The 57671-nt window shown below is 56.7% G+C and carries 52 protein-coding genes and 1 riboswitch (2 of these 53 cut by a window edge); of the genes, 24 read left to right on the top strand and 28 right to left on the bottom strand.

Translation table 11 applies throughout. The features are described 5' to 3' along the window. The 4 genes from rhaS (L350_RS01450) to rhaB all read right to left on the bottom strand — a co-directional run. Positions 1 to 529: the 5' portion of a rhamnose ABC transporter substrate-binding protein gene (gene rhaS / locus L350_RS01450; RefSeq protein WP_032626938.1), read on the bottom strand. It extends 458 nt beyond the left edge of the window; the window shows 529 of its 987 coding nt (coding positions 1–529); the start codon lies at positions 527 to 529; its stop codon lies off the left edge, out of view. Positions 530 to 611: 82 nt separating this feature from the next. After that, the gene (rhaD, locus tag L350_RS01445; protein WP_032626941.1) at positions 612 to 1442 is read right to left on the bottom strand and encodes a rhamnulose-1-phosphate aldolase; all 831 of its coding nucleotides are present in this window, start codon (positions 1440 to 1442) and stop codon (positions 612 to 614) included. A 121-nt stretch (positions 1443 to 1563) separates the two neighbouring features. Then, positions 1564 to 2823: an L-rhamnose isomerase gene (gene rhaA, locus L350_RS01440; protein WP_022649817.1), complete on the bottom strand. Its 1260-nt coding sequence runs from the start codon at positions 2821 to 2823 to the stop codon at positions 1564 to 1566. Then, positions 2820 to 4289, bottom strand: coding sequence for a rhamnulokinase (gene rhaB / locus L350_RS01435; RefSeq protein WP_023298908.1), 1470 nt, complete (start codon positions 4287 to 4289; stop codon positions 2820 to 2822). The genes rhaA and rhaB overlap by 4 nt, the downstream gene beginning before the upstream one ends. Before the next feature lie 301 nt (positions 4290 to 4590). Between rhaB and rhaS (L350_RS01430) the strand changes: the two genes are divergently transcribed. Further along, positions 4591 to 5427, top strand: coding sequence for an HTH-type transcriptional activator RhaS (gene rhaS / locus L350_RS01430; protein ID WP_032626943.1), 837 nt, complete (start codon positions 4591 to 4593; stop codon positions 5425 to 5427). Positions 5428 to 5500: 73 nt separating this feature from the next. Beyond that, complete coding sequence (gene rhaR, locus L350_RS01425) at positions 5501 to 6349, top strand: HTH-type transcriptional activator RhaR (RefSeq protein WP_022649814.1); 849 nt, start codon at positions 5501 to 5503, stop codon at positions 6347 to 6349. Here rhaR and rhaT read toward each other — a convergent pair whose 3' ends face one another. Then, positions 6350 to 7384, bottom strand: a complete 1035-nt coding sequence (gene rhaT / locus L350_RS01420; protein WP_022649813.1) for an L-rhamnose/proton symporter RhaT — start codon at positions 7382 to 7384, stop codon at positions 6350 to 6352. Between the two features lie 288 nt (positions 7385 to 7672). On the opposite strand from rhaT, the gene sodA reads away from it, so the two are divergent. Next, complete coding sequence (sodA, locus tag L350_RS01415) at positions 7673 to 8293, top strand: superoxide dismutase [Mn] (protein WP_003861999.1); 621 nt, start codon at positions 7673 to 7675, stop codon at positions 8291 to 8293. Between the two features lie 66 nt (positions 8294 to 8359). Further along, positions 8360 to 9034, top strand: coding sequence for a 6-hydroxyaminopurine reductase (gene yiiM, locus L350_RS01410; protein WP_023298905.1), 675 nt, complete (start codon positions 8360 to 8362; stop codon positions 9032 to 9034). A gap of 99 nt (positions 9035 to 9133) precedes the next feature. On the opposite strand, the gene cpxA is transcribed toward yiiM, so the two are convergent. Further along, complete coding sequence (gene cpxA / locus L350_RS01405) at positions 9134 to 10507, bottom strand: envelope stress sensor histidine kinase CpxA (RefSeq protein ID WP_022649811.1); 1374 nt, start codon at positions 10505 to 10507, stop codon at positions 9134 to 9136. After that, complete coding sequence (cpxR, locus tag L350_RS01400; RefSeq protein WP_003862004.1) at positions 10504 to 11202, bottom strand: envelope stress response regulator transcription factor CpxR; 699 nt, start codon at positions 11200 to 11202, stop codon at positions 10504 to 10506. Before cpxR ends, cpxA begins: the two co-directional genes overlap by 4 nt. A gap of 150 nt (positions 11203 to 11352) precedes the next feature. Between cpxR and cpxP the strand changes: the two genes are divergently transcribed. The 6 genes from cpxP to L350_RS01370 all read left to right on the top strand — a co-directional run bounded on the left by cpxP (position 11353) and on the right by L350_RS01370 (position 17475). Further along, on the top strand, positions 11353 to 11859 hold the full coding sequence (gene cpxP / locus L350_RS01395) for a cell-envelope stress modulator CpxP (RefSeq protein WP_023305089.1): 507 nt from the start codon (positions 11353 to 11355) through the stop codon (positions 11857 to 11859). A 153-nt stretch (positions 11860 to 12012) separates the two neighbouring features. Continuing rightward, positions 12013 to 12897: a CDF family cation-efflux transporter FieF gene (gene fieF, locus L350_RS01390; protein ID WP_023298903.1), complete on the top strand. Its 885-nt coding sequence runs from the start codon at positions 12013 to 12015 to the stop codon at positions 12895 to 12897. Positions 12898 to 13081: 184 nt separating this feature from the next. Next, positions 13082 to 14044 carry a 6-phosphofructokinase gene (pfkA, locus tag L350_RS01385; protein ID WP_003862009.1) on the top strand — a complete coding sequence of 321 codons (963 nt, stop codon included), beginning with the start codon at positions 13082 to 13084 and terminating at the stop codon, positions 14042 to 14044. 208 nt (positions 14045 to 14252) lie between these two features. After that, entirely contained in the window at positions 14253 to 15242 is a 990-nt protein-coding gene (locus L350_RS01380) for a sulfate ABC transporter substrate-binding protein (RefSeq protein ID WP_023298902.1), read from the top strand. A gap of 111 nt (positions 15243 to 15353) precedes the next feature. Then, positions 15354 to 16097 (top strand): CDP-diacylglycerol diphosphatase, encoded by a 744-nt coding sequence (locus tag L350_RS01375; protein WP_032626946.1) that lies wholly within the window; start codon positions 15354 to 15356, stop codon positions 16095 to 16097. Between the two features lie 73 nt (positions 16098 to 16170). Beyond that, positions 16171 to 17475 carry an SLC13 family permease gene (locus L350_RS01370; RefSeq protein WP_032103451.1) on the top strand — a complete coding sequence of 435 codons (1305 nt, stop codon included), beginning with the start codon at positions 16171 to 16173 and terminating at the stop codon, positions 17473 to 17475. Between the two features lie 47 nt (positions 17476 to 17522). On the opposite strand, the gene tpiA is transcribed toward L350_RS01370, so the two are convergent. Further along, positions 17523 to 18290, bottom strand: a complete 768-nt coding sequence (gene tpiA / locus L350_RS01365) for a triose-phosphate isomerase (protein ID WP_003862019.1) — start codon at positions 18288 to 18290, stop codon at positions 17523 to 17525. A 111-nt stretch (positions 18291 to 18401) separates the two neighbouring features. Then, positions 18402 to 18998 (bottom strand): DUF1454 family protein, encoded by a 597-nt coding sequence (locus L350_RS01360; RefSeq protein WP_022649805.1) that lies wholly within the window; start codon positions 18996 to 18998, stop codon positions 18402 to 18404. Positions 18999 to 19110: 112 nt separating this feature from the next. Between L350_RS01360 and L350_RS01355 the strand changes: the two genes are divergently transcribed. Further along, positions 19111 to 19530: a DUF805 domain-containing protein gene (locus L350_RS01355; RefSeq protein ID WP_022649804.1), complete on the top strand. Its 420-nt coding sequence runs from the start codon at positions 19111 to 19113 to the stop codon at positions 19528 to 19530. On the opposite strand, the gene fpr is transcribed toward L350_RS01355, so the two are convergent. From fpr to L350_RS01335, 4 genes are all read right to left on the bottom strand, one after another. Further along, positions 19531 to 20277: a ferredoxin--NADP(+) reductase gene (gene fpr / locus L350_RS01350; protein ID WP_022649803.1), complete on the bottom strand. Its 747-nt coding sequence runs from the start codon at positions 20275 to 20277 to the stop codon at positions 19531 to 19533. A gap of 96 nt (positions 20278 to 20373) precedes the next feature. After that, positions 20374 to 21384 (bottom strand): class II fructose-bisphosphatase, encoded by a 1011-nt coding sequence (gene glpX, locus L350_RS01345; protein WP_023307187.1) that lies wholly within the window; start codon positions 21382 to 21384, stop codon positions 20374 to 20376. Between the two features lie 114 nt (positions 21385 to 21498). Continuing rightward, positions 21499 to 23007: a glycerol kinase GlpK gene (glpK, locus tag L350_RS01340; protein WP_032626949.1), complete on the bottom strand. Its 1509-nt coding sequence runs from the start codon at positions 23005 to 23007 to the stop codon at positions 21499 to 21501. 21 nt (positions 23008 to 23028) lie between these two features. Further along, positions 23029 to 23874 (bottom strand): MIP/aquaporin family protein, encoded by an 846-nt coding sequence (locus tag L350_RS01335; protein WP_022649800.1) that lies wholly within the window; start codon positions 23872 to 23874, stop codon positions 23029 to 23031. 400 nt (positions 23875 to 24274) lie between these two features. Between L350_RS01335 and zapB the strand changes: the two genes are divergently transcribed. Continuing rightward, positions 24275 to 24514 (top strand): septal ring assembly protein ZapB, encoded by a 240-nt coding sequence (gene zapB, locus L350_RS01330; protein WP_022649799.1) that lies wholly within the window; start codon positions 24275 to 24277, stop codon positions 24512 to 24514. 583 nt (positions 24515 to 25097) lie between these two features. Here the strand turns inward: zapB and rraA are convergent. The 7 genes from rraA to priA all read right to left on the bottom strand — a co-directional run bounded on the left by rraA (position 25098) and on the right by priA (position 33035). Beyond that, the gene (gene rraA, locus L350_RS01325; protein ID WP_015569946.1) at positions 25098 to 25583 is read right to left on the bottom strand and encodes a ribonuclease E activity regulator RraA; all 486 of its coding nucleotides are present in this window, start codon (positions 25581 to 25583) and stop codon (positions 25098 to 25100) included. A 92-nt stretch (positions 25584 to 25675) separates the two neighbouring features. Beyond that, the gene (gene menA / locus L350_RS01320) at positions 25676 to 26602 is read right to left on the bottom strand and encodes a 1,4-dihydroxy-2-naphthoate polyprenyltransferase (protein ID WP_115504208.1); all 927 of its coding nucleotides are present in this window, start codon (positions 26600 to 26602) and stop codon (positions 25676 to 25678) included. 62 nt (positions 26603 to 26664) lie between these two features. Next, entirely contained in the window at positions 26665 to 27999 is a 1335-nt protein-coding gene (gene hslU / locus L350_RS01315; RefSeq protein WP_022649796.1) for an HslU--HslV peptidase ATPase subunit, read from the bottom strand. 9 nt (positions 28000 to 28008) lie between these two features. Further along, positions 28009 to 28539 (bottom strand): ATP-dependent protease subunit HslV, encoded by a 531-nt coding sequence (gene hslV, locus L350_RS01310; protein ID WP_022649795.1) that lies wholly within the window; start codon positions 28537 to 28539, stop codon positions 28009 to 28011. 94 nt (positions 28540 to 28633) lie between these two features. Next, positions 28634 to 29602 (bottom strand): cell division protein FtsN, encoded by a 969-nt coding sequence (gene ftsN, locus L350_RS01305; RefSeq protein ID WP_017383099.1) that lies wholly within the window; start codon positions 29600 to 29602, stop codon positions 28634 to 28636. A 92-nt stretch (positions 29603 to 29694) separates the two neighbouring features. Further along, on the bottom strand, positions 29695 to 30720 hold the full coding sequence (gene cytR, locus L350_RS01300) for a DNA-binding transcriptional regulator CytR (protein ID WP_022649794.1): 1026 nt from the start codon (positions 30718 to 30720) through the stop codon (positions 29695 to 29697). A gap of 119 nt (positions 30721 to 30839) precedes the next feature. Further along, a complete protein-coding gene (gene priA / locus L350_RS01295; RefSeq protein WP_032626955.1) occupies positions 30840 to 33035 on the bottom strand; it encodes a primosomal protein N' in 2196 nt (731 codons plus the stop codon). Between the two features lie 200 nt (positions 33036 to 33235). Between priA and rpmE the strand changes: the two genes are divergently transcribed. Continuing rightward, positions 33236 to 33448 (top strand): 50S ribosomal protein L31, encoded by a 213-nt coding sequence (rpmE, locus tag L350_RS01290; protein WP_003862040.1) that lies wholly within the window; start codon positions 33236 to 33238, stop codon positions 33446 to 33448. Positions 33449 to 33496: 48 nt separating this feature from the next. Here the strand turns inward: rpmE and metJ are convergent, their stop codons facing one another. Continuing rightward, the gene (metJ, locus tag L350_RS01285) at positions 33497 to 33814 is read right to left on the bottom strand and encodes a met regulon transcriptional regulator MetJ (protein WP_006179183.1); all 318 of its coding nucleotides are present in this window, start codon (positions 33812 to 33814) and stop codon (positions 33497 to 33499) included. A gap of 275 nt (positions 33815 to 34089) precedes the next feature. Here metJ and metB point away from each other — a divergent pair, with 275 nt between their 5' ends. The 4 genes from metB (at position 34090) to katG (ending at position 41171) form a co-directional block, all read left to right on the top strand. Continuing rightward, the gene (gene metB, locus L350_RS01280) at positions 34090 to 35250 is read left to right on the top strand and encodes a cystathionine gamma-synthase (protein WP_017383102.1); all 1161 of its coding nucleotides are present in this window, start codon (positions 34090 to 34092) and stop codon (positions 35248 to 35250) included. A gap of 2 nt (positions 35251 to 35252) precedes the next feature. Continuing rightward, on the top strand, positions 35253 to 37685 hold the full coding sequence (locus L350_RS01275; RefSeq protein WP_023298896.1) for a bifunctional aspartate kinase/homoserine dehydrogenase II: 2433 nt from the start codon (positions 35253 to 35255) through the stop codon (positions 37683 to 37685). A 270-nt stretch (positions 37686 to 37955) separates the two neighbouring features. Then, on the top strand, positions 37956 to 38846 hold the full coding sequence (gene metF, locus L350_RS01270) for a methylenetetrahydrofolate reductase (RefSeq protein ID WP_022649792.1): 891 nt from the start codon (positions 37956 to 37958) through the stop codon (positions 38844 to 38846). A gap of 144 nt (positions 38847 to 38990) precedes the next feature. Then, the gene (katG, locus tag L350_RS01265) at positions 38991 to 41171 is read left to right on the top strand and encodes a catalase/peroxidase HPI (protein WP_023298895.1); all 2181 of its coding nucleotides are present in this window, start codon (positions 38991 to 38993) and stop codon (positions 41169 to 41171) included. Positions 41172 to 41262: 91 nt separating this feature from the next. Here katG and L350_RS01260 read toward each other — a convergent pair whose 3' ends face one another. The 5 genes from L350_RS01260 to argE all read right to left on the bottom strand — a co-directional run bounded on the left by L350_RS01260 (position 41263) and on the right by argE (position 48146). Next, positions 41263 to 42366 carry a bifunctional L-1,2-propanediol dehydrogenase/glycerol dehydrogenase gene (locus L350_RS01260; protein WP_023298894.1) on the bottom strand — a complete coding sequence of 368 codons (1104 nt, stop codon included), beginning with the start codon at positions 42364 to 42366 and terminating at the stop codon, positions 41263 to 41265. Positions 42367 to 42378: 12 nt separating this feature from the next. After that, positions 42379 to 43041 (bottom strand): fructose-6-phosphate aldolase, encoded by a 663-nt coding sequence (fsa, locus tag L350_RS01255; RefSeq protein WP_032626957.1) that lies wholly within the window; start codon positions 43039 to 43041, stop codon positions 42379 to 42381. 128 nt (positions 43042 to 43169) lie between these two features. Beyond that, positions 43170 to 43934: a helix-turn-helix transcriptional regulator gene (locus tag L350_RS01250; RefSeq protein WP_023298892.1), complete on the bottom strand. Its 765-nt coding sequence runs from the start codon at positions 43932 to 43934 to the stop codon at positions 43170 to 43172. A 102-nt stretch (positions 43935 to 44036) separates the two neighbouring features. Beyond that, the gene (gene ppc, locus L350_RS01245; RefSeq protein WP_022649787.1) at positions 44037 to 46688 is read right to left on the bottom strand and encodes a phosphoenolpyruvate carboxylase; all 2652 of its coding nucleotides are present in this window, start codon (positions 46686 to 46688) and stop codon (positions 44037 to 44039) included. Positions 46689 to 46994: 306 nt separating this feature from the next. Further along, complete coding sequence (argE, locus tag L350_RS01240) at positions 46995 to 48146, bottom strand: acetylornithine deacetylase (RefSeq protein WP_015569956.1); 1152 nt, start codon at positions 48144 to 48146, stop codon at positions 46995 to 46997. An 88-nt stretch (positions 48147 to 48234) separates the two neighbouring features. Here argE and argC point away from each other — a divergent pair, with 88 nt between their 5' ends. The 4 genes from argC (at position 48235) to oxyR (ending at position 52724) form a co-directional block, all read left to right on the top strand. Beyond that, on the top strand, positions 48235 to 49239 hold the full coding sequence (gene argC / locus L350_RS01235; protein ID WP_032626959.1) for an N-acetyl-gamma-glutamyl-phosphate reductase: 1005 nt from the start codon (positions 48235 to 48237) through the stop codon (positions 49237 to 49239). 6 nt (positions 49240 to 49245) lie between these two features. Beyond that, the gene (gene argB / locus L350_RS01230; RefSeq protein WP_115504209.1) at positions 49246 to 50022 is read left to right on the top strand and encodes an acetylglutamate kinase; all 777 of its coding nucleotides are present in this window, start codon (positions 49246 to 49248) and stop codon (positions 50020 to 50022) included. A gap of 105 nt (positions 50023 to 50127) precedes the next feature. Beyond that, positions 50128 to 51501 carry an argininosuccinate lyase gene (argH, locus tag L350_RS01225; protein WP_023307180.1) on the top strand — a complete coding sequence of 458 codons (1374 nt, stop codon included), beginning with the start codon at positions 50128 to 50130 and terminating at the stop codon, positions 51499 to 51501. A 305-nt stretch (positions 51502 to 51806) separates the two neighbouring features. After that, positions 51807 to 52724: a DNA-binding transcriptional regulator OxyR gene (gene oxyR / locus L350_RS01220; protein ID WP_022649783.1), complete on the top strand. Its 918-nt coding sequence runs from the start codon at positions 51807 to 51809 to the stop codon at positions 52722 to 52724. Here oxyR and sthA read toward each other — a convergent pair. Beyond that, the gene (gene sthA, locus L350_RS01215; RefSeq protein ID WP_003862057.1) at positions 52707 to 54107 is read right to left on the bottom strand and encodes a Si-specific NAD(P)(+) transhydrogenase; all 1401 of its coding nucleotides are present in this window, start codon (positions 54105 to 54107) and stop codon (positions 52707 to 52709) included. The two genes, oxyR and sthA, sit on opposite strands and share 18 nt — an antisense overlap. Before the next feature lie 196 nt (positions 54108 to 54303). On the opposite strand from sthA, the gene fabR reads away from it, so the two are divergent. Next, entirely contained in the window at positions 54304 to 54942 is a 639-nt protein-coding gene (fabR, locus tag L350_RS01210) for an HTH-type transcriptional repressor FabR (RefSeq protein ID WP_003862059.1), read from the top strand. A 9-nt stretch (positions 54943 to 54951) separates the two neighbouring features. Further along, positions 54952 to 55311: a YijD family membrane protein gene (locus L350_RS01205; protein ID WP_017383113.1), complete on the top strand. Its 360-nt coding sequence runs from the start codon at positions 54952 to 54954 to the stop codon at positions 55309 to 55311. 90 nt (positions 55312 to 55401) lie between these two features. Here the strand turns inward: L350_RS01205 and trmA are convergent, their stop codons facing one another. Next, positions 55402 to 56502, bottom strand: coding sequence for a tRNA (uridine(54)-C5)-methyltransferase TrmA (gene trmA, locus L350_RS01200; protein ID WP_032626964.1), 1101 nt, complete (start codon positions 56500 to 56502; stop codon positions 55402 to 55404). Positions 56503 to 56606: 104 nt separating this feature from the next. Further along, a riboswitch (cobalamin riboswitch) is annotated at positions 56607 to 56783 on the top strand. A 65-nt stretch (positions 56784 to 56848) separates the two neighbouring features. Between trmA and btuB the strand changes: the two genes are divergently transcribed. Further along, positions 56849 to 57671: the 5' end (the start) of a TonB-dependent vitamin B12 receptor BtuB gene (gene btuB, locus L350_RS01195; RefSeq protein WP_032626966.1), read on the top strand. 1025 nt of this gene lie beyond the right edge of the window; 823 of the gene's 1848 nt are visible here — the first part of the coding sequence; the start codon lies at positions 56849 to 56851; its stop codon lies beyond the right edge, outside the window.

Genomic DNA, 57671 nt, shown 5'->3' on the forward strand with positions numbered 1-57671 from the left:
CCTTTTTCATCTCCGCAATCCAGGTATTCTGGTTGGTGGAGGTTGGCGTGGCGCTCAGCACCGCCACGTCGCCCTTCTCCACGTTCAGCGCTTTCAGCGCGTCGGCGGCGAGCTTCACGTTGGTTTCGCCAATCAGGGCATTATTGGACGGGTTGAGGTGGATCTGGCGTCCGGCTTTCGCCACCCCGGAGTCCCACGACACAACCTTAATGCCGCGCTGCATCGCTTTTTTCAGCACCGGCACGACGGCGTCCGGATCGTTCGCGGAAATCGCGATCGCATCCACGCCCTGGGCGATCAACCCGTTCAGCACCTCGATCTGCGCTTCCGCCGTGGTGGTGGTCGGGCCGGTATAAATCACTTTCACATCGCCTAACTCTTTGGCCGCCTCCTGCGCGCCGACGTTCGCTGCCTCGAAGAATCCATTTCCTAAGGACTTCGCCACCAGGGCGATTTTCACTTCTGCTAAAGCGGAACCGGACAACGCCAGAGCGGCAACGGTGAGGATCAAGCTTGCTTTTATTTTCATTGCTTTTACTCCACTGACTTGAGTTAGTTGTAGGGATTGCAGGTGGTTTTCGCCCCGTCTCAATGAGCGGGGCGCGATGTTGTTATTGGTACAGATCTAACGCCGACTGCATGGGGGTGACGCCAAAGCGTTTGCCCAGGGCGATCAGCTCTTCCCGGGTGATGGTCTGCTTCATGCCGCCCATGGAATAGACCTTCACCAGCACTTCCGCGGATTTCTCGGCGGTGTCGATCAGGCCGAAGGTTTCATCCAGCGTCGGGCCGCTGCCGAAGACGCCGTGGAACGGCCACAGCACCAGTGAGTGCTTCCGCATGTCCGTTGCGGTCGCCTGGCCGATTTCGTCGGTGCCCGGCACCATCCACGGCAGAATGCCGACGCCGTCCGGGAACACCACCAGACACTCGGTACTGCCTTCCCACAGTTTGCGAGTGAAGAAATCAGAATTATTTTCCAGCACGTAGGTCAGGGCGATCAGGTTGGTGGCGTGGCAGTGCATGATCACGCGGTCCTTGCCATTGGTCGCCTTGATGCGCTCGCAGTGGGAGAGGAAGTGCGCCGGCAGTTCAGAGGTAGGCACCGCGTCGTCCGTTAGCCCCCAGAGAATGTGGTAGCCCGCACCGTCGCTGTCCACCTTCACCACGCCGAGGTTGGCCTGCGGGTCGAGCTGGACGTTGCGGAAGAACTTCCCGGAACCGGTGACGATAAACGGCGTGTTGGCGAGCAGCGGCATCGGCTGGCTCAGGGCGATATAGCGCGGCTTCTGGTGGAAATCGGCGGCAAATGGCTCGATATCCGCGTCGTCCAGGCGTAGCGTCAGGTTGCCGCCGTTGCGCTCATCCCAGCCTTTGAGCCAGGCGTCAGAGGTGGCTTTGATCATGCCCTGGACGAACCAGGAAGTGGTGATGGTCTGCATAGTTTTCATTTCCAGTTATCGCGGTGAGGTTGAACCCCTCACCCTAACCCTCTCCCCAAAGGGGAGAGGGGATGGTTTGCTCCCTCTCCCCTTTGGGGAGAGGGCAGGGGTGAGGGGGCTGTTACCCGCGCTGACTCAACACGTCTTCCTCATATGCCCGCACGTTGTCCAGCCACTGGCTGCCCGCAGGCGCATCGTGACGCTGGCAGTACATCTCCCACACCGCCTGCCACGGCAGGGATTTCTGCTCTTCCAGCAGCGCCAGGCGCGCGGTGTAGTCGCCGTTTTCTTCCAGCTGTTTCAGGGCGGCGACAGGCTCCAGCAGCGCGCGCAGCAGGGCTTTCTTCATGTTGCGGGTGCCGATAACCCACGCCGCGATGCGGTTGATGGAGGCGTCGAAGAAGTCGAGGCCAATGTGTACGCGGTCAAAGAGGTCGTGGCGGATGATTTCGCTGGCAATGGCCTGGGTTTCGTCATCCAGCAGCACCACGTGGTCGCTGTCCCAGCGAACCGGGCGGCTGACGTGCAGCAACAGACGCGGCACGTAGAGCATGGCGGCGGAGATTTTGTCGGAGATCACCTCGGTTGGGTGGAAGTGGCCGGCATCCAGGCACAGCGCGGTCTGGCGGCTGGTGGCGTAACCCATGTAGAACTCGTTTGAGCCCACGGTGTAGCTCTCTGCGCCAATGCCGAACAGCTTGCTTTCGACGGCGTCGATGTGGTGCGCCGGGTCCAGTTTTTCGCTGATAGCTTCATCCAGCGCGGCCAGCAGACGCTGACGTGGGGCCAGTCGGTCTACGGTGATGTCTTTCATGCCGTCCGGGATCCAGATGTTCATTACCGATGGCGTGCCAAGCTGCTCGCCGAAATACGCCGAGACCCGGCGGCTGGCTTTTACATGGTCGATCCAGAACTGGCGGATTTCGTCGTTGGCGTGCGCAAGGGTAAACCCGTCCGCGCTCAGCGGGTGCGAGAAGCAGGACGGGTTAAAATCCAGACCCAGCCGGTTGGCCTTCGCCCACTCCACCCAGTTCTTAAAGTGTTCCGGTTTGATTTCGTTACGCGCGACCGGCTCGTCGGATTCGAGATAAATGGCGTGCAGGTTCAGGCGCTTTGGCCCGGGGATCAGGCTCAGCGCCAGCTCCAGATCCGCACGCAGTTCGGTGGCGTTGCGCGCTTTGCCCGGGTAGTTACCCGTGGCCTGAATACCCCCCGTCAGGGAACCGCCCGGGTTCTCGAAACCGGCGACGTCATCACCCTGCCAGCAGTGCATGGAGACGGGCAGACGGTCGAGCTGGCGCAGCGCCTCTTCGACATCCACGCCGACGGCGGCGAAACGCTGTTTAGCCAGGTCCCAGGCTTGTTCAAGTTGAGTGGTCATGCGCAAAGCTCCTTAGTCAGTCGTTTTTGCTGAAACTGCGCCCGGTAGCGGGCAATTTCATGGCAGGGATGGGGGGTGAAGGTGGTCAGGCTGTTATTCGCCGTCACCACCGAACGGAAATCGTCGACGTTTGAAAGTTCGTCCAGGGTCATCAGCTGAATGCCGATATTGCCGAGCGTGGAGGCTTCAATCGGACCTGCCACCACGGTAATGCCGCAGGCATCCGCGCAGAGCTGGTTCAGCAGCTGGTTCTGGCAGCCGCCGCCCACGATATGCAGTTGTGTGAACGGTTTGCCGCGAAGGTCAGCCAGCTCGCTCAGGATGTCGGCATACAGCAGGGCGAGGCTGTCAAAAATGCAGCGTGCCAGCTCGGCGGGGCGGGAAGGTACCGGCTGCCCCGCTTCAAAACAGGCGGCCTGGATTTCGGCGCTCATGTGCACCGGGTTGATAAAGCGATCGTCGTTCGGGTTGATCAGGAAGGTGCAGGCCTTCAGCGTTTCGGTTTCCGCGATAAGCGCGGGCAGGTCGGTGATGGCCTGCTCTTTCAGCACCCGCTGGAGCAGCCACAGCCCCATGATGTTCTTCAGCACCCGGTAGCGGCCTTCGGCACCGCCTTCGTTGGTGATGTTCGCCGCCATCGCGGCATCGCTGGTGTACGGGGTTTTGCTCTCGAAGCCCATCAGCGACCAGGTGCCGGAAGAGAGATAGGCCGCATCTTTGTCGGCGAGCGGCGAGGCAATGACCGCGCTCGCGGTGTCGTGACTGGCGACGGCGACAACAGGGATTTCATTCCCCTGCGGGCAAAGCCAGTGACCGATCACATTGCCCGGATGGGTTGGCGCGCCGAACCAGGACGGCGAGGCGCCCGTCCAGGCCAGCAGATGTTCATCCCAGTTATCGGTGTTGATGTTGACCAGCTGCGTGGTGGTGGCGTTGGTGTATTCCCAGTTCATATTGCCGGTCAGACGGTAGCTTAAGTAGTCCGGGATCAGCAGCGCATGCGCCACCTTTTCGACCAGCTCAGGCTGTTGCTCAACCAGCGCACGTAGCTGATACAGCGTGTTAAACGGCAGGAACTGGATGCCACTGCGACCATAGATGTTCTCCTTGCCAAGCTGCGCGATGGCGTGCGCCATCAGCCCATCGGTGCGGCTGTCGCGGTAGGAGACCGGCAGGCCGACGCGTTCGCCGTGACTGTCCAGCAGCACGTAATCCACACCCCAGGTATCAATGCCGATACTGTCGATGCGAATACCGTCTTCGCAGACGTTGTGAAGTCCGGTGCGGATCTCTGCTTCCAGGGCGTCGATATCCCAGGTAACAAAACCGTCCTGTTTTTGCAGGCAATTGGCGAAACGGTGCATTTCGCGAAGCGTAAGGGTGTGCAGGTCGCAGTCCCAGGTGGCGAGCATTACACGGCCGCTGGATGCGCCTAAATCGACAGCCACACAATGGCGAAAAGTCATGGTCGGGTCCTTTCTTAAGTCATTACCGAGGAGTGTAAGAAAGGGAAGAAATAGCCACCTTCTCGCCACTGACAGCCCAAATCTCGCGCTGGCAAGAAAGCAAAGATGAACGTGAGGGAGTTCACAGTTTCCAGTAATCGCGGGGTTTGCAGGCAGTGTGACGCTGACCGCATTTCCCGATCTTTCCGCCTGTTTCTTGAAAAACCGGCAGCTTTTGCGCGGTTTGCTGTCAAAAATTTAAGGTGAGCGGGGAAGGCCTTAATTACTATTTTGAGAACTTTTCTCATTGGTAGAGGCCGTTATGACCGTACTGCACAGCGTCGATTTTTTTCCTTCGGGGGCTTCGCCGGTTGCGATTGAGCCACGGCTGCCTCAGGCTGCGTTCCCGGAACATCATCATGATTTTCATGAAATTGTGATTGTTGAGCACGGAACGGGCATCCACGTGTTTAATGGTCAGCCGTATACCATCAGCGGCGGTACGGTGTGCTTCGTGCGCGATCACGACAGGCACCTGTATGAACATACCGATAACCTGTGCCTGACCAATGTGCTCTATCGTTCTCCGGATGCGTTTCAGTTTCTCTCTGGGCTGAATCAGCTGCTGCCGCAGGAGAAGGGCGGCCATTATCCGTCGCACTGGCGGGTGAATCAGTCCACGTTGCAGCAGGTGCGTCAGCTGGTAAGCCAGATGGAGCAGAGCGAGGATGGACAGGAGACGCACGCCATTGCTACCCGCGAGATGCTGTTTATGCAGCTGCTGGTGCTACTGCGGCGCAGCAGCCTGGTGGAAGGGCTGGAAAATAACGACGCGCGCCTGAATCAGCTGATGGCCTGGCTGGAAGATCATTTTGCCGAAGATGTCTGCTGGGAAACGCTGGCGGATGACTTTTCGCTCTCGCTGCGCACGCTGCATCGTCAGCTCAAGCAGCATACCGGGCTGACGCCGCAGCGCTACCTCAACCGTCTGCGCCTGATCAAAGCGCGTCACCTTTTAAGGCACACGGATGAAAGCGTCACGGATATCGCCTATCGCTGCGGTTTCGGCGACAGTAACCACTTTTCAACGCTGTTTCGTCGGGAATTTAGCTGGTCGCCGCGCGATATCCGTCAGGGGAAAGACGCGTTGCTTCAGTAACGCGAGGGCAGTCACCGTTTTTTTACCGCAGAAAGGCTAATAATGTCCGGTTATTCGCCGTCGAGGTTGTGGTGTGGCTGCTCAGTTAATTCTTCGTAAAGATGATTTTTTTGCCTCCGCGAGTCAGGCCGTCGCGGTGGCGGACCGCTATCCGCAAAACGTCTTTGCCGAGCATACCCACGAGTTCTGCGAGCTGGTGCTGGTGTGGCGGGGCAACGGCCTGCACGTCCTCAACGACCGTCCCTACCGCATCACGCGCGGAGACCTGTTCTACATCCGCGCCGAAGATAAACACTCTTACGCCTCGGTTAACGATCTGGTGTTGCAGAACGTCATCTACTGCCCTGACAGGCTTAAACTGAATGTCGACTGGGCGGGCAATATCCCCGGTTTACATGATGCCAGAGGCGAACCGCACTGGCGCTTAAGCAGCAACGGCATGGCTCAGGTGCGCCAGACGATTTCCCAGCTGGAGCAGGAGAGCCAGAAGAGCGATCCGGTGGCAAACCAGATGTCGGAGCTGCTTTTTGCCCAGCTGGTGATGACCCTGAAGCGCCATCGTTACGCTACGGATAATCCCTCTGCCACCACGCAGGAAGCGCTGCTGGATAAGCTCATCACCCGGCTTGCGGGCAGTCTTAACAAGAGTTTCGTGCTGGAAAAATTCTGCGAGCAGGAGCAGTGCAGCGAGCGCGCGCTGCGCCAGCAGTTCCGCACCCAGACGGGGATGACGGTAAACCACTATCTGCGCCAGCTGCGCATCTGCCACGCTCAGTATCTGTTACAGCATACGGAGCTGATGGTGAGTGAAGTGGCGATGCGCTGCGGCTTTGAGGACAGTAACTACTTTTCGGTGGTGTTTAACCGTGAGGTGGGGATGACGCCGGTTCAGTGGCGTCATCGCAGTCGAAAGGCAGCGTAATCAGTTCGCCATGCCGAGGCCGACGATATTGGCCGCAATAATTATCACCACGCAGCCCAGGCTCAGCACGCCAACCGGACGACGCCCGGCGTTGTTCCACTCTTTCAGCACCAGCCCAACCAGCCCGCCGCACAGCACGTAGAAGCTCATGTGCAGCATCCAGCTCATGTAGTCATACTGCGCCGGAATACTGGCGTGACCCCAGGCGTAAAAGAAGAATTGCAGATACCACATCAGACCGCCGAGGGCGGAAAGCAGGACGTTGGTGACGATCAGCGGTTTTGCCAGCGAGAAGTCGGCTTTTACCGACAGATTCTTCACTTTTGCCAGACGAATGAAGCAAAAGCCGAGGTTTACCAGCGCGCCGCCGCCCATGATCACCACGTAGCTTGGCAGGGCAACGTACAGCGGGTCGACGCCCAGCGCTGCAGCGGCGTCGTGCATCGGTTTGGCGGCGTTCATCGCGAACGACATGCCCGCCGAGAAGACGCCGCACATCACCGCCAGTAGCAGCCCTTTCTTCAGGTTGAACTCTTCGGCTTTGATGCCCATCTTGCGTTCTTTCAACTGGCCCGCGCGGGTGACAATTCCCACGCCGATCACCGCTACCAGCACGCCCAGCAGCGTCATTCGCCCACCCTGGGTGTTGATCAGCACATCGAAGTTGCCGTTGAGGATTGGCGTCATCAGGGTGCCAACAATCAGCGTAATGCCGATCGCGATGCCAATCCCCATCGACATGCCGAGGTAGCGCATGGTGAGGCCGTAGTTGATATTACCGATACCCCACATCGCGCCGAACAGGAATACCGGCAGCAGGGTGGAGGCGTTGAAGGAGGAGAAGTAGCCCCAGAAATCGGGCAGCAGCATGGCGCTGATTGTCCACGGCAAAATCAGCCAGGACACGGTACCGCCAACGGACCACATGGTTTCCCATGACCAGCCTTTCACCTTTTTAAACGGGGCATAGAAACAGGCTGCACTGGCCGCGCCTATCAAATGCCAGAAGATACCCATCGTAATCGCATGATTCATTTTTACATCCTCATCGTTTTTATAGCCGGAGGCTTCCCGCCGACTTGATGAGTGTAAAAATTAGGCGGTTTGGGAACCTTCAGAAGGTTGCCGCACTTTTGTTTTGAATGGCAATCAGCACGTTAACCGCGTGAGCAGACTCACAATTCCTTCATTTCTTAAAAACCGAATAACCATATAAAAACTACGGCATTGATAATCATTTTCAATATCATTTAATTAACTATAATGAACCAACTGCTTACGCGGCATTAACAGCTGTGCCGCCCGACAATAATGGAGAGGATTATGAGTTATACACTGCCATCCCTGCCGTATGCCTACGACGCACTGGAACCGCATTTCGACAAGCAGACGATGGAAATCCATCACACTAAACACCACCAGACCTACGTGAATAACGCGAATGCTGCGCTGGAAAGCCTGCCAGAGTTCGCTAATCTGCCTGTTGAAGAGCTGATCACCAAACTGGACCAGCTGCCAGCAGACAAGAAAACCGTGCTGCGCAACAACGCGGGCGGTCACGCTAACCACAGCCTGTTCTGGAAAGGCCTGAAAACCGGCACCACCCTTCAGGGCGACCTGAAAGCGGCTATCGAGCGTGACTTCGGTTCCGTTGACAACTTCAAAGCGGAATTCGAAAAAGCCGCTGCAACCCGTTTCGGCTCTGGCTGGGCGTGGCTGGTCCTGAAAGGTGACAAACTGGCGGTCGTTTCAACCGCAAACCAGGACTCCCCGCTGATGGGTGAAGCTATCTCTGGCGCATCCGGCTTCCCAATTCTGGGTCTGGACGTGTGGGAACACGCTTACTACCTGAAGTTCCAGAACCGTCGCCCTGACTACATCAAAGCCTTCTGGGATGTAGTGAACTGGGACGAAGCAGCAGCGCGTTTCGCCGCTAAAAAATAAGGTTGCATTGACGCCTGTGAGAAGCGAGTCTGATGACTCGCTTTTTTTGTATCTGAAGGAGTGGAGATGCATTACCCGGTGAATGTGTTTACAGGCAAGGTAAGGGAGTACGAAGGCAGTCGCCCGAGCGCTATCGCCAAAGTGCAGGTCGACGGTGAGCTGACGCTTACCGAGCTTGGTCTGGCGGGTGACCAGCAGGCCGAAAAGAAAATCCACGGCGGGCCCGATCGCGCGCTGTGCCACTATCCGCGCGAGCACTATCAGCACTGGAAAACCGAATTTCCTGAACAGGCGGACCTTTTCGTCGCCCCCGCGTTTGGCGAAAATCTCTCAACGGAAGGGCTGACGGAGAAGAACGTCTTTATTGGCGATATTTATCGCTGGGGCGATGCTCTGATTCAGGTCACCCAGCCGCGCTCGCCGTGCTTCAAGCTTAACTACCATTTTGGCATTCAGGATATGTCGGCCCAGCTGCAAAACGCGGGTAAAACCGGCTGGCTGTATCGCGTTGTGCAGGCGGGACAGATTTCGGCGGATGCGCCGCTTGAGCTGGCTTCGCGCCTGAGTGAGGTGTCGGTATTCGAGGCCTGTGCCATTGCCTGGCATATGCCGTTCGACGATGAACAGTTTCACCGCCTGCTGTCAGCGGCAGGATTATCCACCAGCTGGACCAGAACGATGCAGAAGCGGCGGATAAGCGGCAAGATCGAGAGCAGTTCGCGGAGATTGTGGGGGAAATAATTGCCCCTCACCCCGGCCCTCTCCCCAAAGGGGCGAGGGTGAAAAGACCGCACCGAGCCGTCCCCTCTCCCCTATGGGGAGAGGGTTAGGGTGAGGGGATTACGAACGCTTATACAGCGGCAGCCACAGCGTTAACCGCAGACCGCCCAGCGGGCTGTCATCGGCTTTCACCCAGCCACGGTGCTGCTGCATGGCGGTTTCAACAATCGCCAGACCCAGCCCCGTACCGCCAGATTCACGGTCGCGCGCCTCGTCGGTACGGTAGAACGGACGGAAAATCTGCTCGCGATCTTCCGGGCTGACGCCTGGGCCGTCGTCGTCCACGATGATAGTGATCCCGTCTTTATCCACCGAAAACGCCACTTCAATCTTCGTGTGCGAGTAGCGCAGGGCGTTACGCACGATATTCTCCAGCGCGCTTTCCAGCGTGTTGGGGTTACCGTACAGCGGCCACGGACCCGGCGGGAAATTGACGGTGAAGGATTTGCCCATCTGTTCCGCTTCGAAGGCCGCGTTGTCCAGCACCTCATGCCAGAGGTGATTGGCTTTCACCGTTTCGCTCACCAGCGCGTTTTTCTGCTGATTGCGCGACATCACCAGCAGATCGTTGATCATGCTGTCCAGGCGATGCGCTTCCGTCTCAATACGCTCCAGCTCTTTGCTCTCACCGCTGCGACGGCGCAGCAGGGCGGTACCCAACTGTAAACGCGTGAGCGGCGTTCGCAGCTCGTGGGAGATATCCGACAGCAGACGTTGCTGGGCCGTCATCATTCGATCAAGCGCGCTCACCATCTGGTTAAAACTGGTTCCGGCGGCCAGGAACTCCTGCGGCCCGGATTCCAGCTCCGGATGCTGCCTCAGGTTGCCCTGCGCCACTTCGTCCGCCGCGTTTTTCAGCTTACGCGCCGGTTTCGCCAGGCTCCACGCCAGCCATAACAGCAGCGGGGAACTAACCAGCATGGTGACAATCAACAGCAACAGCGGACGGTCAAATAGCAGGTTGATGAAGTCGGACTGGGAACTGCTCGCGGGGCGAATCAGGTAGAGCTGGTAGTTATCTTCCCCATCCCGCACCGAGAAAGGGCCCACCATTTCTACCCGACCATATTTCTTTTTCTGTGGGTGATCGGCGTTATCCGCCTGGCCAATAAAGTTGCGGATAATCTGCATTTCATTGCGATCGGCCCCAATCACGCGGCCTTCACTGGTGACCAGTAAAAGACGTTGTCCGGGGGGCGCCCACTTGTCGATAGCGCGAAACAGCCTGCGCCACCACATTAAATCGTTCGGCGGATCGTTTGCCAGCTCCGCTTCCACGTGCTGCTCGATCATCACGCCCTGACGTTGCTCGCTGTCGAGCAGCTCCGTCATCTGGCGTGAGTCGAGTTTTGGCAACATCAAAACGAGCATTAAAACCAGTGCCAGCGTCAGCCAGAAGATGGCGAAGATGCGGGCGGTTAAGCTGCCTATCATGAAGCGGAAACCATCAGATAACCGCGACCACGCAGGGTTTTAAACCAGGGGTGACCGTCTTTACGTTCTGGCAGCTTACGGCGCAGGTTCGAGATATGCATATCGATGGCGCGGTCAAACGGGGTGAGGCGTTTGCCTAGCACTTCCTGGCTCAAGTGTTCACGCGACACCACCTGGCCGAGATGCTGCGCCAGCAGATACAGCAGGGTGAACTCGGTGCCGGTTAGCTCCAGCGTTTCACCGTCGAAGCTCGCTTCCTGGCGGCCCGGGTTCAGGCTCAGGGAGTCCACTTCCAGCGTAGGTGAGCTGTTGTCGGTATTCTGCTGCTGCTCGCTCCAGTGAGAGCGGCGCAGGATCGCGCGAATACGGGCCACCAGTTCACGGTCGTTGAACGGCTTAGGTAAATAGTCATCCGCACCCAGCTCAAGGCCGAGTACGCGGTCAAGCTCGCTGCCGCGCGCGGTCAGCATAATGACGGGGGTCTGGTGTGTCTGGCGAAGCTCTTTCAACGTATCAATACCGTTTTTCTTCGGCATCATGACGTCGAGCAAAAGTAAATCGATGCTGTCGTCAAGGAGACTCAGCGCCTGTTCCCCATCGTGGGCAACCAGGACGTTGAAACCTTCCATGTCGAGCAACTCCTTTAAAAGAGATGTGAGCTCTCGGTCATCATCAACTAACAGGATTTTATTCATTGTTTAAATACCTCCGAGGCAGAAATTACGACATCAAGGCTATCTAATCCATGACTTTACGTTGTTTTACACCCCCTGACGCATGTTTGCAGCCTGAATCGTAGACTGTCTCTCGTTGAATCGCGACACGAAAGATTTTGGGAGCAAGTGATGCGCAAAGTTACCGCTGCCGTCATGGCCTCAACGCTGGCCTTCTGTGCGTTTAGCCAGGCTGCTGTAGCTATCAACAGCGATAACGGTTCCTCAGCAGAGGGCGCAACGCAGCACAGCAGCCAAAGCCATATGTTTGACGGCATAAGTTTAACCGAACATCAGCGTCAACAGATGCGAGATCTGATGCAGAGGGCACGACACGACCAGCCCCCTGTTAATGTTAGCGAAATGGAGACAATGCATCGCCTTGTCACCGCAGAAAATTTTGACGAAAGCGCTGTACGCGCTCAGGCAGAAAAAATGGCGCAGGAACAGGTTGCCCGCCAGGTAGAAATGGCGAAGGTTCGCAACCAGATGTTCCACCTGCTAACGCCCGAGCAGCAAGCGGTTTTGAATACCAAACATCAGCAACGTATGAACCAGTTGCGTGAGGTTGCACGGATGCAGCGAAGCTCAGATATGACGCTTTTCAGTAGCAATAGCAGTACCCGTAGTAACCAGTAAACCCTGTTTTCCTTGCCATAGACACCATCCCTGTCTTCCCCCACATGATGTGGGGGTTTTTTTTGCCCATCGTTCAGTGTTGTTAACGCTTTATTCATCCTTTCACTCCACCGCCATCCGTTATACTAGCGCCATGGCATGACAGGAGTGTTTATGAATCAATCCTATGGACGGCTGGTAAGCCGGGCCGCAATAGCCGCGACGGTGACGGCGTCGTGTTTGCTGATCATTAAAATTTTCGCGTGGTGGTACACCGGGTCGGTTAGTATTCTGGCGGCGCTGGTGGATTCACTGGTGGATATTGCCGCCTCGCTGACCAACCTGCTGGTGGTGCGCTATTCGCTGCAACCGGCGGATGAAGAGCATACCTTTGGCCACGGCAAAGCGGAATCGCTGGCCGCGCTGGCACAAAGTATGTTTATTTCGGGCTCCGCGCTTTTCCTGTTTTTGACCGGCATTCAGCATCTTATTTCGCCTTCTCCGATGAACGATCCGGGCGTTGGTGTGGTCGTAACCGTAGTTGCACTTATAAGCACACTTGTTCTTGTAACGTTCCAGCGCTGGGTTGTACGCAAAACACAAAGCCAGGCTGTACGGGCCGATATGCTTCATTATCAGTCTGATGTTATGATGAATGGGGCTATTCTTATTGCGCTCGGTCTGGCCTGGTATGGCTGGCATCGTGCCGATGCGTTGTTTGCGTTAGGGATAGGGATCTATATTTTATACAGCGCGTTGCGGATGGGGTATGACGCGGTACAGTCGCTTCTTGACCGTGCGCTTCCGGATGCAGAACGTGATGAAATTTATGCCATCGTGACCCACTGGCCTGGCGTCAGTGGTGCTCACGATCTTCGTACGCGGCAGTCAGGGCCGACCCGCTTTATTCAGATTCATTTGGAAATGGAAGACAACCTGCCACTGGTTCAGGCGCATATGGTCGCTGAACAGGTGGAGCAGGCGATTTTGCAGCGTTTCCCTGGGTCAGACGTCATTATTCACCAGGATCCGTGCTCTGTCGTCCCCAGGGCGTTTTGAGCTTTCGTAATTCGTTGTAAAAAAGTGAGCCAGACCAGCATTTTGTGGATAAATTACCACCATATGGCCTGACCTGAATCAATTCAGCTGGAAGGGATTGATATACTATTTGCAGTATTCGACGGTTGAACAGTTTCTTCCGGCAGCAGATTTCAATTTTGCATTCCTAAGTTCAGAGGTAGTCATGATTAAGAAAATCGGTGTGTTGACAAGCGGCGGTGATGCGCCGGGCATGAACGCGGCAATCCGTGGGGTTGTCCGTGCAGCGCTGACGGAAGGTCTGGAAGTTTTTGGTATCTATGACGGTTACCTGGGTCTGTATGAAGACCGCATGGTTCAGCTCGACCGCTACAGCGTGTCTGACATGATCAACCGTGGCGGTACTTTCCTCGGTTCCGCGCGCTTCCCGGAATTCCGTGACGAACACATCCGTGAAGTGGCTATCGAAAACATGAAAAAACGGGGTCTGGATGCGCTGGTGGTTATCGGCGGCGACGGCTCGTACATGGGTGCAAAACGTCTGACTGAAATGGGCTTCCCGTGCATCGGCCTGCCTGGCACTATCGACAACGACATCAAAGGCACTGACTACACCATCGGTTACTTCACTGCGCTGGGTACCGTTGTGGAAGCGATTGACCGCCTGCGTGACACCTCTTCCTCTCACCAGCGTATTTCCATTGTTGAAGTGATGGGCCGTTACTGTGGTGACCTGACCCTGGCGGCGGCCATTGCCGGTGGCTGTGAGTTCGTGGTAGTTCCGGAAGTAGAGTTCAGCCGTGAAGATCTGGTCGCAGAGATCAAAGCCGGCATCGCGAAAGGTAAGAAACACGCCATCGTTGCTATCACCGAGCACATCTGTGACGTTGACGAGCTGGCGAAGTACATCGAAACCGAAACCAAACGCGAAACCCGCGCGACCGTCCTGGGTCACATTCAGCGTGGCGGTTCCCCAGGCCCGTACGACCGTATCCTGGCGTCCCGCATGGGTGCGTACGCGATCGAGCTGCTGCTACAGGGCCACGGCGGCCGCTGCGTCGGTATTCAGAACGAGAAACTGGTTCACCATGACATCATCGACGCCATTGAAAACATGAAGCGTCCCTTCAAAGGTGACTGGCTGGACTGCGCGAAAAAACTGTACTGATCGGCTCTGTTGCCCGGTGGCGCTGCGCTTACCGGGCCTACAAAAGCACGGATCGTAGGCCGGGTAAGGCGTAGCCGCCACCTGGCTTTTTTGTGCCCATCCTTTTTTTATTCCTCCACGTTATAGCCAATCTTTTTTTATTCTTTAATCATCGGTTAGCTTTCTGGCACGCTGCATTCATCAAAACACTAAACAAGAGAGCCGGGCGATGAATAAATGGGGCGTGGGGTTAACATTATTGCTGGCATCGACCAGCGTTCTGGCAAAGGACATTCAGTTACTGAACGTGTCGTACGATCCGACGCGTGAACTGTACGACCAGTACAACAAAGCTTTTGCGGCGCACTGGAAACAGGAAACCGGCGATAACGTGGTGGTTCGCCAGTCTCACGGCGGTTCAGGTAAGCAGGCGACATCGGTGATCAACGGCATTGAAGCCGATGTGGTTACCCTGGCGCTGGCTTATGACGTAGACGCGATCGCGGAGCGTGGCCGTATCGACAAAAACTGGATCAAGCGCCTGCCGGACAACTCTGCGCCATACACCTCGACCATTGTCTTCCTGGTGCGCAAAGGCAACCCGAAACAGATTAAAGACTGGAACGACCTGATTAAGCCGGGCGTGTCTGTCATCACGCCGAACCCGAAAAGCTCCGGCGGCGCACGCTGGAACTACCTGGCGGCCTGGGGCTACGCCCTGCACCACAACAACGGTGACCAGGCTAAAGCGCAGGAATTCGTGAAAGCGCTGTTTAAAAATGTCGAAGTGCTGGACTCCGGCGCGCGCGGCGCAACTAACACCTTCGTCGAGCGCGGCATCGGCGACGTGCTGATTGCCTGGGAAAACGAAGCCCTGCTGGCGACCAACGAGCTGGGTAAAGACAAATTCGAGATCGTGACCCCGAGCGAATCCATCCTCGCTGAACCGACCGTCTCCGTAGTCGATAAGGTTGTTGATAAGAAAGGGACCAAAGCGGTGGCGGAAGCCTACCTGAAGTATCTTTACTCACCGGAAGGGCAGGAAATTGCGGCGAAAAACTTCTACCGCCCGCGCGATGAGGCCGTCGCGAAGAAATACGAAAACGCCTTCCCGAAACTGAAGCTGTTCACTATCGATGATGTTTTTGGCGGCTGGACCAAAGCGCAAAAAGAGCACTTCTCTAACGGCGGCACCTTCGACCAGATCAGCAAGCGCTAAGCGTTTTACAAAGAACGACACGATAACCCGGTGTGAGAAATCCACCGGGTTTTTTATTTGGTCATCATTTTGCGTTACTCTTTTGCCTTTACTGAAAACAGGGAACGCGTTGTGAAAAAAATTATCTTACTGATTCTGATCGTTATCGCCCTTGCCGCAGGCGGCGTGTACTGGATGAAAGCGGGTAATCCGAATGCGTTGCGTCATATCGTTCTCGACCAGTGTGTGCCCAACCAGCTGCATAACCGTAACCCGGCACCGTGTGCGCAGGTGAAGCCAGATGCTGGCTACGTGGTGTTCAAAGACCGCAACGGGCCGCTGCAATACCTCCTGATGCCCACGTACCGTATTAACGGCACCGAAAGCCCGCTGCTGACTGAGCCTCAGACGCCGAATTTCTTCTGGCTGGCATGGCAGTCTCGTCATTTTATGAGCATGAAACGGGGAGCCGACGTGCCTGACAGCGCTATTTCGCTGACCATCAACTCCCCGACCGGACGCACGCAGAACCATTTTCATATCCACATCTCCTGCCTGCGCCCGGACGTGCGCGAGAAGCTGAACGCGGCGCAGGGGCAAATCAGCACCCAGTGGCTACCGCTTCCGGGCGGGCTGGAAGGGCATGAGTACCTTGCCCGTCGGGTGACGGAGAACGAACTGGTGCAGCGCAGCCCGTTTATGATGCTGGCGGAAGAGCTGCCGGAAGCGCGCGACCATATGGGACGCTTCGCGCTGGCGATGGCGCAGCAGTCGGACGGCTCGTTTGTACTGCTGGCGACGGAGCGTAACCTGCTGACCTTTAACCGTGCGTCGGCTGAGGAATTGCAGGATCATCAATGCGATATCCTGAAGTGACCCCACCATAAATAGCGTTTACTCGCCCTGCCTGTCGCCGTAGACTTGCTGAAAAATTCTACAGGAGACAGGTATGTCGCTCTGGTTAACGCATCCTCTGCTGCTTCCCTCGCTGATCGTCGGCGTCACCATCGTGCTGTGGGCGACGTCGCTGTTGCCGGAATTTATCACCGCGCTGCTGTTCTTTACGGCGGCGATGACCGCCAGAATCGCCCCGCCGGAAGTGATCTTTGGCGGCTTCGCCTCGTCTGCCTTCTGGCTGGTGTTCAGCGGCTTTGTGCTGGGCGTGGCGATTCGGAAAACCGGCCTGGCGGACAGGGCCGCCCGGGCGCTGTCGGCAAAGCTTACCGACTCCTGGGTGCTGATGGTGGCAAGCGTTGTGCTGCTGAGCTATGCCCTGGCATTCGTGATGCCGTCGAACATGGGACGTATTGCGCTGCTGATGCCGATTGTCGCCGCGATGGCGAAGCGGGCCGGCATTCCTGATGGCTCGCGGGCCTGGTTTGGCCTGGCGCTGGCGGTCGGGTTTGGCACCTTCCAGCTCTCGGCCACTATTTTGCCCGCTAACGTGCCAAACCTTGTGATGAGCGGCGCGGCGGAGGGCTCATACGGCATCCACCTCAACTATGTCCCGTATCTGCTGCTGCACACGCCGGTGCTGGGTATTCTCAAAGGCCTGATTCTGATTGGCCTGATCTGCTGGCTGTTCCCCGGCAACCCGAAACCGGCGAAGGATCTCGCGCCATCGGAACCGATGGGGCGTGACGAAAAACGACTCGCCTGGCTGCTGGCGGTGGTGTTGACGATGTGGGTAACGGAGAGCTGGCACGGCGTGGGCCCAGCGTGGACAGGGCTGGCGGCCTCGGTCATCGTTATGCTGCCGCGCATCGGATTTATCACCGGCGAGGAGTTCTCGGCGGGGGTGAATATGCGCACCTGTATTTACGTCGCGGGTATACTCGGGCTGGCCATTACGGTGACGCAGACCGGTATCGGTGCGGCCGTAGGCGAGGCGTTGCTCCATATCATGCCGCTGGATGCAGATCGCCCGTTTACCAGCTTCCTGGCGCTGACGGGGATCACCACGGCGCTCAACTTCATTATGACCGCCAATGGCGTTCCGGCGCTGTACACCACGCTGGCGCAGAGCTTCTCCGACGCGACCGGCTTCCCGCTGCTGTCGGTGATCATGATTCAGGTGCTGGGGTATTCCACGCCGCTGCTGCCGTATCAGGCGTCGCCGATTGTGGTGGCGATGGGCTTAGGGAAAGTGCCTGCGAAGGCGGGGATGCTGCTCTGCCTGGCGCTGGCGATTGCGACGTATCTGGTACTGCTGCCGCTGGATTATTTGTGGTTTAGCGTATTAGGACGTTTGTAGTGGTTTTGTAGGGCGGGTTAGCGAAGCGCCACCCGCCCCAAAGGCAATTACGCCTGCTTAGCCGCTTCTGCCGCTTTAACGATCACCGCGAAAGCGTCTGCTTTCAGGGATGCGCCGCCAACCAGCGCGCCATCGATGTCTGGCTGGGTGAACAGCTCAGCTGCGTTTGATGCGTTAACGGAACCGCCGTACTGGATGATGACCTGCTCAGCCACTTTCGCGTCTGCTTTTGCAATGTGGTCACGGATGAACTTGTGCACCGCCTGTGCCTGCGCTGGAGTTGCAGATTTGCCGGTACCGATCGCCCAGACTGGCTCGTAAGCGATAACCGCGCCTTCGAACGCTGCCGCGCCCTGGGTTTTCAGCACAGCGTCGATCTGACGTGCGCACACTTCTTCGGTTTTACCCGCTTCGTTTTCTGCTTCGGTTTCACCGATGCACAGAACCGGGATCAGACCCTGCTCTTTCAGCACAGCGAATTTCTTCGCGATGAACTCGTCAGATTCTTTGTGGTAGGTGCGACGCTCAGAGTGGCCGATGATGATGTATTTCGCGCCGATGTCTTTCAGCATTTCAGCGGAGGTTTCACCGGTAAACGCGCCAGACAGGTTAACGTCAACGTTCTGCGCGCCCAGAATGATGTGGCTGCCGTCAGCGGCACGTTTAGCCAGATCCAGGTACATATCCGGCGGAGCGATAGCAACCGCGCAGCCGGTCACGCCAGCCAGCTCTTTACGCAGGTTAGCAACCAGTTCGTTTACCATGTGGCGGCTGCCGTTCAGTTTCCAGTTACCCATCACTAAAGGATGTCGCATTTCAATTCTCCACGCTCAATAAGCGAATTAAGGAATATGGCCGCCCTTAAGGGCAGCATGGTCTGTGAATCAGTATAGAGATTTTCCCTCGAAAGGCTTTGCTTTTTGTCATTAATTCGCCCCCTCGAGTGCGTCTGATAGGGCCAGCTTAATCGGTTCAACCGCGAAGGTCAGCCCCTTTTCGCCGTTATCTGCGACGACATAGCGAACGGCACCTTCCGTATCGGCGTAATAGCGTTTGTTTTTCCCGGCGGTAAGCAGTTTTTGCAGCTTTTGCTGGCTTTGCGCTTTCGTGAAGGTGGGGGTAAAGGCGCGCAGAATAGCGCTCATATACTCCAGCGCTTTCGCTTTCGCCGCTTTCTGCTCTGGGCCCTGAATCGGCAGCCAGGTGATCTGCATGCTTTTGATTTTTAACGTTCCGCGCTCAAGGGCAGTGGAAGCATATAGATTCTCGTTAATTTTGCTGGCAGCGCGGGTCAGGGTTGGCGTATCGCGGGCACCGTCAATCGCACGGAACTCCCCCAGCGCAAGCGAGGGGTTTTCTTTATTGAAGGCTTCGCGGAACTGGCTGATAGATTGATCGAAAGAGGGGGCGCCCGCCAGAAGGTAGGGGGCGGTGACCGGGGAAGCCGGTTCCGCGGCGTGCAGAGAAAAACTGGCGCTCAGCATCGCTAAACACAAATAAAGAGAGTGTGCCGAACTTTTCATCAACATTGCCCCTGGCCGTTATTGCCCATGATTAAAACGATATCTGGTCGGCTTGTCAAAAGGTCACAACTCCAGGGTAAAATGCGGGCTAAACAATAATAAGGAACCTTACATGACCATACAGCAGTGGTTGTTTTCATTCAAAGGGCGTATTGGACGCCGTGACTTCTGGATCTGGATGGCAGCGTGGGTTGTCGCCATGCTGCTTCTGTTTTTTGTCGCCTATAACGCCTGGCTGAGCACGCAAACTGCGGCTTTTGCGCTGGTCTGTTTACTGTGGCCAACCGCCGCCGTGGTGGTGAAACGTCTGCACGATCGCGGTCGCTCCGGCGCTTGGGCTTTTCTGATTATTCTGGCGTGGATGCTGGTGGCGGGGAACTGGTCAATGCTGCCCTCCATCCTCCCGTGGGTGGTGGGCAGACTGCTGCCGACGGTTATCTTTGTGATGATGGTTGTCGAACTGGGCGCGTTTATCGGCACCCAGAGCGAGAACAAATACGGAAAAGATACCCTTGAGGTGAAGTACCGCTGATCACCAGTAGTGTTCGGCGGTCATATGGCCCGGTCGGCGGCGAAGGTGTTTCGTCATCTGCCGGGTATCCTTCAGCAGTTGCTGCGTATCGCGCACCATCTGCGGATTACCGCACAGCATCACATGGCTGGTTTCGGTATTCATCGGTAAACCCACCGCCTCTTCCAGCGCGCCGCTTTCAATCAACGCCGGAACGCGGCCGGTTAACGAGCCAGCTGCGGTTTCGCGGCTGACCACCGTCTGAATTTTTAACTTCCCGCCATATCGCTGTTCCAGCGCCTGCATCTGCGGCAAATAGCTCAGGTCTGCGGCGTAGCGCGCGGCGTGGACCAGCACGATATTCTTAAAGCGCTCCAGATCTTTGCCGTACTCCAGGATAGAGAGATACGGGCCGATGGCCGTGCCGGTCGCCAGCATCCAGAGCGTGTCACAGTCGGGGATTTCATCCAGCACGAAGAACCCCGCCGCGTCGGAGACAATCTGCACCTCATCGCCCGGCTTCAGCGCGGCGAGGCGCGGGCTGAGCTTACCGTCCGGAACGGTGACCAGGTAGAACTCGAGATCCGGGTTATCAGGCGCGTTAACGTAAGAGTAGGCGCGCTGTACGCGTTCACCGTCGATATCCAGCCCGAGCTTGGCAAACTGCCCGGCGGTAAACGGATGAACGGGCGCGTGCAGCGTGAGGCTAAATAGCGCATCGGTCCAGAACTGTACCTTTGTGACTTTACCTGTTACCCAGTCCGCCATGATCTTCTCCTGTGCTGTTTCTCTCTTCTATCTTCCGTACTTGTGGGAAACATTTCCAGCCCATTCGGGCCGGAAAGCTCTATCGATCAAACGGTTTTACAGAATGTGCGTCTGTACGTCCGGGTCTTTGCGGTCGAGATAATGAATGGACTGAATGCGGCGAATGGTGCGGGATTTGCCGCGGATCAGCAGGGTTTCAGTGGTGGCCATGTTTCCCTTGCGGGTGATGCCATCCAGCAGATCGCCTTTGGTGATGCCGGTTGCGGAGAAGACCACGTTATCGCTGCGAGCCATCTCGTTCAGCGCGAGCACTTTATTGGCCTCGATGCCCATCGCCGCACAGCGCGCCAGTTCGTCTTCACCAATGCGAAGGTTCTCGTCGCTGTCGCCTTTGACCTCATGGCGTGGCAGCAGACGCGCCTGCATATCGCCGTCCAGCGCGCGGATCACTGCCGCAGAGACCACACCTTCCGGCGCGCCGCCGATGCCGTAAAGCACGTCGACCTCGCTGTCCGGCATGCAGGTCAGAATAGAGGCGGCAACGTCGCCATCAGGAATGGCAAATACGCGCACGCCGAGTGCTTGCAGATAAGCGATGGTGGCGTCGTGGCGCGGTTTCGCCAGGATGGTCACGGTGAGTTCGTTGAGCGGTTTACCCAGCGCCGCTGCGATATTGCGCAGGTTGGCATCCAGCGGCAGGCTAAGGTCGATAGCGCCTTTAGCACCAGGACCGACAATCAGCTTTTCCATGTACATATCTGGCGCGTTGAGGAAGCAGCCCTTATCGCCCACTGCCAGCACCGCCAGCGCGTTGGCCTGGCCCATCGCCGTCATGCGCGTGCCTTCGATCGGGTCGACCGCGATATCCACCGCATCGCCTTTGCCCGTCCCGACTTTTTCACCGATGTAGAGCATCGGGGCTTCGTCGATTTCGCCTTCGCCAATGACGATAGTGCCATCGATATTGACCTGATTAAGCACAATGCGCATGGCGTGGACGGCTGCGCCGTCTGCGGTATTTTTGTCGCCACGGCCCAGCCACTTGTAGCCTGCGAGGGCGGCAGCTTCGGTGACGCGGGAAAACTCGATAGCAAGTTCACGTTTCATGAGGTACTCGTACAATCAAAAGGAATTGCACGAAGTTTATCACAGAGTGGGGAGGGGTGTTTTAAGTCCCCTCGCCCCTTTGGGGAGAGGGTTAGGGTGAGGGGTGAGTCTGTCTTACTCGTCGTGCTCTTCCCATGCCAGGGCACGTTTCACCGCTTTCTTCCAGCCGCTGTAGCGGTAGTTGCGCTCGGTGGTTTCGATGCCTGGACGGAATTCGCGTTCGATCACCGCTTTTTCCTGAAGCTCGTCAAGGTTTTGCCAGAAGCCAACCGCCAGACCTGCCAGATACGCCGCGCCCAGCGCCGTTACTTCTCGCACCTCAGGACGTTCAACGCGGGTACCCAGAATGTCGGACTGGAACTGCATCAGGAAGTTGTTGGCTACCGCACCGCCGTCCACGCGCAGGGCGTGCAGACGAATGCCGGAGTCCGCCTGCATCGCTTCCAGCACGTCGCGCGTCTGGTAGGCGATAGATTCCAGGGTCGCACGAATAATGTGGTTTGAGTTCACACCGCGCGTCAGGCCGAAAATCGCGCCGCGGGCGTACGGATCCCAGTACGGTGCGCCTAGACCGGTAAACGCTGGCACCACGTATACGCCGTTGGTGTCTTTCACTTTGGTCGCGAAGTATTCGGAGTCAAACGCATCGCTGATCAGCTTCATCTCGTCGCGCAGCCACTGAATGGAGGCACCCGCCATGAATACCGCCCCTTCCAGGGCATAGTTCACTTCACCGCGTGGGCCGCAGGCGATGGTGGTCAGCAGACCGTTTTCTGATTTCACCGCTTTCTCGCCGGTGTTCATGAGCATAAAGCAGCCGGTGCCGTAAGTGTTCTTCGCCAACCCTTCCTTGACGCACAGCTGGCCGAACAGCGCCGCCTGCTGGTCACCGGCAATACCGGCGATAGGAATACGGGTGCCGCCTTTACCGCCGATGTTGGTCTGGCCGTAAACTTCTGAAGATTTGCGCACGTCTGGCAGCATCGCACGCGGAATGTCCAGCGCGTCCAGCATCTTGTCATCCCACTCCAGAGTGTTGATGTTGAACAGCATGGTGCGCGAGGCGTTGGTGTAGTCGGTGACGTGAACGCGTCCCTGAGTCATCTTCCAGATAAGCCAGGTATCGACGGTGCCAAACAGCAGCTCGCCGCGTCGTGCACGTTCGCGTGAACCTTCCACGTGATCGAGGATCCACTTCACTTTGGTGCCGGAGAAATACGGGTCAATGACCAGACCGGTTGTACTGCGCACGTACTCTTCCATTCCGTCGCGCTTCAGTTTTTCGCAGATCTCTGAGGTGCGGCGGCACTGCCAGACAATGGCGTTGTAGATGGGCTTACCGGTTTCGCGCTCCCAGACAACGGTGGTTTCACGCTGGTTGGTGATACCGATAGCGGCAATCTCGTCAGAACTGATGTCGGCTTTCGCCAGCACTTCCACCAGCGTGGAGCTTTGTGATGCCCAGATCTCCATCGGGTCGTGTTCAACCCAGCCTGGACGCGGATAGATTTGCTCAAATTCGCGTTGAGACACGCTGACAATGTTCGCGTCATGATCCATTACGACAGCGCGGGAGCTGGTAGTGCCCTGGTCGAGCGCAACGATATATTTTTTTTCGGTCATGGTATGTGTCCCGTAGTCAGATTACAGCGAAGCTTTTTGTTGTGTGGTGGAAGTCGACTCTTTTTCCTCTTCCACACAGGTGTCGCACGGTAAGTGGCGACCAATTAATTTGCGATAGCCGAATGCGCCCAGCGCCGCCCCTACGATTGGCCCGAACAGCGGAACCAGGAAGTAAGGAATGTCTTTGCCGCCGGTAAAGGCGACATCGCCCCATCCTGCAAAGAAGGCGAAGGTTTTTGGACCCAGGTCACGCGCCGGATTCATCGCAAAGCCGGTCAGCGGACCCATGGATGCGCCAATTACCGCAATCAGAAGGCCAATCAAAAGTGGTGCCAGCGGGCCGCGCGGAATGCCGTTTCCGTCGTCGCCCAGCGCCATAATGACGCCCATCAGAATAGCGGTAATCACCATTTCAACTGCGAACGCCTGCACAAAATTAATATGCGGATTCGGATACGTTGAGAAAATGCCTGCCAGATCCAGACTTTCGACACTGCCACGCACCATATGATGCGTCTGTTCGAAGTCGGTGAAAAGATTGTAATAAAGCCCGTAAACTAACGCCGCTGCGCAAAAGGCGCCGGCAAATTGTGAAATGATGAAAGGGACAACTTTGCGTCCGTCAAAGCACGCGAATAGCCACAACGCGATGGTCACCGCCGGGTTAAGATGTGCGCCGGAAACCCCTGCGGTCAGGTAGATGGCCATCGCCACGCCCAAACCCCAGATAATACTGATTTCCCACTGACCAAAACTGGCACCTGCCACTTTCAGTGCAGCGACACAGCCTACTCCGAAGAATATCAACAACCCGGTACCCAGGAACTCGGCAATGCACTGGCCTTTTAAGGTTGATGTCTGACTCATAATCGGAATCCTGCAAAAGAGTAATGTTTATTGTTTGCGTGACCGCCCGTGACAGCCACGATGCCCTGTAGACATAGTGTTAATTTATCGTTAACGAGCACAAACGAGAAGTATCGAAATCAAAATGTGTGGTCTGTGTCAATAAAATGAGCGTTTTCGCGCCATAAAGCGCGTTTTTGCATCAACGGTATAATGTGAGCTGAATCATTTCATTAACTAAAGAGTTAACAATTTAGGGGTATATACCGCGAACGCACCAGGACCAGACCTAAAAGTGTTGCAAACCGCGATCTGCGCGGTGTGTCGCTGGACACAGAGCGCCGCGCTCCATACAATCGACGGTATATGTCGTGCGCGTTTACGTTAAAGCGTCGCCTTGCAATTCAGGAGAGGTAGCATCATGTCTTTAGAAGTGTTTGAGAAACTGGAATCGAAAGTACAGCAGGCGATCGACACCATCACCCTGCTGCAGATGGAAATTGAAGAGCTGAAAGAGAAAAACAACTCCCTGTCCCAGGAAGTTCAGAATGCTCAGCACAGCCGTGAAGAACTGGAGCGCGAAAACAACCAGCTGCGCGAACAGCAGAACGGCTGGCAGGATCGCCTGCAGGCACTGCTGGGACGTATGGAAGAAGTTTAATTCCGGTGGGGTTAACTGATTAGGCCGGGTAAGGCGAAGCCGCCACCCGGCTTTTTTATGGTTTTCGCTAACCGATATCAAACCATAAAAAAGGCCGCCTGAGGCGGCCTTAACGCTACTTGTCCTGCGCTGTCGTAGCAAAAGCAACAAACCCAACAGGTTCATCGCTCTTTACAACGAGTACGCTGGCGACAATGAACGCGATACATAAATAGCGTTTCATTATGCGGTCCCTGCAGCTAACCGCTCCACCGTTCACCACCGGTGATAAGTCGGTGGACACAAGCCCGGTTAAAGGTTGCTTTACGGTGGTGAATACACCTTTCCCTTGACCGATGCCCATTTGCGAGATGGCGGAAAGGGACACAGCATCATAATGAGCAACAGCTGCGGAGTTAAGGTTCCCACACATAATTAGGAATTCATAAAGGGTCGACAGGGGTTACCTGAGGAATGAATCAGGGTAAGATAAAAATCCTGGTTAAAGGTTGCAATATCACCCAACGGACCGCGAATCCCGAGGGACAAAAAAACCGCCACATTGCTGTTGGCGGTTTTTTTATGCATCTCGCTTACCGATTAACTACTCAATGTCCAGCGCATCCTCGGAAAGGATAATGCCGGTATTGTCAGCATAAAGGTGGTCGCCCGAGAAGAAGGTCACGCCGCCGAAATTGACGCGCACGTCGCTTTCGCCGATGCCGTCGCCCGCTGCGCCTACCGGTATGGCCGCGATGGCCTGAATCCCGATATCCAGGTCTTCGAGATCGTCCACCTGACGCACGGAGCCGTACACCACAATGCCTTCCCACTCGTTCTGGACGGCAATTCCCGCCAGTTCAGCATCAATCAATGCACGGCGCACGGAACCGCCGCCGTCGACCACCAGAACGCGGCCACGGCCGTTCTCTTCGAGCAGATCGTACAGCAACCCGTTGTCCTCGAAACATTTCACCGTGATGATTTGTCCGCCAAACGACGACCGTCCACCAAAGTTGGAGAACAGGGGTTCAACGACGTTGACATCTTCCTGGTAGATGTCACAAAGCTCGGAGGTATCGTATTTCATAGGTTTAACGCTCTGTTGCTGCGAATGTGTTCAGTATATCGTGCGAAATGCCTTGTTGGCAAAATCATCAATTGTTAATTGATATTTGTCAGCTAACTCAGCGTCTGGCTTAAAACAATCCCGATGACGAACAGCAGGTTAGTCAGCAACGCGCCTTTTACCGTGCGCTCCAGCATCGGCGGCATGGCAGCCGGGCTGAGTTCACGCATGACATAGCGGGCCTGCTTAACCAGCAGCGGTGCGGCGAGCACAAACAGCCAGCCCCACAGGCTGTGCAGAGAGATCAGATTGAACAGTGCCAGGCAGACCAGCGCGCCGATGAGCAGGCAGGCGTGATAGCGGCGGGCATTCACCGGGCCCAGACGCACGGCCAGCGTGTTCTTACCGTTCTCACGGTCGCTGTCGATGTCGCGCAGGTTATTGATATTCAGCACCGCCGTCGCCAGCAGACCGCAGGCGGTCGCGGGCAGGAACAGGGCGGGGATCACCGTATGCGCCTGCAAGTACCAGCTTCCCATGACGCTCAGCCAGCCGAAGAACACCAGTACGGAGATGTCGCCCAGACCAATATACCCGTAAGGACGCGTCCCGACGGTATAGGTAATTGCTGCAATAATGGCGAGCAAGCCCAGCACCAGGAAGCCAATGAAATCGCTGGTGGTTTTCGAGGCGACCGTCACCAGCGCCAGGCCGGACAGGCAAATCAACACCACGGTGATAATCAGTGCCCGCTTCATCTGTGCCTGGGTAATTACCCCTTTTTGCATCCCGCGCAGCGGCCCGATACGATCAGGTTTATCGCTGCCTTTTACCGCATCGCCGTAATCATTGGCGAGATTAGAGAGGATTTGCAGTAGCCCGGCGGTGACAAGCGCCAGACTAGCCACCAGGGGATCGAAATGCCCCTGCCACCAGGCAAGTGCGGTACCGACGATAATGGCGGCAAAAGCCAGAGGAAGCGTTTTTGGACGCAGACTTTCGAGCCACGCCTGCGTACGGCTGATATCAGTCATAGTTATTTAGCCAATAAAAATGGGGGCCATAGCCCCCATCAACAGTGATGAAAATGCATTGAACGCGATTATAGAATAAAACGGCTCAGATCTTCATCTGCCACTAACGCATCCAGGTGTTTGCCCACATACTCTGCGTCAATGGTAATGGTTTGACCGTTAAGGTCGCTCGCATCGTAAGAGATATCTTCCACCAGGCGTTCCAGCACGGTGTGCAGACGACGCGCACCGATGTTTTCGGTGGTTTCGTTGACCTGCCATGCGGCCTGAGCGATGCGTTTGATCCCATCGTCGGTGAACTCGATATTCACGCCTTCGGTCGCCATCAACGCTTTGTACTGTACGGTCACAGAAGCGTTTGGCTCAGTCAGGATACGTTCGAAATCTTCAGTGGTCAGCGCCTGCAGCTCAACGCGGATTGGCAGACGACCCTGCAGTTCCGGAATGAGATCGGATGGGCTGGCAACCTGAAACGCACCTGACGCGATAAACAGAATGTGGTCAGTTTTCACCATGCCGTGCTTGGTAGAGACGGTGCAACCTTCCACCAGCGGCAGCAGGTCGCGCTGAACGCCTTCGCGGGAAACATCCGGGCCGGAGCTGTTGCCGCCGCGCTTACAGATTTTGTCGATTTCGTCGATAAACACGATACCGTGCTGCTCAACCGCGTCGATAGCGTCCTGTTTCAGCTCTTCCGGGTTAACCAGCTTCGCGGCTTCTTCTTCAATCAGCAGCTTCATCGCGTCTTTGATTTTCAGCTTACGCGCTTTCTGCTTCTGCCCGCCCAGGTTCTGGAACATGGACTGCAACTGGCTGGTCATCTCTTCCATGCCCGGAGGGGCCATGATTTCCACGCCCATTGGCGCGGCAGCGAGATCGATCTCAATCTCTTTGTCGTCCAGCTCGCCTTCGCGCAGTTTTTTGCGGAATGCCTGACGCGCAGCAGAAGGTTCAGGCTGCTGTTCAGCCTGTCCCCAGTTATTTTTTGCCGGTGGGATCAGCACGTCGAGAATACGCTCTTCGGCCATCTCTTCGGCGCGATAGCGGTTTTTCTCAATCGCCTGGACACGCACCATCTTAATCGCTGAATCGGTCAGATCGCGGATGATGGAGTCCACTTCTTTACCCACATAGCCCACTTCGGTGAACTTGGTGGCTTCAACTTTGATGAACGGCGCGTTAGCCAGTTTGGCCAGACGACGAGCGATTTCGGTTTTACCCACCCCGGTCGGGCCGATCATCAGAATATTTTTTGGTGTCACTTCGTGGCGGAGCTCTTCGTCGAGCTGCATGCGACGCCAGCGGTTACGTAGTGCGATAGCCACGGAGCGCTTGGCGTTGTCCTGGCCGATAATGTGTTTGTTCAGTTCGCTGACAATTTCGCGTGGGGTCATTTCAGACATGGGCGATCCTTACGCTTTGGAGGTCAATTCTTCGATGGTGTGATTGTGGTTGGTATAGATGCAGATATCACCTGCAATATCCAACGCTTTCACCGCGATATCGCGCGCGTTCATGTCGGTATTTTCCAACAGCGCACGGGCTGCGGCCTGGGCGTACGGGCCGCCAGAGCCGATGGCAATCAGGTCGTTTTCAGGCTGAACCACGTCGCCGTTACCGGTGATGATCAGCGAGGCGTTTTCGTCAGCCACGGCCAGCAGTGCTTCGAGCTTGCGCAGCATGCGGTCGGTACGCCAGTCTTTTGCCAGCTCAACGGCGGCTTTCACCAGATGACCCTGATGCATTTCCAGTTTGCGTTCAAACAGTTCAAACAGCGTGAAGGCATCAGCCGTGCCGCCTGCGAAACCGGCGATCACTTTGTCGTTATAAAGACGACGTACTTTCTTCACGTTGCCTTTCATGACGGTATTACCCAGCGTGGCCTGGCCATCACCGGCAATTACCACCTGGCCGTTACGGCGTACACTTACTATTGTTGTCACGAGCAGACCCCCTGGTTACAGATTCGGGAAACAGAAGCCCTGAGCCTGTGCTCAGGGCTGAATTAAATGATAGATGGGGGGGATTTTGGGGGTTTCAACCCCCGGAGGCGAGTCGAATGCAGTTTGTGTGGCCAGCCACTTTCAAACGGGAAATAGTGCCGTCTGCGTTTTCTTTGCCTTTGACCGGTCCAATCACCACGCGATTCCAGCCGTTATTGGTGGTAATGCGTGAGTCAAATCCTTCAAATGCCAGCTGAGCTCGCACCGTTTCTGCCTGCTCAGCGCCTTTAAACGAACCGCACTGAACCATCCAGCGGCGTTCATCTTTTTTCTCAGCCGTCTGCTTTGGTGCCTCGGTCTCTTTAGTGACCGGCGCAGCCTGCTGCGTTTTTGGCTGTTGCGCAGTGGTATGTGCAGGCGTCTGCAACAGATCCTGATACGGCTGTGCTGTTTGCTTCTGCGGCTGGGCTTTCGGCTGCTGCTGAACAGGCTGCGTTTGTACAGTACGCGTCTGCTGCTGCGGTTGTGTACGCGGCTGTTGTACCGGCTGCGTCTGCGTCCACTGCTGCTGTTGCGTTTGCTGCTGTGCCTGACGCTGGCGCTGCAACGTTTGCTGACGCTGCGCCGGGGTTTGTTCGTTCCACGGTACTTCGTTCAGTTGCGTAGGCTGCTGGCGCATGTCCGCCTGCATCTGAGCGAGCAACTGGCGCTGTTCGTCCGTCAGCTGATCGGCATTCTTCACTTCACCCCCGGCAGAAGGCTCGGTAGGCGCACGTACGCCAGGCTGGCGGCTTTCCAGCTCTTTAATGTAGCGCCAGCGCTCTTCAGGCTTCGGAGGAAGGCCGTTGCCGACGACCTTGTTACCCTGAAGGGCTTCAGACTCTTCTTTTTTATGATGCGTAATGAAGTAGAGGCCGCCAATAAAGGCCACCAGCACAGCCGCAGCAATGGCGACCATGGCTGGGGAGACAGCAGACAGGCTACGTTGCTTGCTTTTTGAACTACTCTTTTTGCGTCGCGAAGGTGCCGGCTGGCCGCGACGTACATAATCTCGTTGTGCCACTATCGTTTCGCTGTATTTATTCGTTCGTCAGCCCGCCATGTTACTTAAGCGACGGGGCTTTGACCAGATAAGGGTGTCGAAAGGTATTTACTTTAAGTTAATGCCTGGGTAGAGCCGCGCACAATCAGCTCACAATCCAGTAGTCGTGACCCACTGCTAACTGTTTGACCGTGCAGCTGATCCAGCAAAAGCAGCATCGCTTCCCGGCCAATGTCATACCGCGGCTGCGAAACAGTCGAAAGCGGCGGATCGCAAAACTCCGAAAGCGAAATATTATCAAAACCGATTATCGACAGGTCCTTTGGCACGCGCAGGCCGTGACGTTTGGCGTAGGATAACGCCCCCAGCGCCATCACGTCGCTGTGGCAGAAGACCGCGGTAGGCGGTTCTGGTAAGGCAAGCAATTTTTCCAGCGCCTGCCCGCCCGCTTCAAAGGTGAAATCACCGCGCGCAATGTAGTGCGGATCGACAACAGCCCCGGTACGGCGAAGCGCCTGAACGTAGCCCTGCAACCGGTAATGACACAGCGGCATCTCTTCTGGTCCGGCAATACAACCGATACGCTTATGCCCCAGCTCCTGAAGATAGTTCACGGCGTTGAACGCAGCGGTGAGGTTATCGATATGAACGGTCGGCAGCTCCAGCTCCGGCGCGAATTCGTTCGCCATGACCATTGGCGGTAAATTGCGCTGTTCTTCAATGCTGGCATCAAACGGCAGGCGTGAGCCAAGCAGCAGCATGCCATCAATCTGCTTGGTGATGATCAGGTCGATGAACGTTTTTTCCTGCTGGTTCTGGTGGGCACAATCACCAATCAGCACCAGATAGCCCTGGGCGGCGGCCGTGACCTCAATGCCGCGGATGATTTCGCTGAAGAAGGGATCGCAGATGTCCGGCACGATCACCAGGATGGTGCGGGATTCGTTGCGTTTAACGTTGCGCCCCATGGCTTGCGGGAAATAACCGACCTCAAGCGCCGCCTTTTCAACCCGGTTTCGGGTCGCCTGGGAGACTTTGTCAGGGTTCATCAATGCGCGGGACACGGTTGCTGTTGAGACTTGTGCTTTCTCGGCAACGTCTTTCATGGTCGCCGAGGCAACCTCTTTCCTGGACTTCAACGTCTTCTCCTCGCCTGAACACCGAACTGCGGACCGCACCATTTTTACAGATAGTTAATGGAATCGGTTACAGAATTTTCATAAAAAGTGTGAGGCGCATTAAATTTTTCGATCCGTCTTCAGCCTTCAATCGGATCGACGTCCAGAACCCACTTCACTTTTCGCGCTTCCGGCAGGGTATTAATCAGCGCCAGCGTGCCGCTGACGATCTGCTGTAAACGGATACGCGAAGGGTGCTGAAGTAAGAGTTGCCAGCGGAAACGGCCGCCGCGTTTCGGGGCGAGCGCGGGTACCGGGCCTAAAATCCACAGCTGATTATCCACCAGTGGGCTGGCCTGCAGGAGATTTCTCAGCTGTTGCAGGAATAGCGGCGCCTGCTGGTTGTTATGATCTTCCGCACGGATGATGACGTGGCTGGTCCACGGAGGAAGCTGCATCGTCTGACGTTCGGCCAGCGCCTGGTCGGCGAAGGCGTCATAGCCTTTGTGCAGCAGCGTTTGCAGCAGCGGGTGCTCAGGATGGTGCGTTTGCAGCACTACTTCGCCCTGCTTACCCGCTCGACCGGCGCGACCAGCAACCTGGGTATAAAGCTGTGCGAAACGCTCGGCGGAGCGAAAATCCGCGGAGAACAGCGCGCCGTCGACGTCCAGCAGGGCGACCAGCGTCACGTCCGGGAAGTGATGCCCTTTCGCCAGCATTTGAGTGCCAATCAGGATGCGCGCGCCGCCGCGATGCACTTCCGCCAGCTGCTGCTCCAGTGCCCCTTTGCGGCTGGTGGTGTCCCTGTCGATACGCGAAATGGGCACATCAGGGAAGAACGGCGCCAGCGCCTGTTCGAGCTGCTCCGTCCCCAGACCCACCGGCACGATGTGCGTTGAGCCGCAGGACGGGCACTGACGGGGTACCGGACGCTGGCTGTCGCAGTGGTGGCAGCGTAAATGGCGCTGAGCCTGGTGGAAGGTGTAGTAGTGATCGCAGCGCGGGCACTCGGCAATCCAGCCGCAGTCGTGGCACAGCAACGCAGGCGCGAAGCCGCGGCGGTTCAGGAACAGGATCACCTGGTTGCCCGCCTGCAAATGTTGGCGCATGCGGTTAATCAGCGCAGGCGCTAACCCGGCCTGCACCTGCTGGCCTTTCAGATCCAGCACATGCTGAATGGCCGGACGGGCATTTCCCGCGCGGCGCGTCAGGCGCAGCATGTGGTATTTACGCTGGCGAACGTTGTGCAGCGTTTCAAGCGCGGGGGTGGCGGACCCCAGAATAATGGGGATTTGCTCGCTGTGGGCGCGGTACACGGCTAAGTCGCGGGCGTGATAGCGCCAGCCTTCCTGCTGTTTATAGGAGCTGTCATGCTCTTCATCGATCACGATAACGCCGAGATTTTTAAACGGCGTAAAGAGTGAGGAACGGGTGCCAATCACAATCGCCGCTTCGCCGTTTTTCGCTTTCAGCCAGGCGCTGAGGCGCTCGCTGTCGTTCAGGCCGGAGTGCAGAACCTCAACGGGCGCATTAAAGCGTTCACGGAAACGGGCGATGGTTTGCGGCGTCAGGCCGATTTCCGGCACCAATACCAGCGCCTGTTTGCCCTGTGCGAGCACATTTTCCAGTACGCTCAGATACACTTCGGTTTTACCGGAGCCGGTGACGCCCGCCAGCAGCCAGGCGGAGAATCGATCGGCGGCGCTGTGAATCGCGCCCACGGCGGTGGCCTGCTCGGTATTCAGACGCAGGCGATCGCCCGAGACGGAAAAGCCGTCGCGCCAGTCGTGAAGGGCAGGTGCTTCGCTGGCCAGCTCGCTCAGCCCTTTCTTCCTTAATGCCTGCAACGCGGTTTCGCTCACCTCGAGCTCGTCGACCTGATGGCGCCAGATTTTCCCCTGGCGTAGCGCGGCCAACGCCTGCTGTTGTTTTTGCGAGCGCTTCAGGCTGTTAATGTCGACCGCCTGACCCTGCTCGGTGGCAAACCAGTACCACATTGGCGCATGGCTGGCGCGCTTACCCTGACGCAGCATAATCGGCAGGGCGTGGAACAATACGTCGCCAATAGGATGGTGATAATAATCTGCCGCCCACAACAGCAGTCGCCAGGTGCTTTGAGAGTAAACAGGTTCATCATCCAGCACTTCAACGATCGATTTCAGCTCGGTAAGCGGCAGCTCGCTTTTATCGCTGACGGAGACGACGATCCCCACGCGCTGCTGTTTACCGAACGGCACGGTCACGCGACAGCCCGCTTTGGCGCTCATGCTGTCGGGCAGCAGGTAGTCAAAGGTGCGGGGAAGCGGAACGGGCAGGGCAACGTGAGCGACGGGCATCGAATCTTCCTGACTTGAAAAGTGGCGCGTTAGTATACACATTAGTGAAAGCGGCGTGCGGATCAGTTTGCATACGTTGGTTAAATTCTGTATGATTCTCCGCCTTTGGTGTACTTTACGCCAAAGAACTTACATTCAACATCGCGTGGTGTCTGGCGTTAGGGCTGGAAGAGCGACGCGGCCTTAACTGAGGTTCTCCCATGAAAAAAGATATTCACCCGAAATACGAAATGATTACTGCAAACTGCTCTTGCGGTAACTCTATCCAGATCCGCTCTACCGTGGGTCACGATCTGAACCTGGACGTGTGCGGCAAATGCCACCCGTTCTACACTGGTAAGCAGCGTGATGTTGCAACCGGTGGCCGTGTTGACCGCTTCAACAAGCGTTTCAGCATCCCGGGCGCTAAATAAGTTTCCCGAAAAAAAGGCACCGCAAGGTGCCTTTTTTGTATCCGCTTATCAGTATTCCCACGTATCCGGGTCGATACCCAGTTCACGCATGATCACCTTCGCCTCTTCTGGAATTTCGTCACTGCGCTCTTTGCGCAGATCGTCATCGTTCGGCAACGGTTGGCCGGTAAACGCATGCAGGAACGCTTCGCACAGCAGTTCGCTATTGGTGGCGTGACGCAGGTTGTTCACCTGACGACGCGTACGTTCATCGGTGAGGATCTTCAACACCTTCAGAGGAATGGACACCGTGATTTTCTTGACTTGCTCACTCTTCTTACCGTGCTCAGCGTATGGGCTGATATATTCGCCGCTCCATTCAGCCATGAGATACCTTTAATCCTCTCAGTCATTAATCTAAAGGTGCAAAACCGGTAACCATCAGTTTTGAACCGTAATCTTGCGTAGTTTACCGTAGAGACGATACCGAGGCACGGATATTGCCGCTGTAGCGTGTCCTAAAGCATATAATTTTAACGGCTATTTGCGCATTGCTCAATCTATACGCAAAGAAGTTTAGATGTCCAGATGTATTGACGTCCATACTTTCAATGTTTACTCTGGTGCCTGACTTTTCACCTCATTCGCCAGGAAGCCTCACCATGACGCGTAAACAGGCCACCATCGCAGTGCGTAGCGGATTGAATGATGACGAGCAGTACGGCTGCGTTGTCCCGCCAATTCATCTCTCCAGCACCTATAATTTCACCGGATTTAATGAACCTCGCGCGCATGACTACTCGCGTCGCGGCAATCCTACGCGTGACGTTACCCAGCGCGCGCTGGCGGAACTGGAAGGCGGCGCGGGTGCGGTATTAACCAATACCGGCATGTCTGCCATTCACCTGGTGACTACGGTGTTCCTGAAACCTGGCGATCTGCTGGTGGCGCCGCACGACTGTTATGGCGGCAGCTATCGTCTGTTTGATAGCCTGGCGAAACGTGGCTGCTACCGCGTGTTGTTTGTCGATCAAAACGACGAACAGGCGCTGAAACAGGCGTTAGCCGAACAGCCGAAGCTGGTTCTGGTGGAAAGTCCAAGCAATCCATTGTTGCGCGTAGTCGATATTGCGAAAATTTGTCAGCTCGCAAGGGATGCGGGAGCGATAAGTGTAGTGGATAATACGTTCCTCAGTCCGGCCCTTCAGAACCCACTGGCACTGGGTGCCGATCTGGTGTTGCATTCATGCACGAAATATCTGAACGGCCATTCTGACGTGGTAGCGGGTGTGGTGATTGCCAAAGATCCTGATGTTGTCACTGAACTGGCATGGTGGGCCAATAACATTGGCGTCACCGCGGGCGCGTTCGACAGCTATTTGCTGCTGCGTGGTATCCGCACCCTGTCACCGCGTATGGACGTGGCGCAGCGTAATGCCCAGGCGATCGTGGATTTCCTGAAAACCCAGCCGCTGGTGAAGAAGCTTTATCACCCGTCGCTGCCGGAAAACCAGGGGCACGAGATTGCCGCGCGCCAACAGAAAGGATTTGGCGCGATGTTAAGTTTTGAACTGGACGGTGACGAGCAAACGCTGCGTCGCTTCCTGAGCGGGTTGTCATTGTTTACGCTGGCGGAATCCTTAGGGGGAGTTGAAAGCTTGATCTCCCACGCCGCAACCATGACGCACGCAGGTATGGCACCCGAAGCACGTGCCGCCGCCGGGATTTCCGAGACGCTGCTGCGTATCTCGACCGGTATTGAAGATTCTGAAGATTTAATTGCCGATCTGGAAAATGGCTTCCGGGTCGCAGCCAAGGGGTAATCATGAGTGTGATAGCGCAGGCAGGGGCGAAGGGTCGTCAGCTGCACAAGTTTGGTGGTAGTAGTCTTGCTGATGTGAAATGTTATCTGCGTGTCGCAGGGATCATGACCGAGTATTCACAGCCGGGGGACATGATGGTTGTCTCTGCGGCGGGCAGCACCACCAACCAGCTGATTAGCTGGCTGAAACTGAGCCAGACCGATCGCCTCTCTGCGCATCAGGTGCAACAGTCCTTACGTCGTTACCAGAGTGAACTGATTGCCGGTTTGCTGCCTGCGGACGTGGCGGACGGACTGATAAGCGCCTTTACTCACGACCTTGAGCGTCTGGCAGCTCTGCTGGACAGCGGCATTACCGATGCGGTGTATGCGGAAGTGGTTGGCCATGGTGAAGTGTGGTCTGCACGCCTGATGGCCGCCGTGCTGCAACATCTTGGCGTGGAAGCCGCCTGGCTCGACGCGCGTGATTTCCTGCGTGCCGAACGCGCCGCACAGCCGCAGGTGGACGAAGGGTTGTCCTACCCGCTGCTGCAACAGCTGCTGGTGCAACATCCGGGTAAACGTATTGTGGTGACCGGCTTTATCAGTCGCAGCAACGCAGGTGAAACCGTACTGCTGGGCCGTAACGGCTCTGACTACTCGGCAACGCAGATTGGCGCCCTGGCAGGCGTGTCCCGCGTCACCATCTGGAGCGACGTGGCCGGTGTCTACAGCGCGGACCCACGCAAAGTAAAAGATGCCTGCCTGCTGCCGCTGCTGCGTCTCGACGAAGCGAGCGAACTGGCGCGTCTGGCGGCACCAGTGCTGCACGCGCGCACGCTACAGCCGGTTTCCGGCAGCGACATCGACCTGCAACTACGCTGTAGCTACACGCCGGATCAGGGTTCCACTCGCATCGAGCGCGTGCTGGCATCCGGTACGGGCGCGCGCATTGTCACCAGCCACGATGACATCTGCCTGATTGAGTTCCAGGTGCCTGCGGGCCAGGATTTCAAACTGGCGCACAAAGATATCGACACCATCCTGAAACGTGCCCAGGTGCGTCCGCTGGCCGTTGGCGTGCATAACGATCGCCAGCTGTTGCAGTTCTGCTATACCGCTGAAGTGGTGGACAGCGCCCTGAAGATTCTGGATGAAGCGGGACTGCCGGGCGAGCTTCGCCTGCGTCAGGGACTGGCGCTGGTGGCAATGGTGGGCGCGGGCGTCACCCGTAACCCGCTGCACTGCCACCGCTTCTGGCAGCAGCTGAAAGGGCAGCCGGTGGAGTTCACCTGGCAGTCGGAAGAGGGCATCAGCCTGGTTGCCGTGCTGCGCAAGGGGCCAACCGAAAGCCTGATTCAGGGCCTGCACACCTCCCTGTTCCGCGCGGAAAAACGCATCGGCCTGGTACTGTTCGGGAAAGGGAACATCGGTTCCCGCTGGCTGGAGCTGTTCGCCCGCGAGCAGGTGACGCTTTCGGCGCGTACCGGATTTGAGTTTATTCTGGCAGGCGTGGTGGACAGCCGCCGCAGCCTGTTGAACTACGAAGGGCTGGACGCCAGTCGGGCGCTGGCCTTCTTTAACGATGAAGCGGTTGAGCAGGACGAAGAGTCGCTGTTCCTGTGGATGCGCGCGCACCCGTACGACGATCTGGTGGTGCTGGACGTTACCGCCAGCGAGCAACTGGCCGATCAGTATCTGGATTTTGCCAGCCACGGGTTCCACGTCATCAGCGCCAACAAGCTGGCAGGCGCGAGCAGCACTGACAAATATCGCCAGATCCACGACGCGTTCGAAAAAACGGGTCGTCACTGGCTGTATAACGCCACCGTTGGCGCAGGTCTGCCGGTTAACCATACCGTGCGCGATCTGATTGATAGCGGCGACAGCATTCTGGCGCTGAGCGGGATCTTCTCCGGCACGCTCTCCTGGCTGTTCCTGCAATTTGACGGCACCGTGCCGTTCACCGACCTGGTGGATCAGGCGTGGCAGCAGGGCTTAACCGAGCCGGATCCGCGCGTTGACCTTGCCGGTAAAGACGTGATGCGCAAGCTGGTGATCCTGGCGCGTGAAGCGGGCTACGACATTGAGCCGGGTCAGGTACGCGTTGAGTCTCTGGTGCCTGCGGGCTGCGAGGAAGGATCTGTCGATCACTTCTTTGAGAACGGCGACGAGCTGAACGAGCAGATGGTGCAACGTCTGGAAGCGGCAAACGAGATGGGCCTGGTGCTGCGTTACGTGGCGCGCTTCGAGGCGAACGGTAAAGCGCGCGTGGGCGTGGAGGCGGTACGTCCTGAACATCCGCTGGCGGCGCTGCTGCCGTGCGATAACGTCTTCGCCATCGAAAGCCGCTGGTATCGCGATAACCCGCTGGTGATCCGTGGCCCGGGTGCGGGGCGCGATGTGACCGCCGGAGCCATTCAGTCCGACATTAATCGCCTGGCTAAGCTACTGTAACCCCTCACCCTAACCCTCTCCCCTTAGGGGAGAGGGGACTGCTCGGTGCGGTCTTTCCCCCCTCGCCCCTTTGGGGAGAGGGCTGGGGTGAGGGGCCTTCTCACCCCCCATCATGAACGCCCTTCATCTTCCCTGAACAAACCTCACCGTTAATGTTGATTATTTCTGTTGACGTCATCCCGCTTTTCCGTCATTTTTACATCTGGACGTCTAAACGTATAGAAGTTCACAACACAACAAACAATGACACGCGAAAGATAGAGGTAAGGTATGAGCTTTTTTCACGCCAACCAGCGGGAAGCCCTGAATCAGAGCCTGGCCGAAGTAAACGGCCAGATTAACGTCTCTTTTGAATTTTTCCCGCCGCGCACCAGTGAAATGGAGCAAACCCTGTGGAGCTCTATCGATCGCCTGAGCAGCCTGAAGCCGAAGTTCGTCTCCGTAACCTACGGCGCCAACTCCGGTGAGCGTGACCGCACGCACAGCATCATTAAGGGCATTAAAGACCGAACCGGTCTGGAAGCGGCACCGCACCTCACCTGTATCGACGCCACTCCTGATGAACTGCGCGCGATTGCTCAGGACTACTGGAACAACGGCATTCGTCATATCGTTGCCCTGCGCGGCGACCTGCCGCCGGGGAGCGGTAAGCCGGACATGTACGCCACCGATCTGGTTGCCCTGCTGAAAGACGTTGCTGACTTTGATATTTCCGTTGCCGCTTACCCGGAAGTTCACCCGGAAGCGAAAAGCGCCCAGGCGGATCTGCTTAACCTGAAGCGTAAGGTGGACGCAGGTGCCAATCGCGCCATTACTCAGTTCTTCTTTGATGTGGAAAGCTATTTACGCTTTCGCGACCGCTGCGTCTCGGCGGGTATTGATGTCGAAATCATCCCTGGCATTCTGCCGGTCTCGAACTTCAAACAGGCGAAGAAATTCGCGGATATGACCAACGTGCGCATTCCGCTGTGGATGTCCAAAATGTACGAAGGTTTGGACGATGACCCGGAAACACGCAAGCTGGTGGGGGCCAATATCGCGATGGATATGGTGAAGATTTTAAGCCGTGAAGGGGTGAAGGATTTCCACTTCTATACGCTTAACCGCGCGGAGATGAGTTACGCCATTTGCCATACGCTGGGTGTCCGCCCGGCGTTATAAAGTAAAAATCCCTCATAAAGTGAGGGTTTTTTACTCGAACAAAAAGTTAAAAGGTATTAGCTATCGAATCTGTGGATTAATTCAACTATCTCTTATCGCTAGTGGTGTATATCGTAACGGTAACACTGTAAAGGGAGCATAGCGATGAGCATGTCAGACGAGACCAATAACGCGGCATCCGCCGGCAAATGTCCGTTCCACCAGGGCGGCGTCGATCACAGCGCGGGTGCAGGTACCGGCAGCAAAGAGTGGTGGCCTAAACAACTCCGCATCGATTTACTTAATCAACACTCCAGCCGTTCAAACCCTCTGGGTGAAGACTTCGACTACCGCAAAGAATTCAGTAAGCTCGACTATTCCGCCCTTAAGGGCGATCTCAAAGCACTGTTAACCGACTCACAACCGTGGTGGCCTGCCGACTGGGGCAGCTATGCGGGCCTGTTTATCCGTATGGCCTGGCACGGTGCGGGTACCTATCGCTCCGTTGATGGTCGCGGCGGTGCCGGTCGCGGTCAGCAGCGTTTTGCGCCGCTGAACTCCTGGCCTGACAACGTCAGCCTGGATAAGGCTCGCCGTCTGCTGTGGCCAATTAAGCAAAAATATGGACAAAAAATCTCCTGGGCCGACCTGTTTATCCTCGCGGGTAACGTGGCGCTGGAGAACTCCGGCTTCCGCACCTTTGGTTTCGGTGCTGGGCGTGAAGACGTCTGGGAACCGGATCTGGACGTGAACTGGGGCGATGAAAAAGCCTGGCTGACTCACCGTGACCCGGAAGCGCTGGCGAAGCGCCCGCTGGCCGCCACAGAAATGGGCCTGATTTACGTTAACCCGGAAGGGCCAAACGCCAGTGGTGAACCGCTGTCTGCGGCGGCGGCGATCCGCGCTACCTTTGGCAACATGGGCATGAATGACGAAGAGACCGTTGCGCTTATTGCAGGCGGCCATACGCTCGGTAAAACGCACGGTGCAGGCGAAGCCACGCACGTGGGCACTGACCCTGAAGCGTCGCCTATTGAAGCGCAGGGCCTGGGCTGGGCCAGCACGCACGGCACCGGTATTGGCGCTGACGCCATCACCTCCGGGCTGGAAGTTATCTGGTCTCAAACCCCAACCCAGTGGAGCAACTATTTCTTCGAGAACCTGTTCAAATACGAATGGGTGCAGACGCGTAGCCCGGCGGGCGCAATTCAGTTTGAAGCCGTGGATGCGCCGGAAATTATGCCTGACCCGTTCGACCCGTCGAAAAAACGCAAGCCAACCATGCTGGTCACCGACCTGACGCTGCGTTTTGATCCGGAATTCGAGAAAATTTCCCGTCGTTTCCTGAACGATCCGCAGGCCTTCAACGAAGCCTTTGCGCGCGCGTGGTTCAAGCTGACCCACCGCGATATGGGGCCAAAAGCGCGGTACATCGGCCCGGAAGTACCGAAAGAAGATCTGATTTGGCAGGATCCGCTGCCTCAGCCGGTGTTCCATCCGACGCAGGAAGATATTGAAAGCCTGAAAGCGGAAATCGCGGCCTCGGGTCTCTCCGTGAGCGAGCTGGTTTCCGTGGCCTGGGCGTCGGCATCGACCTTCCGCGGCGGCGACAAGCGTGGCGGCGCTAACGGCGCGCGTCTGGCGCTGGCACCTCAGCGCGACTGGGACGTTAACGCCGCGGCGGTACGGGCATTACCGGCTCTGGAAGCGATCCAGCGCACCACCAACAAAGCGTCACTGGCCGATATCATTGTGCTGGCGGGTGTCGTGGGCGTTGAGCAGGCGGCGAAAGCGGCAGGCGTTTACGTCAACGTACCGTTCACTCCAGGTCGTGTGGATGCGCGTCAGGATCAGACGGATATCGAGATGTTTAACCTGCTCGAACCGATTGCCGACGGTTTCCGTAACTATCGCGCACAGGTGGATGTGTCCACCACGGAGTCGCTGCTGATCGACAAAGCCCAGCAGTTGACCCTGACCGCGCCGGAACTGACGGTGTTGATCGGCGGTTTGCGCGTACTGGGTGCAAACTTCGATGGCAGCAAGAATGGCGTGTTTACTAACCGCGAGGGCGTGCTGAGCAACGACTTCTTCGTCAATCTGCTGGATATGAACACCCAGTGGAAAGCGACCGACGACTCAAACGAGCTGTTTGCCGGTAGCGATCGCGCCAGCGGGGAAGTGAAATATACCGCCACCCGCGCCGATCTGGTCTTCGGTTCCAACGCTGTCCTCCGCGCGCTGGCCGAGGTTTACGCCAGCAGCGATGCACAAGAGAAGTTCGTCCGCGACTTCGTTGCCGCATGGGCGCGAGTGATGGATTTGGATCGGTTTGACGTGAAGTAACCATTGTGCCGGGTGGCGGCTACGCCTTACCCGGCCTACAAATTAAAGTGCCATGTAGGCCGGGTAAGCGCAGCGCCACCCGGCTTTTCTATTACTCCCACTCCTGCAAGAATCGCTGTCCATACTGGTCCGCCACCAGCAGCGCCGCATAGACCTGATCCGGCGTTACGCCGCCAGGCATGTTGTGAATGGTTTCCCCTTCGGCACAGGACGCCTCCGCGATCAGCCGCATTTTAGCCGGAATATCCTCTTTGATATTCAGCTGCGCCAGCGTAATTGGCAGCCCGACGCTATGGCACAGCGCCGCAACGGTTTCGATTTCTTCTACCGGCGCGTTCTCCAGTACCAGTTGCGTCAGCGTACCAAATGCCACTTTTTCACCGTGGTAGAAATGGTGCGCATCCGGCACCGCCGTCATGCCATTGTGAATGGCGTGTGCCGCCGCCAGCCCGCCACTTTCAAAGCCCACGCCGCTCAGATAGGTGTTGGCTTCAATAATGCGTTCCAGAGCAGGCGTCACCACGTGTTGTTCCGCCGCCAGCATCGCTTTCTCGCCCTCTTCAACCAGCGTGTTGTAGCACAGTTCAGCCAGCGCTAACGCTGCCTGCGTGCACTTGCCACCCGCCATGGTCGTGGCGCCGCTACGCGAACAGGCGCGCGCTTCAAACCAGGTTGCCAGGGCATCGCCAATCCCGGCGGCCAGCAGGCGCGCAGGTGCGCCCGCCACCACCCTGGTATCGACAATCACCATGTTCGGGTTGTGCGGCAGCATCAGGTAGCGATCGAACTCGCCGCTGTCGGTATAAATCACGGAAAGGGCACTGCACGGCGCATCGGTGGAGGCAATGGTCGGGGCAATAGCCACCGGCACGTCCATAAAGTGCGCCAGCGCTTTGGCGGTATCCAGCGTTTTTCCGCCCCCGATACCCAGCACCGCCAGGCAGTCGGTACTGTCGGCCAGTTTTTTCAGGCGATCGATTTCATTTTGCGAACATTCGCCGCCAAACGGTGCAATTTCGGCATGGAGCCCGGCTTTTTTAAAACTCTGACGCAGGGTTTCTTCGGCAAAACCCAGCACAAATTTATCGCCTACCACCAGCCAGCGAGCCGCCAGCGGCTTCAGGTAGTCGCCGAGACGAGTGAGAACATCAGCCCCCTGGATGTACTTCCCCGGCGATTGAATGATACGGTCCATAACATATCTCCCTTAGAGGTTGAGGTTACCAAACGCGTTTTTCCAGTCCTGCTCGAACTTCTCTATGGCTGACTCTACCGCTGGCGTGCCGAGCATTTGTTGCGCTACGTCTAAGGGAAGCGTGATTGCCTCACATCCTGCCAACAGGCAATCCAGCGCCTGGCGCGGCGTTTTAAAGCTGGCAGCCAGCACCATGCTCTCTGGCGCATGCTGTTCCAGCAGGGATTGCAGTTCCTGTACCGTGCGAATGCCGTCACCGCCCTGCGCATCGACGCGGTTTACATACGGTGCGACATATTTCGCTCCTGCCAGCGCGGCCAGTAACCCCTGAGCGGCGCTGTAAACGGCGGTTCCCAGCGTGGTAATTCCCTCTTTCTTCAGCGCGTTAATCGCGATGAGCCCCTGTGCAGTGACGGGAATTTTTACCACGATGTCCGGCAGGGCATTGTTCAGCCGTTTTGCTTCCGCCACCATTCCTTCGGCGTCGCGGCTCATGGTTTGGGCAAACAGCCTGCCCTCCGGGCCGATAGCATGCTGCAGGCGCGGCAACACCTCCCAGACAGATTCGCCGCTGGCGGCTACGATGCTTGGGTTGGTGGTCACGCCCGCAATGGGAAAAATGCACGCCAGGCGTTCAACTTCTGCCACGTTGGCGGTATCCAGGTACAGTTCCATTATTTTTCCTTAAGTCAGAAAGGTTGAATAAAGGATACGGCGCACCCAGTCGCGGCGAATACAGGTCAATTTTGCCAAATACTGGATAAATGTAATGTCCCTGGCGAAGTGAGAGAGCGATCACAATGCTACTTTTTGGCGATCAGCTGGCTGTGATACTGGCGTCGATATTCGGAAGGGGAACGTTCAGTGTGCTTGCGAAAGAGACGGCAAAAGTAGTTACTGTCCGTAAATCCGCAGCTTGCAGCGATATCTTTGATTTTAAACTCGTAGCCTTTAAGAAGCTGACGCGCGTGCTCGAGGCGTGTTTGCGTAAGATATTCGTTGAACCCCACGCTGCCTGTTTTTTGAAAAAGATGAGAAAGGTAGTTCGGAGAAATATAAAACGCCTGCGCCACCGATTCACGGGTTAGTGCAGAGGCGTGATGTTCTTCGATGTAGTGACGAATCGCTTCAAATAATGCACGGCTGCGGCTGGCGGTATGGATATCGCTGCCCAGCAGATCGCGACAGTGGCTGAGCAAACTTAATACCACCAGTCTGGCCGTTTCCCGATCGTCTGGCTGCATTTGCAATTCAGCGAGCGTCTGCAAAAGGAATGCGCCCACTCGCGGCCCGCGTCTGGCAACCTGTTGCTGTTGCAAAAGCGTGTTGTCGCGCTCGAGCTGAAGAGTCAGTTGTTGCTTGCCGAAGCTGATGTTGAGCGAAAAGGCGGGTTGAAGCGGAATATTACCGGATGAAAAAAATAACGCTTCGCAGGCCGTATCAAAGCTAAGCACGAGGCAAGGTGACGTTCGGGGGAGAGGTTTAGCCGAAGGGGGGAAATGCACCTGACGCAGCGGCAAGGTGCCGTTGATCAGGTCATTCAGGATGTGGGGGATATCGTGGTGCATGGTGTGGATACCAGGGTATTGCCCGGCGGCGCTGGCGCTTGCCGGGCCTACGAAAAGCCTATTGTAGGCCGGGTAAGCGTAAGCGCCACCCGGCAAAACCGATCAACCGGTGTTACGCATCCCCGCCGCAACGCCTGCAATCGTCACCATTAACGCCTGTTCGACGCGTGGATCCGGCTCTTTACCTTCCTCTTCCGCCAGACGCGAACGGTGCAGCAGTTCAGCCTGTAAAACGTTCAGCGGGTCGGTGTAGATGTTACGCAGTTGGATAGACTCGGCGATCCACGGCAGGTCTTCCATCAGGTGGGAGTCGTTAGCGATATCCAGCACCACTTTGATGTCGCCTTCCAGCAGCTCGCGTAGCTCTTTACCCAGCGCCCACAGCTCGGGTTTCACCAGACGCTGATCGTAGTATTCCGCCAGCCACAGGTCGGCTTTCGAGAAGACCATCTCCAGCATGCCCAGACGGGTAGAGAAGAATGGCCAGTCGCGGCACATGGTTTCCAGTTCGCTCTGCTTACCGTCTTCCACCACTTTTTGCAGCGCCGCACCGGCACCCAGCCAGGCTGGCAGCATCAGACGGTTTTGCGTCCAGGCAAAGATCCACGGAATGGCGCGCAGGGATTCAACGCCGCCAGTAGGACGACGCTTGGCCGGGCGCGAGCCGAGCGGCAGTTTACCCAGCTCCTGCTCAGGCGTGGCTGAGCGGAAGTAAGGCACAAAGTCTTTGTTTTCACGCACGTAGCCGCGATACAGATCGCAGGAGATGTCAGACAGCTCGTCCATAATCCGGCACCAGGATTCTTTTGGCTCCGGCGGCGGCAGCAGGTTGGCTTCCAGGATCGCACTGGTATAGAGCGACAGGCTGCTGATGGTCACTTCCGGCAGGCCGTACTTGAAGCGGATCATCTCGCCCTGCTCGGTCACGCGCAGTCCGCCTTTCAGGCTTCCTGGTGGTTGGGAGAGCAGCGCTGCGTGTGCAGGCGCACCGCCACGACCAATTGAGCCGCCGCGTCCGTGGAACAGGGTCAGTTCAATACCGGCTTTTTCGCAGGTTTTAATTAGCGCATCCTGCGCCTGGTACTGCGCCCAGGAGGCTGCCATCACGCCCGCATCTTTCGCGGAGTCGGAATAGCCAATCATCACCATCTGCTTGCCCTGAATAAAGCCGCGATACCAGTCGATGTTCAGCAACTGGGTCATCACGTCGTTGGCGTTGTTCAGGTCGTCGAGAGTCTCAAACAGCGGTGCTACCGGCAGTGCGTAGTCGATGCCCGCTTCTTTCAGCAGAAGGTGAACGCCCAGCACGTCGGACGGGGTCTTCGCCATGGAGATCACATAGGCGGCCACCGATCCTTTCGGCGCATCCACGATCGCTTTACAGGTGTTGAGCACTTCGCGGGTGTCATTGCTTGGCTCCCAATTGCGCGGCAGCAGCGGGCGCTTGGAGTTCAGCTCGCGGATCAGGAACGCCTGTTTGTCGGCTTCGGACCAGCTTTCATAGTCGCCAATGCCGAGATAACGGGTCAGCTCGCCCAGCGCTTCGGTATGACGGGTGCTTTCCTGACGGACGTCGATACGCACCAGCGGCACGCCGAAACACTTCACGCGGCGCAGGGTGTCGAGCAGCTCGCCATTGGCAATGATGCCCATCCCGCAGGCCTGAAGCGATTTATAACAGGCGTACAGAGGTTCCCAGAGCTGTTCGTTCTGGCTCAGCAGACCTTCCGGCTTCGGCAGGCGCTGGCCTTTCAGGCGCGCTTCCAGCCAGGCCTGCGTGGCCATCAGCTGACCGCGCAGTTTTTTCATCAGGAAACGGTACGGCTCACTGGCGCCTTCTTCACCGGCCAGCGCGCGCAGTTCCGGCGTCGCTTCTACCATCGACAGCTCGGAGATCAGCACCTGAATATCTTTCAGGAACAGATCGGTTGCTTTCCAGCGGCTCAACAACAGGACGTGACGGGTGATTTCCGCCGTCACGTTCGGGTTGCCGTCGCGGTCGCCGCCCATCCAGGAAGTGAAGCGAACCGGCACAAAGTCGACCGGCAGGCGATAGCCCAGATTTTCTTCCAGCTGTTCGTTCAGCTCGCGCAGGTAGTTTGGCACCCCTTCCCACAGGCTGTTTTCCACCACCGCAAAGCCCCATTTGGCTTCGTCGACCGGGCTTGGGCGATGCTTACGAATTTCATCGGTGTGCCAGGACTGAGCAATCAGCTGGCGCAGGCGGCGCATAAGCTGGTTACGTTCGTAGTCGGCAATGTCTTTGTTATCCAACTGCTTCAGACAGTTGTTCACTTCCACCATTTTGTGGATCAGCGTACGACGCGTGATTTCGGTTGGGTGTGCGGTCAGCACCAGCTCCAGCGAAAGGGATTCCACCGCTTTTTTGATGGTCGCTTCGTTGAGGTTGGGCTGGTCTTTGAGTTTACGAAGGGTGCGGGCAATGACTTCCGGGTTGCTGGCCGCTTCGCCTTTTGGCGAAATGCTGTGGTATTGCTCAGCGGTGTTTGCCAGGTTCAGAAACTGGCTGAAGGCGCGGGCAACGGGCAGTAGCTCATCATTAGAGAGGTTCTGCAAGGTGGTGAGCAGCTCCTGACGATTGGCCTCGTTACCGGCGCGGGAAGATTTGGACAGCTTGCGGATGGTTTCAACACGGTCGAGGATGTTCTCCCCCAACGCATCTTTGATGGTATCTCCAAGCACTTTGCCGAGCATACTGACATTACTACGCAACGCGGAATATTGTTCGTTCATAAAAACCCAGTCACCCCATCATTTTTGTTTATGCCCAGGCGAAAATTTTCTGGACATTATTTTGTCATCTCCCTTTATAAAGCCACGTAAAACCCCCGTCGTCAATTGCTGCGAAAACGGTTCAGCAGATGAATAAATGCGGGCAATTTACGAAATTTAATTCGTATTGCGTCAGATAAGAGATGCTTATGGGAATGTGACGAAGATCGCGGGATTTACTCCCCTCACCCTAACCCTCTCCCCAAAGGGGAGAGGGTACTTGAACACCCTCTCCCCTTTGGGGAGAGGGCAGGGTGAGGGGCCGTTTTAATGCCAGCAGAAGTGATGCACAACCTGGGTAATGAGTTCGCGGGTGGGCTTGATGAAGCGGGTTTCGAGATATTCGTCCGGCTGGTGGGCCTGGTTGATGGAGCCAGGGCCCAGAACCAGCGTCGGGCACAGGGTCTGAATAAACGGCGCTTCGGTACAGTAGTTCACCACGTCGGTTTTCTCCCCGAGCAGTTTTTCCACCACCTGAACCAGCTGGTGGTCAGGCGGGCATTCGTAGCCTGGAATCGGCGGATGCAGTTCGGAGACCGTCAGACGTCCCGGCCAGCGCTCGCTGACCGGTGCCAGCGCTTCGTTCAGTAAGCCATCCAGATCGCTCAGCGTCATGCCCGGCAGAGGACGGATATCCATATGCAGTTCGCAGCAGGCGCAGATACGGTTGGACGCATCACCGCCGTGCAGGCTGCCGAGGTTCAGCGTCGGATACGGCACGGTGAACGCCTCGTAGTGATAGCGCTCTTTCAGATCGTCGCGCAGGGTCATGATGCGGCCAATCGCGTCATGCATCAGCTCAATGGCGTTCACGCCGCGCGCCGGATCGCTGGAGTGACCAGACTGGCCCAGCACGCGCACTGCGGTAGAAATATGGCCTTTGTGCGCCCGAATCGGTTGCAGAGAGGTAGGTTCACCGATGATCGCGCAGTCCGGGCGAATCGACGTGTTTTCAGAGAAATACCGTGCGCCCGCCATGCTGGTCTCTTCATCGGCGGTCGCCAGAATGTAGAGCGGCTTTTTCAGCGTTGTCACGTCCACGTCACGCAGCGCGTCGAGGATAAAAGCAAAGAAGCCTTTCATGTCCGCCGTGCCGAGACCGTAGAGCTTGTTGTCGTGCTCTGTCAGGGTGAACGGATCGCGGGTCCAGCGGCCATCGTCAAACGGCACGGTGTCAGTGTGACCAGCCAGCAGCAGGCCGCCAGCGCCATGTCCGGTGCTGGCGAGCAGGTTAAATTTGTGACGTGTTCCGGGGACGGGCTGAACCTCAACGTTAAACCCAAGATCGCTAAACCAACCCGCCAGCAGATTGATTAAAGACTCATTGCTCTGATCCAGCGCTTCTTCCGTTGCGCTGATGGACGGTGTGGCAATCAGGGCGCGGTAAATCTCGATAAATGGCGGTAAGTTCATTTTCATTGTTGACACACCTTAGGTCGTGATAGTATCAATATTCATGCAATAAATGTGAATAAAAATACATTAACGTTGAGCATAAAGGAACCCGATGTTGAATACGCTGATTGTAGGCGCTAGCGGTTATGCGGGCGCAGAGCTTGTAAGCTACGTGAATCGCCACCCACATATGACCATAACCGCTTTGACCGTGTCAGCGCAAAGCAATGATGCCGGAAAGTTAATTTCCGATTTGCATCCACAACTTAAGGGCGTGGTTGATTTGCCTTTGCAGGCCATGTCTGACATCAGCGAGTTTACCGACGGCGTTGACGTGGTGTTTTTAGCCACCGCACACGAGGTCAGTCACGACCTGGCGCCGCAGTTTCTGGCAGCCGGTTGCGTGGTCTTCGATCTCTCCGGCGCGTTTCGCGTTAACGACAGCGCGTTCTACGAAAAATATTACGGCTTCACCCATCAGCACCCGGATCTGCTCGAAAAAGCGGTGTACGGCCTGGCGGAGTGGAGCGCAGATAAACTGAAAGAAGCGAATCTGATTGCCGTGCCTGGCTGTTACCCGACGGCGGCGCAGCTCTCCCTTAAGCCGCTGATCGACGCGAGTCTGCTGGATCTTGACCAGTGGCCGGTGATCAACGCCACCAGCGGCGTGAGCGGCGCCGGGCGCAAGGCCGCGATCTCCAACAGCTTCTGCGAAGTGAGCCTTCAGCCGTATGGCGTGTTTAATCACCGTCATCACCCTGAAATCACCACCCATCTGGGCGCGGAGGTGATCTTCACCCCGCACCTCGGTAGCTTCCCGCGCGGGATCCTCGAAACCATTACCTGCCGCCTGAAGCCGGGTGTGACCAAAGAACAGGTGAGCGAAGTCTTCACGCAGGCGTATGCGGATAAACCACTGGTGCGTCTGTATGACAAAGGCGTACCAGCGCTAAAAAACGTGGTCGGCCTGCCGTTCTGCGACATCGGCTTTGCCGTGCAGGGCGAGCACCTGATTGTGGTCGCCGCAGAAGATAACTTACTCAAAGGCGCTGCCGCACAGGCAATGCAGTGTGCAAATATTCGTTTCGGCTTCCCTGAAACGCAGGCTCTTATTTAAGGTGTGATGATGAACCCATTAATTATCAAACTCGGTGGTGTACTGCTGGACAGCGAAGAAGCGCTGGAGCGCCTGTTTACCGCGCTGGTGAACTATCGTGAATCACATCAACGTCCGCTGGTGATTGTCCACGGCGGCGGCTGTGTGGTGGACGAGCTGATGAAAGGGCTCAACCTGCCGGTGATTAAGAAAAATGGCCTGCGCGTCACGCCTGCCGACCAGATTGACATTATTACTGGTGCGCTGGCGGGGACGGCGAACAAAACGCTGCTGGCGTGGGCGAAGAAGCACCACATCGCGTCCGTTGGCCTCTGTCTTGGCGATGGCGATAGCGTGAAAGTGACCCAGCTCGACGAAGCGCTTGGCCATGTTGGACTGGCGCAGCCAGGTTCGCCTAAGCTGATTAACACCCTGCTGGAAGGTGGTTTTCTGCCGGTGGTGAGCTCAATCGGCGTGACCGAAGAGGGCGAGCTGATGAACGTCAATGCGGACCAGGCGGCAACCGCGCTGGCTGCTACGCTGGGCGCAGACCTGATCCTGCTCTCCGACGTGAGCGGTATTCTGGACGGCAAAGGCCAGCGTATAGCGGAAATGACCGCCACAAAAGCCGAACAGCTGATCGATCAGGGCATTATCACCGACGGCATGATCGTTAAGGTGAACGCGGCGCTGGATGCTGCGCGCACGCTGGGTCGTCCGGTGGATATCGCCTCCTGGCGTCACGCGGAGCAACTCCCGGCGCTGTTTAACGGTACGCCGATTGGTACGCGTATTCTGGCTTAAGATTCTGTGCCGGATGGCGCTTCGCTTATCCGGCCTACGTGAATTTTGTAGGCCCGGTAAGCGCAGCGCCACCGGGCAAAAATATCATCATTAAGGAAATTCGTTATGGCACTTTGGGGTGGGCGTTTTACACAGGCAGCGGATCAGCGGTTCAAACAGTTCAACGACTCTTTGCGCTTCGACTACCGCCTGGCCGAACAGGATATTGTCGGCTCTGTGGCCTGGTCCAAAGCGCTGGTGACCGTGGGCGTGCTGACCGCAGAGGAACAGCAGCAGCTGGAAGAGGCGCTGAATAATCTGCTGGAAGAGGTGCGTCTGGATCCGCAGCAAATCCTCCAGAGCGATGCCGAAGATATTCACAGTTGGGTGGAAGGCAAACTGATCGACAAAGTCGGCCAGCTGGGTAAAAAGCTCCATACCGGGCGTAGCCGTAATGACCAGGTGGCGACCGACCTGAAGCTGTGGTGTAAAGAGACCGTCGGCGAACTGCTGGCGGCGAATCGTCAGCTGCAGAGCGCGCTGGTGGACACTGCGCAGAACAATCAGGATGCGGTGATGCCGGGTTATACCCACCTGCAACGCGCACAGCCGGTGACCTTTGCGCACTGGTGTCTGGCCTACGTTGAGATGCTGGCGCGTGATGAGAGCCGTTTACAGGATACCTTAACGCGTCTGGACGTCAGCCCGCTGGGCAGCGGCGCGCTGGCCGGTACGGCGTATGAAATCGACCGTGAGCAGCTGGCAGGCTGGCTGGGTTTTGCTTCCGCCACCCGCAACAGCCTGGACAGCGTCTCTGACCGTGACCACGTGCTGGAGCTGCTGTCGAATGCCTCTATCGGGATGGTGCACCTGTCGCGCTTTGCCGAAGACCTGATCTTCTTTAACTCTGGCGAAGCGGGCTTCGTCGAGCTGTCCGACCGTGTGACGTCCGGCTCCTCCCTGATGCCGCAAAAGAAAAACCCGGATGCGCTGGAGCTGATCCGCGGTAAGTGTGGCCGCGTGCAGGGCGCGCTGACCGGCATGATGATGACCCTGAAAGGGCTGCCGCTGGCATACAACAAAGATATGCAGGAAGACAAAGAGGGGCTGTTCGACGCGCTCGACACCTGGCTGGACTGTCTGCATATGGGCGCGCTGGTGCTGGACGGCATTCAGGTGAAACGTCCTCGCTGCCAGGAAGCGGCGCAGCAGGGCTATGCTAACTCTACCGAGCTGGCAGACTACCTGGTGGCGAAAGGCGTACCGTTCCGCGAGGCGCACCATATTGTGGGTGAAGCGGTAGTGGAAGCGATTCGTCAGGGTAAAGCCCTTGAAGAGCTGGCGCTTGCCGACCTGCAAAAATTCAGTGCGGTTATTGGGGAGGATGTCTACCCGATTCTGGCGCTGCAGTCCTGCCTGGATAAGCGTGCAGCGAAAGGTGGAGTCTCGCCGAAGCAGGTAGCGCAGGCGATTGCGGACGCGAAAAACCGGTTGGTTTGATTTGTGCGGGCTGGTGCCCACACCCCGGCCCTCTTCCACAGGGAGAGGGAGAAAAACGGAGCCTGGCTTAGTGCTGGGCTTTTTTATACGCAAAAAAAAGCGGACCACGGGGTCCGCAAAAGTTCACGTTGGCTTTAGTTTTTCGAGTTTTGAGAGAAACTCGCTGACGGTGCGGGGTCGTTTTGGGTCAAACACGTGCCGCCTCGTCTATGTGATGTATTATTCAACAGAATGCTTGATAGGGATAATCGTTCGTTGCTATGCTATCTATCGCCATGAACTATCGTGGCGACGGAGGATGAATAATGAATATTCGTGATCTTGAATACCTGGTAGCGTTAGCTGAGCATCGCCATTTTCGCCGCGCGGCAGACTCCTGCCATGTCAGCCAGCCAACGCTGAGCGGTCAGATCCGCAAGCTGGAAGATGAGCTGGGCGTGATGCTGCTGGAGCGCACCAGTCGTAAGGTACTGTTCACGCAGGCAGGTCTGCTGCTGGTGGATCAGGCGCGCACCGTACTGCGCGAGGTCAAAGTGCTCAAGGAAATGGCAAGCCAGCAGGGGGAGGCGATGTCCGGCCCGCTGCATATTGGCCTGATCCCAACCGTTGGCCCGTATCTGTTGCCGCAAATCATTCCGCTGCTGCACCAGACGTTCCCGAAACTCGAAATGTACCTGCATGAAGCGCAAACCCATCAGCTGCTGGCGCAGTTAGACAGCGGCAAGCTCGACTGCGCGATCCTGGCGCTGGTCAAAGAGAGTGAAGCCTTTATTGAAGTACCGCTGTTCGATGAGCCGATGATGCTGGCGATCTATGAAGATCACCCGTGGGCGAACCGCGATCGCGTGCCGATGGCCGATCTGGCCGGAGAAAAGCTGCTGATGCTGGAAGACGGCCACTGTCTGCGCGATCAGGCGATGGGCTTCTGCTTCGAAGCGGGTGCAGATGAAGATACCCATTTCCGCGCAACCAGCCTGGAAACGCTGCGTAACATGGTCGCGGCGGGAAGTGGCATTACGCTGCTGCCTGCGCTGGCCGTGCCGCGCGAGCGTAAGCGTGATGGCGTGGTCTATCTGCCGTGTATTAAGCCAGAGCCGCGTCGCACGATCGGCCTGGTTTATCGTCCGGGTTCACCGCTGCGCAGCCGCTATGAGCAGCTGGCAGAGGCCATCCGTGGTGCAATGGATGGCCATTTCGACAACGCGTTAAAACAGGCGGTTTAAGCCGTTCAGCGCAGCTACCCGATAGGCTTCCGCCATGGTCGGGTAGTTAAAGGTGGTGTTAACGAAGTACTCGATGGTGTTGCCACCACCTTTTTGCTCCATGATCGCCTGGCCGATATGAATGATTTCCGCGGCACGTTCACCAAAGCAGTGAATACCGAGGATCTCTTTCGTCTCGCGATGGAACAGGATCTTCAGCGTACCCACGCTCATCCCCACAATTTGTGCGCGCGCCAGGTGTTTAAACTGGGCACGACCCACCTCGTAAGGCACCTTCATGGCCGTCAACTGCTGCTCGGTTTTGCCGACAGAACTGATTTCCGGGATGGTGTAGATGCCCGTCGGGATGTCCTCGATCAGATGCGCCGTAGCTTCACCTTTCACCAGCGCCTGTGCGGCGATGCGGCCCTGATCGTAAGCAGCGGAGGCCAGACTTGGGTAACCAATAACGTCGCCGACCGCGTAAACGTGCGGCAGCGCAGTCTGGTACATGCTGTTGACCTTGAGCTGACCGCGGCTGTCGGTTTCAAGCCCGATATTCTCCAGCTGCAATGAATCCGTGTTGCCGGTACGGCCGTTGGCATACAGCAGGCAGTCCGCCTTCAGCTTCTTACCAGATTTCAGGTGCATGATCACACCGTCGTCGCAGCCTTCGATTTTCTCGTACTCTTCGTTGTGGCGAATCACCACGCCACTGTTCCAGAAGTGGTAGGAGAGGGAATCTGACATCTCCTGATCGAGGAACGCCAGCAGCCGGTCGCGGGTGTTGATCAAATCAACTTTGACCTCCATTCCCCGGAAAATCGACGCATATTCACAGCCAATCACGCCCGCGCCATAGATGATCACATGGCGTGGCTCGTGGTGCAGGCTGAGGATGGAGTCGCTGTCGTAAATGCGTGGATGAGAGAAGTCCACGTCTGCCGGATGATATGGGCGCGATCCGCAGGCAATCACAAATTTTTCAGCGGTGAGCGTCTCAACCGAACCGTCGTGGCACTCCAGCGCCAGGGTGTGTTCATCCACAAAATGCGCGTTACCCTGCAGAATTTCACAGTGGTTGCGCTCATAGAAACCCTGACGCATGCGCGTCTGCTGGTTAATGACCGTGTCTGCGTGATTCAGGATATCGGCAAAGGAAGAACGAAGAAGTCGGGAGTGGTCGCTGTAAAGAGGGTTCTGGTTAAATTCGATAATGCGGCTAACGGCGTGGCGGAGGGCTTTCGAAGGGATGGTGCCCCAGTGGGTGCAACCGCCGCCGACATTATGGTAGCGCTCAATAACCGCTACTCTGGCTCCCTGTTTTACCAGACCCATAGCAGCACCTTCGCCGCCGGGGCCGGAACCAATAACTATTGCGTCGTAATCGTAGGAATGTGGCATGGCAAGGCTTACCTGTTCTTATACATAAAAGCAACAGAATCATAACATCATTGCCTGGGTAACCCAATTATCGTTGTGCTTTTTTCGGGCAGTGGAGCACAAACCGCGCGTAAACAATCATTCACAAAGCCAGGTAAACAGATTAATTTTATTCTCTGGTATAGTGCCAACGGGCCTTTGGAAGGATTCAACTATCGTGATGGGCGTAAGAGCACAACAAAAAGAGAAAACCCGGCGTTCGCTGGTGGAAGCCGCATTCAGTCAACTGAGTGCTGAGCGGAGTTTTGCCAGTTTAAGCCTGCGCGAAGTGGCGCGCGAGGCCGGGATTGCGCCAACGTCCTTCTATCGTCATTTCCGTGATGTGGATGAACTGGGCCTGACCATGGTCGACGAGAGCGGTTTGATGCTGCGCCAGCTTATGCGTCAGGCGCGTCAGCGTATTGCCAAAGGCGGCAGCGTGATCCGCACCTCCGTGTCGACATTTATGGAATTTATCGGCAATAACCCTAACGCGTTTCGCCTTTTGCTGCGCGAGCGCTCTGGCACGTCGGCGGCGTTTCGTGCCGCCGTCGCGCGTGAAATTCAGCATTTCATCGCGGAACTTGCCGACTATCTTGAACTCGAAAACCATATGCCGCGTGCGTTTACTGAAGCACAGGCCGAGGCGATGGTGACCATTGTTTTCAGTGCGGGTGCCGAAGCGCTGGATGTCAGCATTGAACAACGTAAGCAACTCGAAGAGCGACTGGTATTGCAGCTGCGGATGATTTCTAAAGGTGCGTACTACTGGTATCGCCGTGAACAAGAGAAGTTGGCACATCAAAACGATGAGTGAAGGTGAGTAATGAAACAGTCAGGTCAGGATAAAGGAACGCTGTTGCTGGCATTGATCGCTGGCTTATCCATTAACGGTACGTTTGCGGCGGTTTTCAGCTCAATTGTACCGTTCTCGATTTTCCCGATTATCGCGCTGGTGCTGACGGTGTATTGCCTGCATCAACGTTATCTGAACCGCACCATGCCGGTTGGGTTACCGGGGCTGGCCGCAGCCTGTTTTATTCTGGGTGTACTGTTGTACAGCACCGTCGTGCGTGCAGAGTATCCGGATATCGGTTCTAACTTCCTGCCTGCGGTGCTGTCTGTGGCGCTGGTGTTCTGGATTGGCTCGCGCATGCGTAGCCGCAAGAGCCAGTTACCAGAGTAAAGGGTTTTGTCATTGTAGGCCGGATAAGCGAAGCGCCATCCGGCTTTTTTGGCAGGTGGCGCTTCGCTTACCTGCCCTACAAGGCCCACATTACTTCGCCGTGAGCAGTACGCCGCACTCCATATGGTGCGTATATGGGAACTGATCGAACAGCGCCAGACGTTCAACCTTGTGCGTCTGGCTTAATGTTTCCAGATTCTTGCACAGCGTCTCCGGGTTACAGGAGATGTACAAAATACGCGGGTACGCCTGCACCATCTTCTCGGTTTCGCTGTCCAGGCCACTGCGCGGCGGATCGACAAAAATTGTCTCACACTGGTAGCTCTTCAAATCAATCCCTTGCAGGCGGTTAAACTCACGTACGCCGTTCATCGCCTGGGTAAACTCTTCTGCCGCCATACGAATGATCTGCACATTATCAATATGGTTAGCGGCGATGTTGTACTGCGCGGCGGCCACCGACGGTTTGGCGATTTCCGTCGCCAGCACGCGTTCGAAGTTACGCGCCAGCGCCAGCGAGAAGTTGCCGTTACCGCAGTAGAGCTCCAGCAGATCGCCCGTCGACCCTTCCGTCGCATTCAGCGCCCACTCCAGCATCTGCACGTTCATTGCCGCATTCGGCTGGGTGAAGCTGTTCTCCACCTGACGGTAAACCATCTCTTTTCCTGCCACCGGCAAACGCTCGTCGATGTAATCCTGGTCCAGCATGATTTTGGTTTTGGTCGCGCGGCCAATCAGGTGCACGTTGATGTTCTGCGCGCGCAGCGCATCGCGCAGGGCTTCTGCCTGCTCGCGCCACTCGTCGGTCAGCGCTTTGTGATAGAGCAGAGAGACAATGGCCTGATTGCTTTGGGTGGTCAGGTAGTCAATCTGGAACAGCTTGTTGCGCAGCACCGGATTAGTGCGCACACCGTAGATCATCAGCGTCATTAGCTGGTTGATAAGCTCACTCGCCGCCGGGAAACTGTCTACGCGAATCCGGGATTTCGTCTGCTGATCGAAAATGATGTGGTACAGGTCATCGCCATCGTGCCAGATGCGAAACTCAGCGCGCATACGGTAGTGGCTGACCGGAGAACGAAACACCTCGGGAACGGGCGCGTTGAAAGGCGTCATCATACTTTGCAGGCGGACAACTTTTTCTGCCAGCTGTGCGTCGTACTGTTCTGTCGGGAGGTGTTCGGGGGTCATGATGCGTCCTGAGTGATAAAGAATTACGCGGGGATTGTAGGGATTGTGCAGTGGATGTCCAGATTTAATGGCTAATAGCTATCTGGACATCTATACGTGTCTAATTGTAGCATTCTGTTTCCGGTCTCCTGAGAGTGAAAAGGGAATCCAGTGCAAATCTGGAGCTGACGCGCAGCGGTAAAGACTGGCGGGATGAGAGTTGTAGACACTGTGAAAACGGGAAGTCTTCATCCGTATAACGCCACCCAGCCCGAAGACCTGCCGGGATCACGTCGCATTTGGTTTCATCATCGCGTGCTATCGATGAGGCCTGCGGCATCCTTCTTATATTGTGGATGCTTTAACAATGATTAAAAAAGTATCGCTGTTGACGGCGTTTTCCGTCACGGCATTTTCGGGCTGGGCGCAGGAAAGCGCCGACTCGTTGGTGGTGACAGCAAACCGTTTCGAACAACCTGAAAAATCTGTTCTGGCTGCGACTTCTGTCGTGACGCGGGCCGATATCGACCGCTGGCAATCCACCACGGTTCTGGATGTCATGCGTCGCCTGCCTGGCGTAGATACGGCACAAAATGGCGGGATGGGGCAGCTCTCTTCTCTCTTTATACGCGGTACGAACTCCAGCCATGTCCTGATTCTCGTCGATGGGATCCGCCTTAACCAGGCGGGCGTCACGGGGTCGTCCGATCTCAGCCAGTTTCCGATCTCCCTGGTGCAGCGCATCGAATATCTTCGTGGACCGCGTTCGGCGGTGTACGGCTCGGATGCGATCGGTGGTGTAGTCAACATTATCACTACGCGTGCGAAGGATGGCACAACGCTGAATGCTGGCGTTGGGACACACGGCTTCCAGAATTATGGTGGCAGCACCCAGCAAACATTGGGTGAAAGTACGCGCGTTACGCTGGCGGGGGATTACACCTACACAAAAGGCTTTGACGTCGTTGCTGACGGTAATAACGGCGGCCTTGCCCAGACCGATCGCGACGGCTTTATGAATAAAACGCTCTACGGCGCACTGGAGCATGCTTTCTCTGAGCAATGGAGTGGTTTCGTTCGCGGCTATGGTTACAGCAACCGTACCGCCTATGACGGCTATTACAGTTCATTCACCCCTGATGTGCTGGTTGATACCCGCCAACTCTATAGCCAGACCTGGGATGCCGGAT

Origin of the sequence: Enterobacter sp. MGH 4 (assembly GCF_000534735.1) — a bacterium.
Taxonomy (GTDB): Bacteria; Pseudomonadota; Gammaproteobacteria; order Enterobacterales; family Enterobacteriaceae; genus Enterobacter; species Enterobacter intestinihominis.

Bases quoted from the DNA above. Each gene is read 5' to 3' on its own strand.
- rhaD (WP_032626941.1), bottom strand. From the start codon at position 1,442: ATGCAGACCATCACCACTTCCTGGTTCGTCCAGGGCATGATCAAAGCC.
- rhaA (WP_022649817.1), bottom strand. From the start codon at position 2,823: ATGACCACTCAACTTGAACAAGCCTGGGACCTGGCTAAACAGCGTTTC.
- rhaB (WP_023298908.1), bottom strand. From the start codon at position 4,289: ATGACTTTTCGCCATTGTGTGGCTGTCGATTTAGGCGCATCCAGCGGC.
- rhaS (WP_032626943.1), top strand. From the start codon at position 4,591: ATGACCGTACTGCACAGCGTCGATTTTTTTCCTTCGGGGGCTTCGCCG.
- rhaT (WP_022649813.1), bottom strand. From the start codon at position 7,384: ATGAATCATGCGATTACGATGGGTATCTTCTGGCATTTGATAGGCGCG.
- sodA (WP_003861999.1), top strand. From the start codon at position 7,673: ATGAGTTATACACTGCCATCCCTGCCGTATGCCTACGACGCACTGGAA.
- yiiM (WP_023298905.1), top strand. From the start codon at position 8,360: ATGCATTACCCGGTGAATGTGTTTACAGGCAAGGTAAGGGAGTACGAA.
- cpxA (WP_022649811.1), bottom strand. From the start codon at position 10,507: ATGATAGGCAGCTTAACCGCCCGCATCTTCGCCATCTTCTGGCTGACG.
- cpxR (WP_003862004.1), bottom strand. From the start codon at position 11,202: ATGAATAAAATCCTGTTAGTTGATGATGACCGAGAGCTCACATCTCTT.
- cpxP (WP_023305089.1), top strand. From the start codon at position 11,353: ATGCGCAAAGTTACCGCTGCCGTCATGGCCTCAACGCTGGCCTTCTGT.
- fieF (WP_023298903.1), top strand. From the start codon at position 12,013: ATGAATCAATCCTATGGACGGCTGGTAAGCCGGGCCGCAATAGCCGCG.
- pfkA (WP_003862009.1), top strand. From the start codon at position 13,082: ATGATTAAGAAAATCGGTGTGTTGACAAGCGGCGGTGATGCGCCGGGC.
- L350_RS01380 (WP_023298902.1), top strand. From the start codon at position 14,253: ATGAATAAATGGGGCGTGGGGTTAACATTATTGCTGGCATCGACCAGC.
- L350_RS01370 (WP_032103451.1), top strand. From the start codon at position 16,171: ATGTCGCTCTGGTTAACGCATCCTCTGCTGCTTCCCTCGCTGATCGTC.
- tpiA (WP_003862019.1), bottom strand. From the start codon at position 18,290: ATGCGACATCCTTTAGTGATGGGTAACTGGAAACTGAACGGCAGCCGC.
- L350_RS01360 (WP_022649805.1), bottom strand. From the start codon at position 18,998: ATGAAAAGTTCGGCACACTCTCTTTATTTGTGTTTAGCGATGCTGAGC.
- L350_RS01355 (WP_022649804.1), top strand. From the start codon at position 19,111: ATGACCATACAGCAGTGGTTGTTTTCATTCAAAGGGCGTATTGGACGC.
- fpr (WP_022649803.1), bottom strand. From the start codon at position 20,277: ATGGCGGACTGGGTAACAGGTAAAGTCACAAAGGTACAGTTCTGGACC.
- glpX (WP_023307187.1), bottom strand. From the start codon at position 21,384: ATGAAACGTGAACTTGCTATCGAGTTTTCCCGCGTCACCGAAGCTGCC.
- glpK (WP_032626949.1), bottom strand. From the start codon at position 23,007: ATGACCGAAAAAAAATATATCGTTGCGCTCGACCAGGGCACTACCAGC.
- L350_RS01335 (WP_022649800.1), bottom strand. From the start codon at position 23,874: ATGAGTCAGACATCAACCTTAAAAGGCCAGTGCATTGCCGAGTTCCTG.
- zapB (WP_022649799.1), top strand. From the start codon at position 24,275: ATGTCTTTAGAAGTGTTTGAGAAACTGGAATCGAAAGTACAGCAGGCG.
- rraA (WP_015569946.1), bottom strand. From the start codon at position 25,583: ATGAAATACGATACCTCCGAGCTTTGTGACATCTACCAGGAAGATGTC.
- hslU (WP_022649796.1), bottom strand. From the start codon at position 27,999: ATGTCTGAAATGACCCCACGCGAAATTGTCAGCGAACTGAACAAACAC.
- priA (WP_032626955.1), bottom strand. From the start codon at position 33,035: ATGCCCGTCGCTCACGTTGCCCTGCCCGTTCCGCTTCCCCGCACCTTT.
- rpmE (WP_003862040.1), top strand. From the start codon at position 33,236: ATGAAAAAAGATATTCACCCGAAATACGAAATGATTACTGCAAACTGC.
- metJ (WP_006179183.1), bottom strand. From the start codon at position 33,814: ATGGCTGAATGGAGCGGCGAATATATCAGCCCATACGCTGAGCACGGT.
- metB (WP_017383102.1), top strand. From the start codon at position 34,090: ATGACGCGTAAACAGGCCACCATCGCAGTGCGTAGCGGATTGAATGAT.
- L350_RS01275 (WP_023298896.1), top strand. From the start codon at position 35,253: ATGAGTGTGATAGCGCAGGCAGGGGCGAAGGGTCGTCAGCTGCACAAG.
- metF (WP_022649792.1), top strand. From the start codon at position 37,956: ATGAGCTTTTTTCACGCCAACCAGCGGGAAGCCCTGAATCAGAGCCTG.
- katG (WP_023298895.1), top strand. From the start codon at position 38,991: ATGAGCATGTCAGACGAGACCAATAACGCGGCATCCGCCGGCAAATGT.
- L350_RS01260 (WP_023298894.1), bottom strand. From the start codon at position 42,366: ATGGACCGTATCATTCAATCGCCGGGGAAGTACATCCAGGGGGCTGAT.
- fsa (WP_032626957.1), bottom strand. From the start codon at position 43,041: ATGGAACTGTACCTGGATACCGCCAACGTGGCAGAAGTTGAACGCCTG.
- L350_RS01250 (WP_023298892.1), bottom strand. From the start codon at position 43,934: ATGCACCACGATATCCCCCACATCCTGAATGACCTGATCAACGGCACC.
- ppc (WP_022649787.1), bottom strand. From the start codon at position 46,688: ATGAACGAACAATATTCCGCGTTGCGTAGTAATGTCAGTATGCTCGGC.
- argE (WP_015569956.1), bottom strand. From the start codon at position 48,146: ATGAAAATGAACTTACCGCCATTTATCGAGATTTACCGCGCCCTGATT.
- argC (WP_032626959.1), top strand. From the start codon at position 48,235: ATGTTGAATACGCTGATTGTAGGCGCTAGCGGTTATGCGGGCGCAGAG.
- argB (WP_115504209.1), top strand. From the start codon at position 49,246: ATGATGAACCCATTAATTATCAAACTCGGTGGTGTACTGCTGGACAGC.
- argH (WP_023307180.1), top strand. From the start codon at position 50,128: ATGGCACTTTGGGGTGGGCGTTTTACACAGGCAGCGGATCAGCGGTTC.
- oxyR (WP_022649783.1), top strand. From the start codon at position 51,807: ATGAATATTCGTGATCTTGAATACCTGGTAGCGTTAGCTGAGCATCGC.
- sthA (WP_003862057.1), bottom strand. From the start codon at position 54,107: ATGCCACATTCCTACGATTACGACGCAATAGTTATTGGTTCCGGCCCC.
- L350_RS01205 (WP_017383113.1), top strand. From the start codon at position 54,952: ATGAAACAGTCAGGTCAGGATAAAGGAACGCTGTTGCTGGCATTGATC.
- trmA (WP_032626964.1), bottom strand. From the start codon at position 56,502: ATGACCCCCGAACACCTCCCGACAGAACAGTACGACGCACAGCTGGCA.